At 53.4% G+C, this 57,671-nt stretch carries 52 protein-coding genes and 1 riboswitch (1 of these 53 running past the window's edge); of the genes, 30 read left to right on the top strand and 22 right to left on the bottom strand.

The genetic code is table 11. From position 1 onward, the window contains the following. Both MKJ04_RS03990 and MKJ04_RS03985 read left to right on the top strand, forming a co-directional pair. Positions 1-190, top strand: the 3' portion of a protein-coding gene (locus MKJ04_RS03990; RefSeq protein WP_241639587.1) for a hypothetical protein. 53 nt of this gene lie to the left of the window's left edge; 190 of the gene's 243 nt are visible here — the last part of the coding sequence; its start codon lies off the left edge, out of view; its stop codon occupies positions 188-190. Beyond that, on the top strand, positions 181-492 hold the full coding sequence (locus MKJ04_RS03985) for a type II toxin-antitoxin system RelE/ParE family toxin (RefSeq protein WP_241639586.1): 312 nt from the start codon (positions 181-183) through the stop codon (positions 490-492). Before MKJ04_RS03990 ends, MKJ04_RS03985 begins: the two co-directional genes overlap by 10 nt. A gap of 193 nt (positions 493-685) precedes the next feature. Here MKJ04_RS03985 and hemC read toward each other — a convergent pair whose 3' ends face one another. The 5 genes from hemC to MKJ04_RS03960 form a co-directional block, all read right to left on the bottom strand. Next, positions 686-1,639: a hydroxymethylbilane synthase gene (hemC, locus tag MKJ04_RS03980; protein WP_241639585.1), complete on the bottom strand. Its 954-nt coding sequence runs from the start codon at positions 1,637-1,639 to the stop codon at positions 686-688. 390 nt (positions 1,640-2,029) lie between these two features. Then, on the bottom strand, positions 2,030-3,154 hold the full coding sequence (locus MKJ04_RS03975) for an ATP-binding protein (protein WP_241639584.1): 1,125 nt from the start codon (positions 3,152-3,154) through the stop codon (positions 2,030-2,032). A 187-nt stretch (positions 3,155-3,341) separates the two neighbouring features. Next, entirely contained in the window at positions 3,342-4,535 is a 1,194-nt protein-coding gene (locus MKJ04_RS03970; RefSeq protein WP_241639583.1) for a GlmU family protein, read from the bottom strand. A 68-nt stretch (positions 4,536-4,603) separates the two neighbouring features. Beyond that, entirely contained in the window at positions 4,604-5,044 is a 441-nt protein-coding gene (locus MKJ04_RS03965; protein ID WP_241639582.1) for a hypothetical protein, read from the bottom strand. Between the two features lie 160 nt (positions 5,045-5,204). Next, a complete protein-coding gene (locus MKJ04_RS03960) occupies positions 5,205-5,450 on the bottom strand; it encodes a type B 50S ribosomal protein L31 (RefSeq protein WP_241639580.1) in 246 nt (81 codons plus the stop codon). Between the two features lie 197 nt (positions 5,451-5,647). Here MKJ04_RS03960 and MKJ04_RS03955 point away from each other — a divergent pair, with 197 nt between their 5' ends. The 6 genes from MKJ04_RS03955 (at position 5,648) to secDF (ending at position 11,931) form a co-directional block, all read left to right on the top strand. Next, positions 5,648-6,166, top strand: a complete 519-nt coding sequence (locus MKJ04_RS03955) for a phosphoribosyltransferase family protein (protein ID WP_241639579.1) — start codon at positions 5,648-5,650, stop codon at positions 6,164-6,166. Positions 6,167-6,336: 170 nt separating this feature from the next. Beyond that, positions 6,337-6,915: a non-canonical purine NTP diphosphatase gene (locus MKJ04_RS03950; RefSeq protein WP_241639578.1), complete on the top strand. Its 579-nt coding sequence runs from the start codon at positions 6,337-6,339 to the stop codon at positions 6,913-6,915. Between the two features lie 86 nt (positions 6,916-7,001). Further along, complete coding sequence (gene udk, locus MKJ04_RS03945) at positions 7,002-7,622, top strand: uridine kinase (RefSeq protein WP_241639577.1); 621 nt, start codon at positions 7,002-7,004, stop codon at positions 7,620-7,622. Continuing rightward, the gene (locus tag MKJ04_RS03940) at positions 7,619-8,311 is read left to right on the top strand and encodes a potassium channel family protein (RefSeq protein WP_241639576.1); all 693 of its coding nucleotides are present in this window, start codon (positions 7,619-7,621) and stop codon (positions 8,309-8,311) included. The genes udk and MKJ04_RS03940 overlap by 4 nt, the downstream gene beginning before the upstream one ends. A gap of 97 nt (positions 8,312-8,408) precedes the next feature. Next, complete coding sequence (locus tag MKJ04_RS03935; protein ID WP_241639575.1) at positions 8,409-8,729, top strand: RNA methyltransferase; 321 nt, start codon at positions 8,409-8,411, stop codon at positions 8,727-8,729. 175 nt (positions 8,730-8,904) lie between these two features. Beyond that, a complete protein-coding gene (gene secDF, locus MKJ04_RS03930; RefSeq protein WP_241639574.1) occupies positions 8,905-11,931 on the top strand; it encodes a protein translocase subunit SecDF in 3,027 nt (1,008 codons plus the stop codon). Positions 11,932-12,565: 634 nt separating this feature from the next. Here the strand turns inward: secDF and MKJ04_RS03925 are convergent. Further along, on the bottom strand, positions 12,566-13,177 hold the full coding sequence (locus MKJ04_RS03925) for a NifU family protein (protein WP_241639573.1): 612 nt from the start codon (positions 13,175-13,177) through the stop codon (positions 12,566-12,568). A 215-nt stretch (positions 13,178-13,392) separates the two neighbouring features. Here MKJ04_RS03925 and MKJ04_RS03920 point away from each other — a divergent pair, with 215 nt between their 5' ends. Further along, entirely contained in the window at positions 13,393-14,778 is a 1,386-nt protein-coding gene (locus MKJ04_RS03920; RefSeq protein WP_241639572.1) for a sodium:proton antiporter, read from the top strand. A gap of 124 nt (positions 14,779-14,902) precedes the next feature. Here the strand turns inward: MKJ04_RS03920 and aroC are convergent, their stop codons facing one another. Both aroC and MKJ04_RS03910 read right to left on the bottom strand, forming a co-directional pair. Continuing rightward, a complete protein-coding gene (gene aroC / locus MKJ04_RS03915) occupies positions 14,903-15,982 on the bottom strand; it encodes a chorismate synthase (RefSeq protein WP_241639570.1) in 1,080 nt (359 codons plus the stop codon). A gap of 3 nt (positions 15,983-15,985) precedes the next feature. Then, complete coding sequence (locus MKJ04_RS03910; protein ID WP_241639568.1) at positions 15,986-17,413, bottom strand: BatD family protein; 1,428 nt, start codon at positions 17,411-17,413, stop codon at positions 15,986-15,988. A gap of 489 nt (positions 17,414-17,902) precedes the next feature. On the opposite strand from MKJ04_RS03910, the gene MKJ04_RS03905 reads away from it, so the two are divergent. Then, complete coding sequence (locus MKJ04_RS03905; RefSeq protein WP_317246699.1) at positions 17,903-18,631, top strand: ferritin-like domain-containing protein; 729 nt, start codon at positions 17,903-17,905, stop codon at positions 18,629-18,631. Between the two features lie 18 nt (positions 18,632-18,649). After that, positions 18,650-19,450, top strand: a complete 801-nt coding sequence (locus MKJ04_RS03900; RefSeq protein WP_241639566.1) for a ferritin-like domain-containing protein — start codon at positions 18,650-18,652, stop codon at positions 19,448-19,450. A gap of 592 nt (positions 19,451-20,042) precedes the next feature. Here the strand turns inward: MKJ04_RS03900 and queG are convergent. From queG to MKJ04_RS03875, 4 genes are all read right to left on the bottom strand, one after another. Further along, complete coding sequence (queG, locus tag MKJ04_RS03890; RefSeq protein ID WP_262918052.1) at positions 20,043-20,984, bottom strand: tRNA epoxyqueuosine(34) reductase QueG; 942 nt, start codon at positions 20,982-20,984, stop codon at positions 20,043-20,045. Positions 20,985-21,221: 237 nt separating this feature from the next. Beyond that, positions 21,222-22,265, bottom strand: a complete 1,044-nt coding sequence (gene ruvB / locus MKJ04_RS03885) for a Holliday junction branch migration DNA helicase RuvB (protein WP_241639562.1) — start codon at positions 22,263-22,265, stop codon at positions 21,222-21,224. Between the two features lie 308 nt (positions 22,266-22,573). Continuing rightward, entirely contained in the window at positions 22,574-23,752 is a 1,179-nt protein-coding gene (locus tag MKJ04_RS03880; protein WP_241639560.1) for an acyl-CoA dehydrogenase family protein, read from the bottom strand. A gap of 150 nt (positions 23,753-23,902) precedes the next feature. Next, complete coding sequence (locus tag MKJ04_RS03875; protein WP_241639558.1) at positions 23,903-26,374, bottom strand: TonB-dependent receptor; 2,472 nt, start codon at positions 26,372-26,374, stop codon at positions 23,903-23,905. Positions 26,375-26,434: 60 nt separating this feature from the next. Next, positions 26,435-26,532, bottom strand: a riboswitch (TPP riboswitch). Between the two features lie 230 nt (positions 26,533-26,762). Between MKJ04_RS03875 and MKJ04_RS03870 the strand changes: the two genes are divergently transcribed. After that, positions 26,763-27,011, top strand: a complete 249-nt coding sequence (locus MKJ04_RS03870; protein WP_241639556.1) for a hypothetical protein — start codon at positions 26,763-26,765, stop codon at positions 27,009-27,011. 92 nt (positions 27,012-27,103) lie between these two features. On the opposite strand, the gene MKJ04_RS03865 is transcribed toward MKJ04_RS03870, so the two are convergent. From MKJ04_RS03865 to pnuC, 4 genes are all read right to left on the bottom strand, one after another. Beyond that, positions 27,104-27,973 carry an aldose 1-epimerase family protein gene (locus tag MKJ04_RS03865; RefSeq protein WP_241639554.1) on the bottom strand — a complete coding sequence of 290 codons (870 nt, stop codon included), beginning with the start codon at positions 27,971-27,973 and terminating at the stop codon, positions 27,104-27,106. A 7-nt stretch (positions 27,974-27,980) separates the two neighbouring features. Further along, on the bottom strand, positions 27,981-28,511 hold the full coding sequence (locus tag MKJ04_RS03860; protein ID WP_241639553.1) for an AAA family ATPase: 531 nt from the start codon (positions 28,509-28,511) through the stop codon (positions 27,981-27,983). A gap of 191 nt (positions 28,512-28,702) precedes the next feature. Continuing rightward, entirely contained in the window at positions 28,703-28,879 is a 177-nt protein-coding gene (locus MKJ04_RS03855; RefSeq protein ID WP_241639552.1) for a hypothetical protein, read from the bottom strand. Positions 28,880-29,001: 122 nt separating this feature from the next. Continuing rightward, positions 29,002-29,631 carry a nicotinamide riboside transporter PnuC gene (pnuC, locus tag MKJ04_RS03850; protein WP_241639551.1) on the bottom strand — a complete coding sequence of 210 codons (630 nt, stop codon included), beginning with the start codon at positions 29,629-29,631 and terminating at the stop codon, positions 29,002-29,004. Between the two features lie 125 nt (positions 29,632-29,756). Here pnuC and MKJ04_RS03845 point away from each other — a divergent pair, with 125 nt between their 5' ends. The 11 genes from MKJ04_RS03845 (at position 29,757) to MKJ04_RS03800 (ending at position 41,579) form a co-directional block, all read left to right on the top strand. Continuing rightward, complete coding sequence (locus MKJ04_RS03845; RefSeq protein WP_241639550.1) at positions 29,757-30,074, top strand: rhodanese-like domain-containing protein; 318 nt, start codon at positions 29,757-29,759, stop codon at positions 30,072-30,074. Between the two features lie 33 nt (positions 30,075-30,107). Beyond that, the gene (locus MKJ04_RS22750; protein WP_262918051.1) at positions 30,108-30,236 is read left to right on the top strand and encodes a hypothetical protein; all 129 of its coding nucleotides are present in this window, start codon (positions 30,108-30,110) and stop codon (positions 30,234-30,236) included. An 83-nt stretch (positions 30,237-30,319) separates the two neighbouring features. Next, on the top strand, positions 30,320-31,789 hold the full coding sequence (gene guaB, locus MKJ04_RS03840) for an IMP dehydrogenase (protein WP_241639549.1): 1,470 nt from the start codon (positions 30,320-30,322) through the stop codon (positions 31,787-31,789). A 349-nt stretch (positions 31,790-32,138) separates the two neighbouring features. Then, positions 32,139-34,121, top strand: coding sequence for a GAF domain-containing SpoIIE family protein phosphatase (locus MKJ04_RS03835; RefSeq protein ID WP_241639548.1), 1,983 nt, complete (start codon positions 32,139-32,141; stop codon positions 34,119-34,121). 20 nt (positions 34,122-34,141) lie between these two features. After that, the gene (locus tag MKJ04_RS03830; protein WP_241639546.1) at positions 34,142-34,480 is read left to right on the top strand and encodes an STAS domain-containing protein; all 339 of its coding nucleotides are present in this window, start codon (positions 34,142-34,144) and stop codon (positions 34,478-34,480) included. Beyond that, positions 34,473-34,886: an ATP-binding protein gene (locus tag MKJ04_RS03825; RefSeq protein WP_241639545.1), complete on the top strand. Its 414-nt coding sequence runs from the start codon at positions 34,473-34,475 to the stop codon at positions 34,884-34,886. Before MKJ04_RS03830 ends, MKJ04_RS03825 begins: the two co-directional genes overlap by 8 nt. Before the next feature lie 160 nt (positions 34,887-35,046). After that, entirely contained in the window at positions 35,047-37,362 is a 2,316-nt protein-coding gene (locus MKJ04_RS03820; protein ID WP_241639544.1) for a peptidylprolyl isomerase, read from the top strand. Positions 37,363-37,456: 94 nt separating this feature from the next. Beyond that, the gene (locus MKJ04_RS03815) at positions 37,457-38,824 is read left to right on the top strand and encodes a peptidylprolyl isomerase (RefSeq protein WP_241639543.1); all 1,368 of its coding nucleotides are present in this window, start codon (positions 37,457-37,459) and stop codon (positions 38,822-38,824) included. 6 nt (positions 38,825-38,830) lie between these two features. Next, positions 38,831-39,796, top strand: coding sequence for an AAA family ATPase (locus MKJ04_RS03810; RefSeq protein ID WP_241639542.1), 966 nt, complete (start codon positions 38,831-38,833; stop codon positions 39,794-39,796). A 161-nt stretch (positions 39,797-39,957) separates the two neighbouring features. Further along, positions 39,958-40,386, top strand: coding sequence for a hypothetical protein (locus tag MKJ04_RS03805; protein ID WP_241639541.1), 429 nt, complete (start codon positions 39,958-39,960; stop codon positions 40,384-40,386). A 563-nt stretch (positions 40,387-40,949) separates the two neighbouring features. Next, on the top strand, positions 40,950-41,579 hold the full coding sequence (locus MKJ04_RS03800) for a GNAT family N-acetyltransferase (RefSeq protein WP_241639540.1): 630 nt from the start codon (positions 40,950-40,952) through the stop codon (positions 41,577-41,579). A 52-nt stretch (positions 41,580-41,631) separates the two neighbouring features. Here MKJ04_RS03800 and MKJ04_RS03795 read toward each other — a convergent pair whose 3' ends face one another. Together MKJ04_RS03795 and MKJ04_RS03790 are read right to left on the bottom strand one after the other, a co-directional pair. Further along, positions 41,632-42,783, bottom strand: coding sequence for a hypothetical protein (locus tag MKJ04_RS03795; RefSeq protein WP_241639539.1), 1,152 nt, complete (start codon positions 42,781-42,783; stop codon positions 41,632-41,634). 185 nt (positions 42,784-42,968) lie between these two features. Next, positions 42,969-44,903, bottom strand: coding sequence for a sulfatase (locus MKJ04_RS03790; RefSeq protein WP_241639537.1), 1,935 nt, complete (start codon positions 44,901-44,903; stop codon positions 42,969-42,971). 642 nt (positions 44,904-45,545) lie between these two features. On the opposite strand from MKJ04_RS03790, the gene recA reads away from it, so the two are divergent. The 4 genes from recA (at position 45,546) to MKJ04_RS03770 (ending at position 49,809) form a co-directional block, all read left to right on the top strand. Continuing rightward, the gene (recA, locus tag MKJ04_RS03785; protein ID WP_241639535.1) at positions 45,546-46,601 is read left to right on the top strand and encodes a recombinase RecA; all 1,056 of its coding nucleotides are present in this window, start codon (positions 45,546-45,548) and stop codon (positions 46,599-46,601) included. Between the two features lie 339 nt (positions 46,602-46,940). Continuing rightward, on the top strand, positions 46,941-47,753 hold the full coding sequence (locus tag MKJ04_RS03780; protein ID WP_241639534.1) for a DUF3108 domain-containing protein: 813 nt from the start codon (positions 46,941-46,943) through the stop codon (positions 47,751-47,753). Positions 47,754-47,962: 209 nt separating this feature from the next. After that, the gene (locus tag MKJ04_RS03775) at positions 47,963-48,652 is read left to right on the top strand and encodes a response regulator transcription factor (protein WP_317246698.1); all 690 of its coding nucleotides are present in this window, start codon (positions 47,963-47,965) and stop codon (positions 48,650-48,652) included. Between the two features lie 116 nt (positions 48,653-48,768). Further along, positions 48,769-49,809 (top strand): sensor histidine kinase, encoded by a 1,041-nt coding sequence (locus MKJ04_RS03770; protein ID WP_241639533.1) that lies wholly within the window; start codon positions 48,769-48,771, stop codon positions 49,807-49,809. A 203-nt stretch (positions 49,810-50,012) separates the two neighbouring features. Here MKJ04_RS03770 and MKJ04_RS03765 read toward each other — a convergent pair whose 3' ends face one another. From MKJ04_RS03765 to MKJ04_RS03755, 3 genes are read right to left on the bottom strand one after another with little or no spacing between them, the layout of a single operon-like run. Next, positions 50,013-50,684 carry a LytR/AlgR family response regulator transcription factor gene (locus MKJ04_RS03765; RefSeq protein WP_241639532.1) on the bottom strand — a complete coding sequence of 224 codons (672 nt, stop codon included), beginning with the start codon at positions 50,682-50,684 and terminating at the stop codon, positions 50,013-50,015. Positions 50,685-50,744: 60 nt separating this feature from the next. Beyond that, positions 50,745-52,280 (bottom strand): sensor histidine kinase, encoded by a 1,536-nt coding sequence (locus MKJ04_RS03760; protein ID WP_241639531.1) that lies wholly within the window; start codon positions 52,278-52,280, stop codon positions 50,745-50,747. A 15-nt stretch (positions 52,281-52,295) separates the two neighbouring features. After that, on the bottom strand, positions 52,296-52,823 hold the full coding sequence (locus MKJ04_RS03755) for a hypothetical protein (RefSeq protein ID WP_241639530.1): 528 nt from the start codon (positions 52,821-52,823) through the stop codon (positions 52,296-52,298). A 268-nt stretch (positions 52,824-53,091) separates the two neighbouring features. On the opposite strand from MKJ04_RS03755, the gene MKJ04_RS03750 reads away from it, so the two are divergent. Further along, positions 53,092-53,808 (top strand): RluA family pseudouridine synthase, encoded by a 717-nt coding sequence (locus tag MKJ04_RS03750; protein ID WP_241639529.1) that lies wholly within the window; start codon positions 53,092-53,094, stop codon positions 53,806-53,808. Positions 53,809-54,023: 215 nt separating this feature from the next. On the opposite strand, the gene MKJ04_RS03745 is transcribed toward MKJ04_RS03750, so the two are convergent. Further along, positions 54,024-55,004, bottom strand: a complete 981-nt coding sequence (locus MKJ04_RS03745; RefSeq protein ID WP_241639527.1) for an NAD(P)H-quinone oxidoreductase — start codon at positions 55,002-55,004, stop codon at positions 54,024-54,026. A gap of 187 nt (positions 55,005-55,191) precedes the next feature. Here MKJ04_RS03745 and MKJ04_RS03740 point away from each other — a divergent pair, with 187 nt between their 5' ends. Then, the gene (locus MKJ04_RS03740) at positions 55,192-55,557 is read left to right on the top strand and encodes a BlaI/MecI/CopY family transcriptional regulator (RefSeq protein WP_241639526.1); all 366 of its coding nucleotides are present in this window, start codon (positions 55,192-55,194) and stop codon (positions 55,555-55,557) included. A gap of 1 nt (position 55,558) precedes the next feature. After that, on the top strand, positions 55,559-57,013 hold the full coding sequence (locus MKJ04_RS03735; RefSeq protein WP_241639525.1) for a M56 family metallopeptidase: 1,455 nt from the start codon (positions 55,559-55,561) through the stop codon (positions 57,011-57,013). Positions 57,014-57,671 lie beyond the last annotated feature (658 nt).

The following is a 57,671-nucleotide window of genomic DNA, read 5'->3' as shown; positions in this document are numbered from 1 at the left end:
CAATGAGGAAATTATCTCCAAATTTGAACAAATACTGGATACAGAGAAAAAGAAGCTGTATTCTGAAAGTATTTCTCCAATGTCGCTTACTGATTTCAATCAGATTATTGAGAACTCAGAAGATGACGCTGCAAACGGGAGAGTGAAAGGAATCCAGGAACTGGACAAGGACATTGATACATGGACTTGAAGGTAGTATGGACCAACACAGCAAGTGCCCAGTTAGAAGGCGTATTCGATTTTTATAAAACAACAGCAAGCCTCACAGTTGCCAGAAAGATAGTTAAAAGCCTTGTACAAAAAACAGCTTCCTTAGCTAAGCAACCAAGGAAAGGGCAGCGTGAAGTACTTTTGGCTGATAGGCAAAAAGAGTACAGGTATCTTGTAGAAGATAATTACAAGATAATCTATTGGATTGATACAGCTACCGTTTATGTTGCTGCCGTTTTTGACACGCGGCAAAATCCTGATAAAATCACGGATGCCGAGTAAAAAAACTCTGCCCAACTAAACTCAGCCTTAACCCTCGCTAAGTTTCACCTACATCACACACAAATCCGCTACTACAAAAACCGGGGTTTATATAGGTATGATTTGACCGCTTAACATCCTCCCGATTTTCTTATAACCATAAAGAGCCGCGAAATTTAGCGGCACTTTATGGTATAGCGGGTATAGGTATGGCTTAAGCTTCGTCGCGATGGGCCTTGATGCTTCGGAGTATCTCATCGCCGCCCTGGCCCAGAATACTCAGCGCCAGCTGCTCGCCCAATTCCTCGGCCATCACCGTGGGGCCTGTCAGCGACTCCTGCAGCAGTGTTTGCCCGTCGAGGCTGATAAGGCCGCCGGTGATGCTTATGCCTTCTTCCACGAGTGTGGCCAGTGCAAAGGAGGGGATGCTGCAGCCGCCTTCCATGGTACGCAGGAAGCCGCGCTCTGCCAGCAGGCACAGATGGGTATCGGTATGGTTGAGGGCCTGCTTGATGGCTTTCTTCAGTTCGGGCTCCAGGTTGCGGGCGCACTCGATGGCCACGCTGCCCTGCCCTGCGGCCGGCACAAACTCATACTCCGGAAAGGTATGCACAATCAGGTGGTCGTAGCCCATGCGCACCACACCGGCATAGGCCAGCATCAGGGCATCAAACTGCTTTTCCTCCAGCTTGCGCAAACGCGTTTGCAGGTTCCCCCGCGACTCGGCCGTTGTAACGCCGGGGTAGTATTTTTTGAGCAAAGCCCTGCGGCGCGTGGAGGAGGTTCCGATCACGGCATTGCTCTCACGCTCCAGCTTGAAATTCGGGTCGAAGCTCAGGATCACATCGTTTACCTGCTCGCGCTCCATAAACGCCACCAACTCCAGATCGGCAGGTATAGACGACTGCACATCTTTGGCACTGTGCACCGCAATCTCCACTTCGCCTTCGCGCAGGCTCACTTCCAACTCTTCCGTGAAAACGCCCTTGGAGCCGATCTTCGCCAGTGACTTGTCCAGTATCTGGTCGCCTTTGGTGCTGATGATAACCAACTCCGTTTTAAGGCCAGCTGCCTGCAGTTTCTCGGCAGTGGCCTCGGCTTGCCACAGCGCCAGCTTGCTGCCGCGTGTGCCAATGCGTATCGTTCTGTCTTTTGTATCCTCTGCCATGATTTTTAATTTAATTGGCCTCTCGCAAAGTTATCATACCTCCTAAACCTTTTACACAAGCAGGGTTGCTTTATTCTCTATTTACTGGCGCCCCGAAAGCTTTCGGGGTGTCTAAAAATAATGTCGAGTTTGCAACTCGACTGGGCCAGAGGCCCAATTATTCCTTACACTCGCGAGACGCAAGCGAAGGCAATGTTAGAATGGAATTCAAAGAGAGTGCATAACATCTTTTGCTAAAGCCCTTTTTACGCTATTTCTTTCCGATGCCTGACTTCGATTGTTTAATTGTTGAGTGGCTAAACTGTTGGATGGTTGGTTTTATCATACATAGACTCCCAACAATTTAATCATTTAACAATTAAGCCATTTAACCACCCAACCATTCAACAATCAACTTTTACGCAGGTAGCCGGCAATCTGAATAGAGGAATCCACAAACACCATTTTCGGGTTGGCGTTTCGCTCGATATGATAGTGCGCCTGGTTCAGTTCCTCTGCCAATTGGCCGGCGTTGTTGCCCGTGATCACTTTCGAGAACTTCTGCACAAAATCCAGCTCTGCAGGCGGCAGGAAGGTAATCATAGAGGCATCCACACCAAACAGCATCACTTTCCGGAACAGGTTGAGCGCATACAGCAGGAAGTTCTTCTGGTTCTCGCGCCCCAGCTTCTGAAAATCCTCGCTCATGTCGATCAACTCGCTGAATTTATACCCATAGCAGTGGCGCATCCAGTCGGTGAAGAACACGAAGTAATCGCTGCTGATCTCGGTGGTGAGCTTGGCGGCAGCGTTCAGGCTGCCCTCGGCCAACTGCGCAATCTGGTAAGCAGCCGTTTCCTCGGTGTTGTAGTGCTGCTTCAGGTAAGCTACCACCTCCCGCTCCGTGAAGTTGCGCACGTTCACGATCTGGGTGCGCGAGGTGATGGTGGCCAGCAGCTTCTCCGCAGACTCCGATACCAGCAGAAAGAGGGTCTGGGCGGGCGGTTCCTCCAGCAGTTTCAGCAGGGCGTTGGCGGCAGAAGGGTGCATCAGCTCCGGAAGCCATACCACCACAATCTTGTAGTCGCCCTCAAACGCCTTCAGCGACACCAGCTTGACAAGCTGCCGGCTCTCGTCTTTCGAGATGATGCCCTGCTTGTTCTCCGCCCCGATGTGCTGCATCCACTCGTTCAGCCCCTGGTATGGGCTGGCGAGCACAAACGCGCGCCACTCGTTCATGAACTTGCTGCTCAGCGCGTCTTTGCTCACCGACTTGGTGGTGGTAACCGGCATCACGAAGTTAAAATCCGGGTGCACCAGCTTGTTCATTTTCAGGCAGCTGCCACAGGTTCCGCACGAATCGTCGGGCTGCTTGTCTTCGCAGTTTATATAGGTGGCATAGGCCAGCGCCAGGGCCAGGTTCGCGCTCCCGCCCTGCCCCAGAAACAGCTGCGCATGCGCCACATGGTTCTGCTGCACCGACTTGAGCAACAATGCCTTTGTTTCCTGATGACCGATGATGTTGGCGAACTGCACTTTTTTTAATTACGAATTAAGAATTACGAATTACGAATGGGGGCAATTTGGATTGTTAAATTGCTACATGGTTAAATGGTTGGTTTGATCTCAAATAGACTTCCAACAATTTAGCCATTCAACCATTTAACAATCAAAACTTAACAATCACCAATTAACAACCAACAATTAACTATCAGCTATCAACTCACCAGATGCGGTTTTGCTGCGTTTGCTCGTAGACATCCGTAAGCAAGGCTTTTTCTGTCTCAGAGAATGGGATTTTACGGCGTTCCATCACTTTTTCGGCCACCTCCATGGCTTTCTGCAGCTTAAAGTCCTCGAAACCAGCGGCCCCTCCCCAACTGAACGACGGGATGAAGGTGAGCGGAAACCCGGCCCCGAAAATATTGGCGCTCACGCCTACCACAGTGCCCGTGTTAAACATGGTGTTGATGCTGCACTTGCTGTGGTCGCCCATGATGAGGCCACAAAACTGCTGCCCCGTGGCTTTAAAACCGCGCTTGGCATAATTCCATACCTTCACCTCCGCGTAGTTGTTCTTCAGGTTAGAGGTATTGGTGTCGGCGCCCAGGTTGCACCACTGCCCGATGACGGAGTTGCCCAGGAAGCCGTCGTGCCCCTTGTTGCTGTAACTCATTATCACGGAGACGCTTACCTCGCCACCCACCTTACAGAACGGCCCGATAGTGACATCGCCGCGCATCTTGCCGCCCATGTTCACGTGGCTTTCCTCACACAGGGCAAACGGTCCTCTAATCAAAGCCCCTTCATGTATGTGGGCGTTTTTACCGATGTAAATGGGCCCGTTCTCGGCATTCAGCACGGCTGCCCGGATAGTGGCCCCTTCCTCGATAAAAATGTTCTCCTCGCCATACACGATGGTGTGGCGGTCGTGGAGCGGCTGGCTTTTTCTGTCTTTCGTTAGCAGGGCAAAGTCGCAGCGGATTTGCTCGCCGTTCTGCAGGAAGATATCCCATACCTCCAGTATGCGTGTGCAGTTGTCGCAGGATTGCCTTTTAGAGGAGCCGTGAGCAATCATGTCCTCAATCGCGTGCAGTTCCAGGTTGTCCCCGTTAATCGCGACCAGCGTTTGCTCAAAGTACAGCGCCTCGCCTACTTTCAGTGCCTGGATAGCGGCTATCAGATCCTCGTCGGGGCACACGGCCCCGTTGATGTAAAAATTGCTGGTGTCGAAATGCGTGCTGTACTTTTGCTGCAGGTAGTCTGCCGTGAGGTACGACACGGATGCCCCGAGGTGCATGCTCCACTTCTCGGCAATGGTCAGGATGCCCACGCGGAGATCTGCCACCGGCCGGGTGAAGGTGAGCGGAAGCAGGTTAGGACGAATCGTGGGATCGTCGAACAAGATGATATTCATAGCACAAAAATAGAAAAGTCTTCCCGAAATAATTCAGGAAGACTTGCTTAATTACCTGTAATCTTTTGCTAATAGACTGTGAGCTGCACTGTATTCTCCATCTGGCCCGGGGAAAAGGTCTGGTTCCTGCCGAAAGCCGTTTGCCTATAGTGATACCCGCTACGGATAAAAACAGGTTCCTTTTCGCCGAGCACGCCTGGCACTACTTTCTTTATTATCAATCTGTTTGCGCGCACAGGGAGGTCTTGCAGCGGCATCGTAAAGGTGCTGTCGAGCACTTCTGTTCCCATACCGCTAGGCGCATCCTTGTCATTCCTGCTAATGAGCAACTGTATGGTTACCTCTTCCTCGCCATACCGGCTGTAGGAGAAGTCCTGGTTGCCGAACACCTCGAAGACCACAGTTTTATCAACAGGCGCTGGCGCAGGTATAACTTCTTCGGTTTGGTGGCAAGCAGTCAGGGTGCTAATTGCCAATACCACAAAAAGGTAAGTAGTGCTTACTCTCATAGTCAGGGGGTGAGTATGAGACTGTATAGTTTTCCAGGAAAACATAAACCGGGCTAATTATTTGGCATTGGGTATAAATAGCATTGGGCACAAAAGAAAGGTCTCCCCGATAATCTCAGGAAGACCTTTCTTTTGAAACGTTTTAACCGGAAAAAACCGCTTATTTCTTTTGGTAACGCTGCTTGAACTTGTCGATACGGCCTGCAGTATCCACAAACAGGTTTTTGCCCGTGTAGAAAGGATGCGAAGCAGAAGAAACCTCGACTTTAATTACCGGGTACTCTTTGCCGTCTTCCATCGTGATTTTCTCATCAGAGTTCATTGTAGAACGGGTGATGAACTTGTAATCACTTGAAGTATCCTGAAAAACCACCTGTCTGTATTCTGGGTGAATGCCTTTTTTCATTATTATAAACGTTAATTAACCTTAATTCTCAATCGGACTGCAAATTTAACAAGATTTGCGGAAAGTAAAACGCTAAGGCCCAAATTATTTTGCAAACCAGGCACCGCTTGCGCAATTTCCGCGGCCCGATGCAAATATCTTCTTAAATTTGCCTGCTCCAGCACGGGCTGCTGGCCAACGTATACCCCCGGACACCTATGATGACACCATCCCCAGACAACCAGAACCTGATACTGGACAGGGCGCAGATCGAGCAGAAGATTGTGCGCATGGCCTACCAGATCTATGAGCAGAACTTCGAGGCTCAGGAGCTTGTGCTGGCGGGCATCTACCCCAACGGCTACGCCCTGGCCGAGATGCTGGCCCAAAAGCTACAGGATATCTCCAAACTGCAGGTGCAGCTGCTCCGCGTGACGCTGAACAAAACCGCCCCGCAGCAGGACCCCATCACGCTGGAGCCCGCCACCCTCTCGATCACCGACAAGGTAGTGGTGATGGTAGACGACGTGCTGAACACCGGCAAGACGCTGGCTTATACCCTCAACTCGTTCCTGCCGCAGGCACCTAAAAAAGTGGAGATCGCGACGCTGGTAGACCGACACCATCCGGCATACCCCGTGGCCTCCACGTATACCGGCTACTCGCTGGCCACTACCCTCAACGAGCACATTCTGGTAAACCTGGAAGGCGAGAACTACGGGGCGTATCTGAGTTAAATTGTTAATAGTTGATTGTTAATTGTTATATGGCTTGATGGCTAAATTGTTGGGGGTCTATGGATGATCAAACTAACAGTTTAACAATCAACCATTAAAATAATATCAATCCAATCAATTTAACAATCAACAATCAACAACTAGCAATCAACCACCAACACCCATCATACATGAAAAAGCTTTGTTTTGCCACCAACAACAGGCACAAGGTCGCGGAGGTAGGCCAGATGCTGGAGGGTATATATGAGTTGCTGACCCTGCAGGACATTGGCTGCCACGAGGAACTGGCCGAAGACCAGGAAACGCTGGAGGGCAACTCCCGGCAGAAGGCGGCCTATGTATGGCAGCAGTACCAGGTGAGCTGCTTCGCCGACGACACGGGCCTGGAGGTGGAGGCGCTTGGCGGCGCTCCGGGCGTGTACTCGGCCCGCTATGCCGGGCCGCAGCGCTCCGACAGCGACAACATCCGGCTGTTGCTGCAAAACCTGGCGCCGCACCAGAACCGCAACGCCCGCTTCCGCACCTGCATCACCCTGATGCTGGACGGGCAGGAGCACCAGTTCGAGGGCATCGTGGAAGGCACCATCAGCACAGCGTGGAAAGGCGACAAAGGCTTTGGCTACGACCCTGTGTTTACCCCACACGGCCACGACCGCACATTTGCCGAGATGACCGCCGCCGAGAAAAACGCCATCAGCCACCGCGGCCGGGCCGTCCAGCAGCTCGTTGCTTTCCTGAAGGCGCGCTAACCCGCCCGCCTCTATTAAAAATGCACAGGGCAGTGGCCTTGTCCGTTTTTATATGTTAATTTTGTAGCCTGCAACCATAACTTCCTATGCAAAAGCCATTCATTGTCGGGATTACAGGAGGTAGTGCTTCAGGCAAAACCACTTTTCTGAACCAGCTGCTCACGTCGTTCTCCCCGGAGGATGTCTGTCTCATCTCCCAGGACAATTACTACAAGTCGCGCGAGCACCAGACCACAGACTTTAACGGGATCGTCAACTTCGACCTGCCCTCCTGCATCGACCATGAGGCCTATGCCCAGGACATTCTGAAAGTGAGCCGGGGAGAAACCGTGTCCCGCACCGAGTATACCTTCAACAACCCGAACGTGGTGCCGAAGCAACTTGAGTTCAGGCCCGCGCCCATCGTGGTGGTGGAGGGGATTTTCGTGTTCTACTTCGAGGAGATCGCCAACCTGCTGGACCTCAAGGTATACATCGACGCCAAGGAGTACATCAAGCTGCAGCGCCGCATCGTGCGCGACCGCATCGAGCGCGGGTATGACCTGGACGATGTGCTGTACCGGTATACCAATCACGTGGCCCCCACTTACGAAAAGTATATAAAGCCGTATAAGAACGACGCCGACATCATTATCCCGAACAATCACCATTTCGAGAAAGGGCTGGAGGTGCTTACCACATTTTTGAACGCAAAAATAAAACCATGAGGCACAAGTTTGCTGTAATCGGGCTGGGTATCTTCGGCAGGTCCATCGCCACCACGCTGGCGGAGCGCGGTGCCGAGGTAATCGCCATCGACAATAACGAAGACCACGTAGAAACCATCAAAGACGAGGTGTCTTACGCGGTGGCGCTGGACGCAACGGATATCCGGGCCCTGGAGGCGCAGAACGTGCAGGATCTCGACGCCGTGATCGTGGCCATCGGGGAGGATTTTGAGGCCCTGCTGATCACGACGGCCAACCTGCAGGAACTGAACGTGAAGCGGGTGATCACGCGCGCCTCCAACAAGCAGCAGCGCCGCATCCTGGAGAAGATGGGCGTGCAGGAGATCCTCTCGCCGGAGGGCGAGGTAGGCAAAACCGTGGCCGAGCGCCTGCTGCAGCCCAGCATCCGGACGTTCCTGCCGCTGCCCGACAACTATGAGATTGTGGAGATCAATGCGCCGCGCAACATCGCCAACCGCAGTATCGCCAAGATCTCGCTCCGCGAGAAGTATAACCTCAACCTGATCACCATCAAGCGCTTTTTTGAGGAGATCCAGGCCGGAAAGCCCACCCAGGTGGAGCACATCATCGGCGTGCCGAAGGCCGACACCATCATCTATCCGTCAGACATTCTGATCCTTATCGGCAAAAAGAACGACGTGAAGCGATTTATAGACATTAACCGCTAAGGATTTCTTTTTTTCAGATAAAAGACCTTACATTTGCAGCTATACCTGCATCATGCCAAAGGCCAAAAACATATCCTGCCACGTAAAGCATCTTTTGATGTCTTTTACCCTGCTCTGGGCGCTCATGCTCAACGGCCAGGAAGTGGTGGCGTATACCCCGGCCTCGGCGCAGCAATCCGGGGCGCAGCTGGCGGTACCCGCCGCTGAGGGCAAAACGGTTGTGAAGCAGAAAGTGTCGCTGGAGGCCACCACCTCGTTTGTGGCGCTAAACCTGCACCAGGCGTCCGTGCCGCTTCCGCAGCACCCTACCTTTGCCAACCCAACCAACGAGCTGCTGCCCGCCTATACCACCATACCTCCGGGCATCGGTTTTGTGGCGCAGCTTTTCCCTATTATCATACAACCCAACGCCCCCTAGGCGGTCCCTCCCCTCTCCCCGTTTACGCCTTGCTACCCCCAGCATGCCCGCAGACCAATATTCTGCAGTTGCCGGAACGCATTCGCCTTTTACTGCATTTTGCTTATAGGCCCGGCAAGGCGCTATGAATCAGCACCCTTACTTTATTTTATACATACTTTATCATTACTAACTAATGCGGAACAAAACGTTAATAATCGTTCTGACAGTGATTGTATCGGCGCTTTGCCTCTACTACCTGTCATTCTCCTTTATTGCCCGCAATGTGCAGAAAGACGCCGCGGCCTATGCCACAGACGCACAAGGCAATGTGAACTTCGTGAAGCAGCAGAGCTACCTCGACTCTATCGCGAAGGAGACAGTTTATATGGGCATGACCTACCAGGAGGTGAAGGAAAACGAGCTTGGCCTTGGCCTCGACCTGAAAGGCGGTATGCACGTGGTATTGGAGGTTTCCCCGGTGGAGATCATCCGCTCCATGTCGGGCAACAGCAAAGACCCTAACTTCCTGAAGGCACTGGCCCGTGCGCAGGAGCTGCAGAAAAGCAGCCAGGAGCGCTTCACATCGCTTTTTGCTGAGGCATACCGCGAAATTGAGCCAAGTGGCCGCCTGAGCCGGATCTTCTCCAACACCTCTAACCGTGGCAAGATCAGCTACGAGTCTACCAACGACGAAGTGATAAAGGTGATTGATGCCGAGGTGGAAGATGCCATCGACCGCTCGTTCAACATCCTGCGCACACGTATCGACAAGTTCGGCGTGAACCAGCCAAACATCCAGCGCCTGAAAGGCACGGGCCGTATCCAGATCGAGTTGCCAGGCATTGACAACCCAGACCGCGTGCGTAACCTGTTGCAGGGTATGGCCAACCTGGAGTTCTGGGAAGTATGGTCTCCGCAGGAGTTTAGCCCGTATTTCGTGCAGTTGGGGCAGTACCTCGACAAGCAGCAGCAGGCGGGTAAACTGAACCTGGGCGCAACCTCCTCCAGCGAAAAACAAAAAGACGCGCTTGCCGCAGCGGCCCCACAGGGTGCCACCGTGCAAGATGCCAACGAGGATGTGCTGGCACAGGCCGCCGCCTCCGGCGACTCTACCATTGCCGGTGACTCTGCCGCGCTTGCCGCCGCAACCCCAACCGACTCCAACGCTACTGCCCTTGACACGACTGCCGCAGCCCAGACAGGCGTTCTGGCCAGCCTCTTCACACAGATGCCAGGCGGCATCGGTGCCAACGTGCGCGACACAGCCAAGATCAACGACATCTTCCGCCGCCCGGAAGTGCGCACCATGTTCCCGCCGAACATGAAGTTCCTGTGGGGCGTGAAGCCGATCGCGGGTGACAACCGCCAGGAGTTTGTAGAGTTCTATGCCATCAAAAAAGGCCGCGGTGGCAATGCCCCGATGACCGGAGAAGTGATCAACGACGCCCGCCAGGACTTCGACCAGACAGGCCGTCCGGAAATCAGCATGACGATGAACCCGACAGGCGCCAAGAAGTGGGCCCGCCTTACCGGCGACAACGTAGGCCGCCAGGTAGCCATCGTGCTTGACAACTATGTATACTCTGCCCCGGTGGTGCAGGGCGAGATCACGGGCGGTAGCTCCTCCATCTCCGGTAACTTTACGGTAGAGGAAGCGCAAGACTTAGCCAACATCCTGAAGGCTGGTAAAATGCCCGCTCCTACCCGCATCGTGGAAGAGGCCGTTGTTGGCCCGTCATTGGGTCAGGAGGCCATCAGCCAGGGTTTGATTTCTACACTCGCCGGTTTTGGTATCGTGGTGCTGTTCATGATCGCGTACTACAGCCGCGGCGGTTTCATCGCTGACCTGGCCCTGCTTTTCAACGTGTTCTTTATCCTGGGTGTGCTGGCGCAGTTTAACGCGGCGCTTACATTGCCCGGTATCGCAGGTATCGTGCTTACCCTGGGTATGGCCGTGGATGCGAACGTACTGATATTTGAGCGTATGCGCGAAGAAGCCGCGAAAGGGCTCAGCATGCGCGAGATCATCAACAAAGGGTATGAAAAGGCGTTCAGCACGATCTTGGATGCGAACGTAACCACCTTCCTGGTAGGCTTTATCCTTTACTTCTTCGGTTCCGGCCCGGTAAAAGGCTTCGCCATCACCCTGATGATCGGTATCGTCACTTCCTTCTTCACCTCTGTGTTCATCTCCCGTCTGTTTGTGGAGAATACCTTCAAGAAAGGCGGAAAACTGGCTTTCTCGACCTCCCTTGCCGACAGAATGTTCCGTAACATCACGTTTGACGTGATGGCCTACAGAAAGCCGGCCTATGCCTTCTCTCTGGCGGTATTGGTATTCGGTTTTGTGGCCATGTACATCAACGGTGGCCCTAACCTGGGCGTTGACTTCCGGGGCGGTCGCTCTTACGTGGTAGAGTTTGACGAGGCTGTTCCGGCTTCTGATGTGCGTACGGCACTGGTTGACGATTTCCAGCAGGCAGGCACAGAAGTAAAAACATACGATTCTCCTAACCGGCTCAAGATCACGACCAGCTGGTTGGCCGACGATGAGAGCATCCAGGCGGACGAGCAGGTGAAAACTGCCCTGATGGCAGGATTAGGGCAGTATAACAACCTGAATCCGGAAGTGCTGAGCTCTGCAAAGGTAGGTGCAACCATGGCGGATGACATCCAGAACACAGCCCTGATCGCGGTGCTGCTCGCGCTGGTGGGTATCTTCGTTTATGTGATGATCCGTTTCCGTAAGTGGCAGTTCTCGCTGGGCGGCGTGGTAGCCTTGCTGCACGATGCCCTGATGATCATCGCGGTGTTCTCTATCCTGGACCTATTCGGTATCTCGTACGAAATGGATCAGGTGTTCATCGCGGCGGTACTGACCATCATCGGTTTCTCGATCAACGATACCGTGGTAATTTTCGACCGTGTGCGTGAGTACATGCACGATAACCCGCGCGCGCATATCCGCGACATCGTGAACCCGGCCCTGATCAGCACGTTCAGCCGTACCATCATTACTTCCCTGACCTTGTTCCTGGTGGTTGTGATTCTCTTCATCTTCGGTGGTGAGGTGCTCCGCGGCTTCTCGCTGGCCATGATCATCGGTGTGATGTTCGGTACGTACTCGTCCCTGTTCATCGCCACGCCAATCGTGGTAGATACCATGAAGGACAAAAAGTCAGCTGACACTGCGCCACAGGTAGCACGCACTGTGCGCTAGGCCAGGTATAGCTAACCATAACAGAAAAGCCCGAGGCGTTAAGCTTCGGGCTTTTCTGTTTTAAGGCCTGTCTCCAGCTGTATAGCTTCGCCTTGAAAAGGGGGTATAGGTATAGGTATAGGTATACCATTACCTATACCTATACAGGATAAGGACACGGGCAGTGCTTGTAGAGCAGAATACAGGTGCCTGAGCCGATGCGTTTGCTTTATACCCAATCATCCTTTACAACAGCTTTCCTTCTCCTGACTGCTCTGGCGCAAGCGTCCGCTTGTGCCGCTATTGTTCGGATTCATTGTGAAGCACAAGCATACGCTTGCGCCATATAATACCATTATCAATTGATTGGTACGCATAGATCCGCTCTATGGCGCAAGCGTCCGCTTGTGACTCACAATGCATCCCATCTGCCGCATTTCATATGAAAGCACAAGCGGACGCTTGCGCCAGTGTTTACAGTTGCAAAATTCACGAAATGAAAAAACTCCAGTACGCTGAATCCATTCGATAATGGTATAAGTTTGCTTTACAGCATGAGCCTGATTTATCTTCAGTCTAGGCCTGAAAATAAATCAGCCAGCCTCTTTCGTGGCTGGCTGATTTATATATGATGTATGGATGTTTGGCGGGCTATTTATACCGTCACGCCGTCTGCCACAACTTCCGTTACCTCAGGCACCATGCGCTTCAGCAGGTTCTCGATACCGGCTTTGAGTGTGACGGTGGCAGATGGGCAGCCGCTGCAAGAGCCTTGCAGGAAAACCGTTACCACACCTTCGTGGTACGACTTGAATGTAATGTTACCGCCGTCCTGCTCTACCGCTGGGCGCACGTAGTTTTCCAACAGGTCAATCACTTTTTTAGAGATTTCAGCGTCTTCGGCAGAGGCGTCGCTGCTTACGGCGGTGCCTTCCTGCTTGGTGGCCGAGAAACCCTCGTTAAAGGCAGGGCCGCCAGACTCTATGTATGACTTCAGAAAAGTGCGCAGTTCCGGGATCAGCTTTACCCATTCCAGCTCTGAGCCCTTGGTAACAGTGACAAAGTTACTGGCGATGAACACGCGCGAAACATAATCAAAGTTGAATAGCTCCTGCGCCAGCGGAGACTCAAGAGCGCTCTCTAAAGTTGGATAATCCACGCTCTGGCCTTCCGGCAGCAGTTGCACGTTCATCACAAACTTCATCGACTCTGGGTTAGGGTTGGCCTCTGCGTATACAGAAACCACTTTTTCTTTATTTTCTAACATGAGATTCTTATTTAAGATTAAAACCGACGGTTATATCTGAAAGTTTCCAAAATTAATCAATATTTCTGAGAAGTACAGTTCGCCTGTTTCCGGCTTCGCCCCAGAAGCACAAGGAAACCAGCGCAGAGCGCAGTTGGAATAGCAATTTACCCCAGAAAATGTATCTTTGCGGGGCAAGCAAATCTGAACAGACATAACACCGCATAATTTTAATCATGCTAACCAACTTTATTCTGCTGGCGCAAGCCCAGCATGCGCTCCCTGCTTTTTTGATAATCCCCTTCCTGATTTTGATCGGCATGATCGCCGCCGGCCCGATTTTCTTCGGCCACTTCTGGGAACATAATTACAAGACTGTCGCGGTTACGCTTGGCCTGACTGTGCTGGCCTATTACCTGTTCATCCTGCAGGATTACCATATGCCTGCCCATACCCTGGCCGAGTATGCCTCTTTCGCCATTCTGCTGAGCTCACTGTATATCGCCGCCGGCGGTATATACATCAATATCAATGCCAATGCCACGCCGCTGATGAATGTGGCCCTGGTGGCGGTAGGCGCAGTGCTGGCCAACTTTGTGGGCACTACGGGGGCCTCGCTCCTGCTCATCCGGCCGTTTATCCGCCTGAATGTGCACCGCATCAAGCCATACCAGATCATCTTCTTTATCTTTATCGTGAGCAATGCCGGTGGCTTGCTCACGCCGCTTGGAGATCCTCCGCTGTTTATCGGCTTCCTGAAAGGCGTACCGTTCTTCTGGACGCTCCAGCACCTGTTTATTCCCTGGGTCCTGACGATTACCCTGCTGTGCCTGATCTTTTTCGTGGTCGACAGCCGCAACAAAGAGGCTTATATACCCAAGCCCGAAGTGGTGGCCAAAAACCGGGCGAAGACGGAGTTTTACGTGTCTGGCAAGCGCAACTTGTTCTGGCTGGCGATCATCATCGGCGCTATCTTCCTGGACCCGAACGTGATTGAGGGGCTGCCCTACATCTCATACGATGGCAGCAAGCTCTCCTTCCTGCGCGAAGTAATCCAGCTCACAGCATCGTTCTTTTGCTTCCGTTTCTCGAGCAAAACCGCGCTGGCGGGAAACAAATTCAACTTTCACCCGATTCTGGAGGTGGTGTTCCTATTTTTCGGTATCTTCTTCACGATGATGCCAGCCCTGCAACTCTCGGCCGCCATTGCCTCTGCGCCGCAGTTCTCGCAGTACATCACACCAAACTTCCTGTACTGGGCAACAGGCTCTCTTTCCGGCTTTCTGGACAATGCCCCAACCTATGCCAACTTCCTGTCGCTGGCCATGGCCAAGTACGACATGGCGCAGAATAGTGTGGTGGAAGTGCGGCAGTTTGCCACCGGCACCGGGGCCGACCCGGCCACGCTGGTGCTCCTGGAGGCCATCTCGCTGGCAGCCGTGCTGTTTGGTGCCTTCACGTACATCGGTAACGGGCCTAACTTTATGGTGAAGGCGATTGCTGAAAGCGCAGGCATCAAAATGCCGTCGTTCTTTGCCTATATCGTTCGTTACTCCATTCCGTTTCTGCTACCAGCCCTGATCCTGATCTGGTTCCTGGTGGTGCACCTGCAGCTGTTTTAAGGCAATAGGGTATGTATAAAGTGAAAGTGCCACGCTGAAAACAGCGTGGCACTTTCACTTTATACATACCCTGCTATATACATACCCTGCTATCGTACCGGCAAATCCTCGGGCAACGGGAGACTTACAATTTGTTTGCCTGCTGACGCATCATAAAGTCAGCCAATACCAAAGCGGCCATGGCGTCCACAATCGGGACGGCGCGCGGCAGTACGCACGGGTCGTGGCGGCCCTTCCCGGTTAGGGTGATGTCCTCTCCTGTGTCGTTTATCGTTTGCTGCGGCTGCAGTATAGTGGCCACCGGCTTAAAGGCAACGTTGAAGTAGATGTCCTGCCCGTTGCTGATACCGCCCTGTATACCCCCCGAGTGGTTGGTGCGCGTACGTATATTGCCTTCGGCATCGGTATAGAACTCGTCGTTGTGCTGTGAGCCGCGCATCTTCACGCCCTCAAAGCCACTGCCATACTCAAAGCCCTTCACGGCGTTTATGCTCAGCATGGCCTTGCCCAGTTCCGCGTGCAGCTTATCGAACACAGGCTCTCCCAAGCCAGCGGGCACACCCTGTATCACGCAGCTCACCACGCCGCCAATCGTGTCCAGGCTGTCGCGGGCATCCTCTATCAAACTGATCATGCGGGCGGCGGTGGCACCGTCGGGGCAGCGCACTATGTTTGCGTCGATCTGGCTCAGGTCCAGCTCGGTGTAGGGCTTACTCACTTTAATCATGCCCACCTGCGACACATAGGCTTTGATGGTGATCCCATATTTCTGGAGCAGCTTGGCGGCCAGTGCGCCTGCGGCTACCCGGGCCACCGTTTCGCGGGCCGAGCTGCGGCCACCTCCCCGGTAATCGCGGGACCCATACTTGGCGGTATAGGTATAGTCGGCGTGCGAGGGGCGGAAAGCATGCTGTATATGGCTGTAGTCGTGGCTGTGCTGGTCTTTGTTGTTGACCACCATCGCGATGGGCGTGCCCTGCGTTCTGTCTTCAAACAACCCGGACAGGATCGTTACTTTGTCTTCCTCCTGCCGCGGCGTCGTGATTTTGGACTGCCCCGGACGGCGGCGGTCGAGGGCGTGCTGTATCTCAGCGGCGTTTACCTCCAGGCCGGCAGGGCAGCCGTCTACGATCACGCCCACAGCCGCGCCATGCGACTCGCCGAAAGTTGTAATGCGGAAGAGTTTTCCGTATGTATTGCTCATGCTCTATTTTTTTAGGAAAACGAAGGCAGACACCGACAGTAGCACCAGCATAATCAGGTTGGTATAGCGCCTGACCTTATCCAGCAGGTGCATGTCTACCAGCGTGTTGTCTTCGTTTTCGATAATATTATAAAAGGAACCTAAATCTTTAGATAAAACCACAGCGCCCTGGGTGCTCAGGCCCGTGACCTGCATTTGCAGCGATGGCCGCAGGGTATCGTATGCGGCGGTGGCGGGGTTAAAGTAAATCCAGTATAGCGTCTCGCTCATTTTGTAGCGCCCCGACGCGCGCGGCAGCACGGCATAGGCAAACGACTTCGCGCCCACCACCCGGCCATCCCGCTTGGTCACGTCCTGCTGCACATCGGGCGGGTAAAACTCCAGCCCTGCGGGTGCTTGCGGCGCAGGTGGCATAATGGCCGCCAGGTTACCCTCGCCTTCCACCTCGAAAAGATAAGTAAAACTCTTATTTACAGCTACTTTTTTCTTCGACAGTTTTTCCGTCAGCCGATAGTCGCCCACAGGCACCACGTCACGCAGCGGGTGTGGCGGCAGCTCTTTTACCGGAATCACCCGCTCGCGGGAGTAAAAAATCTTGTAGCCCTCCTGACGGTCCTGGGTGAGCAGGCTTGGGTTTTTGGCCACTCTATACTTGATCATCTGTAGCTTTAGTTGCGGGAAACGCAACGGCTCGCGGTTCAGCGGGAACAGGACGGCCTCATATAGCTTATACCGCAGGTAAGGCTCGCCCCGAACGATCACGTTTTCGGGTGTGATTTCGGTATAGTCAAACGCCTCCTCCCAGGCGTGGGGCTGTTTCAGCTGCTTCAGTATACCCGTCAGTTGATTGCCGAAATCATAGAAATCGAGTAAAGGCTGGTCGGTCTCGGCAAGGTAAAAGTATAGCACCACATTCACGCCTTCCCCCACAAACACCTCCTCCTTATTGGTATAAATGGTCAGGAACGCGTTGTCGTCCTTGTCCACAAACTCCTGGTCATCCTCGGTCACGGGCTCGTTCGCCTCTTCCGAGATCAGGTCGGGCTGGTTCAGGTTAGGGGGAGCATTCGCGGACACCGGCAATACTTCTATCTGCATACCCTGCGACTGCACGTTTTGCCCGTTCACTTTCATCGCGAAGGGCTTCAGCACATATACTCCCTCGTTCAGCGGCGCATAGTTCTGCGTAACGGTCAGGATCGTGGTGGTTTTCCCGCCCGTGATGATGGTTTTGGTGGACGAGTATTTGTTGCTCTTCTTAAAGCCGTCAATCTCCGGGAAGGGGGTATACTCTTTCAGCTGCTGGTTCTGCAGCTTAATCGAGATCGTGTAGTACTGGTTGATCGGCAACGGGCTCTTGCGCAACTCCAGGCTGATCTGCTGCGCCCCGGCTGGCGCCACAGCAGCAAAAAACAGAAGTAGAAGAAGCACGAATAACCGCATAGCCTTTTGGTAGGCAAGCCGCAAAGGTATGGCTTGCTCAAAACAAATGTACAAATAAAAGAGGTATGGCTGCCACACCAAGGCCTGCTAAAACAAAAGCCAGCCGCGTTACCAAACACCAACCCATTATGATAATAGTGCAATTTTTGCTTTTATTTTTCTTTCACAATTATTGTGTTTCGTCATATATCCGATAATTTTATTGCCCTTGAAATTCTTTTTTCTTGCCTTGATACCGAGCCAATACCTGCCTCAGATGCACACAAGAGGGGTTTTTCGTTAAATCGAAGAATCTTAAATTCCCCGAAACAGGTTTCACCATGACAACTGCCTTATTTTTTTTCACTTCGTGCAATCCAAACTTTACTGAGTCATCGTAGGTCTAGTCCATACAATAAAAGAGTGTGGTGCCTTGGTTCATAGTTTCTGAGGGTCGCCTACCTCAATGCTTTTTAAACTATCTAAAACAGTATAATTATGATGAAACAGACAACGCCCGAAGAGAACGAAGGAGGGCTGATGAAGTCCTTGGGCAGCCCAATGCAACGACGCATGTTTTTCCGATACGCTGGTGCCACGGCAGCAGCCACTACACTCCTGTTAACTACTTCCTGCGACGACGATGATGACGTGACACCGCCATCAAACACTGCCGTAGACTTAGGCTCCGGCGACGTAGGTATCCTGAACTATGCCTATGCTTTAGAGCAGCTTGAGGCAGCATTTTATACCGCAGTAGTAGCAAACTCCGCTTCAGCCCTGTCTTCTGCCGAAATGGCCGTGATGCAGGACCTGAAAGCGCATGAGGTAGCTCACCGCGAACTTTTCAAGGCCGCTTTAGGCACTAGTGCCATTCCGAACCTGGAAGTGGATTTCAGCTCTATCGACTTTAAAAACAAAACCAGTGTGCTAAACGCAGCCAAGACTTTCGAAGACTTAGGCGTAGCTGCATATAACGGCGCTGGAAAGTTATTGACAGACACAGGGGCTGGTTTAGACTACCTCTTGCTTGCAGGTAAGATTGTTTCGGTAGAAGCAAGACACGCTGCCGCTATCCATGACCTGATCAGCAACAATGCCCGCGCATACGGCGCGGCTCAGATTGATGCAAACGGATTGGACAAAGCAATGGCTCCGGCTGATGTATTGGCCGCTGCCAAAACCTACATCGCTACTGAAATCAATTTCAGCAATTTACCTAAATAAGCAACAGGAGATACAGACATGAACATATTCAAGATAATTAAAGATATAGAAAAAGTAGACGGTGAGGTTTATGACCGTCTTTCTTCCCGACGCCAGGCTTTCAGCAGCTTTGGTAGTTTCGGAAAAAAAGTAGCCTTTGCAGCAGCGCCTATCGCATTGGGCACTATGTTCAAGAAGGCCTATGGTCAGTCAAGCGGCAGCATTGCCGATGTACTGAACTTCGCCCTGACACTGGAGTACTTGGAGGCTGAGTTCTATCAGATGGGTCTGGATGCAAGTGGCGCTATTGCCTCTGAGAACAGAGCATTCTTTACGGATGTGCGTGACCATGAGGTAGCGCACGTAGCTTTCCTTAAAACTGCGATCCAGAGCATGAATGCTACTCCAGTAGCCAAGCCGACTTTCGATTTCTCTGCTGGTGGTGCCTTCCCGGACTGGAACACAAACCCAGCTACTTACCTGGCGCTTTCTCAGGCGTTTGAAGACACAGGTGTTCGTGCCTACAAAGGACAGGCCGGTAACCTGGTGAGCAACTCAGGCGTCCTGACAGCTGCGCTGCAGATTCATGCCGTTGAGGCACGCCATGCTGCCATTGTGCGCAGAATCCGTGGCCTGAAAGGCTGGATTACAAACGATGAGCGTGGTGCTGGCATGCCGGCAGCCACACAGGCTATATATGATGGAGAAGCACAGACAACACAAGCAGGCGTAAACGTGCCTTCTATTTCTGGTGTATCTGCCGCCCAAGTTAGCGAGGCTTTTGATGAGCCGCTTACTAAGCAAGCAGTGCTGGATATTGCTGGCCTGTTTATTGTATAGTCCCCTATACCTAATAACCCCTACTTTTATACAATTGCAAATAAAGCCGCCATGTTGCGGCTTTATTTGTATACCTCTGATTCTGGTGAGTAAGGGCAGAGTTTTTTTCCTTGCCTGACTATAACTGCTTCCCGGCTACAGGCCGCACTACTGTTTAAGCGGTATGTATGAAATGCTCTGTTTACCTGGTCCTCAACCTACTGCTGCAACACATCTTTTACTACTGCTTCCTATACCTCTTACAAAAGGTATTTTTACGATAAATTACTAAAAAACAGAAAGTTACTATAGCTCACCCGAAAAATTTTATACAAAGTTGTAAGTGACTACTTACTTTGATAACTTTGCTGCGTATATGTGACATATCATTAACTATACTAATTATATTCTAAGAAAATGTTGGAGTACATAAAGACAATTCTGTTGAAAGTCAGTTTTGACAAGATGTTGTTTGAGAAGGAATTAAGAAAGGCATTCAGAGTTTTGGCGGCAGATGAGCTGCGCCAACTTAAGCAGTGGTGTTACGATCAATTCTCTGGTGTATACCTTGTTATCCTAAACAAAGTATTTTTGAGGGCACAAGCATAAAGCCTTAGTCATCCTCTGGCTTTTGCGCTATAAACTGGATGTTCCGCAGTAAACCACTATACCCCGTGCGCTTTACTGCGGACTTCTTAAATAGCTGCGCAAAAACCTCTTTTGTCAGTTCCTGCCAATCGCCTGCTTTCATCTCAGCCAAGTGGGGATGCGGAGCAAAAGCAGCTTCCTGATGGGGCTTGCTGAAGCGGTTCCACGGGCACACGTCCTGGCATATATCACACCCAAATACCCAGTTCCCGAATTTCCCCTCCATCTCCTGCGGCAACTGGTCTTTCAGCTCAATCGTGAAGTATGAAATGCACTTGCTGCCGTCTACCACATAAGGCTCCGTAATCGCATCGGTCGGGCAAGCGTCGAGGCAGCGGGTACAGGAACCACAATAATCTTTGATCGGGCCGTCAGGGGTTAGCTCCAGGTCAATGATCAGCTCGGCAATAAAATAGAAACTGCCTACCTGCGGTGTGATCAGGTTGCTGTTTTTGCCTACCCACCCAAGGCCGCTTTTCTTCGCCCACGCTTTGTCCAGCACCGGGGCTGAGTCTACGAAGCAGCGACCGCCCACCTCTCCTATCGCTTCGTTTATATATTCCAGCAGTATTTTTAGCTTCTCCTTGATCACAAAGTGATAATCGGTGCCATACGCGTACTTCGAGATTTTATAGGTATCCTCTGGTTGCTGGTTCTCTTTTTCGGGGAAGTAGTTTAGCAGCAGCGACACCACAGATTTTGCCCCGTCCACCAGCAGGCGCGGGTCCAGGCGTTTGTCGAAGTGGTTCTCCATGTAGTGCATCTGCCCGTGCATGTTCTGGTTCAGCCACCGCTCCAGCCGGGGGGCCTCCTCCTCCAGAAAATCCGCTTTGGATATGCCGCAGTACATAAAGCCCAGTTCGCTGGCCTTCTGCTTGATCAATTGGGTGTAGTTGTCTTTGTTCAATGCTATACCTTGTGCTGCTGTCTGTGCTTTAGTGGAAACAAAAGTAAGCCAAAATAAATCCAGGCGCAGGCTTGAGGTGGTTTAATCTGGCCTTTTATAGCGCAAGCGCCCGCTTGTGCTGCTTCTATACTATACTCGCTAAAGTGGCACAAGCGGACGCTTGCGCCAGAGAGTAGTATAAAATAAAAGAAGCAGGCACTGAGCCTGCTTCTTCGTAAAACGCAATCACAAACAGCTTTACTTTTCCTGGTCAAACAAACCGCCTGCCGTTACCTGCTGTGGCGGAATTTTACCCAGGTGCCGGTAGGCCGCCTCTGTCGCCTCGCGGCCGCGGGCAGTCCGTTTTATATATCCCTCCTGAATCAGGAAGGGCTCATATACTTCTTCAATCGTCTCAGCTTCCTCGCCGCACGCTGTGGCGATGGTGGAAATCCCCACGGGGCCGCCTTTATACTTGTCGATGATGCACAGCAGGATGCGCTTGTCCATATCATCCAGGCCATTGTGGTCTACATCCAGGGCATGCAGGGCAAACTTGGCAATTTCCACGGAGATGGTGCCGTCGCTTTTCACCTGGGCGAAGTCGCGGGTGCGGCGCAGCAGGTTGTTGGCGATGCGGGGTGTGCCCCGGCTGCGGCGGGCAATCTCAAAAGCCGCGTCCTCATGTATAGGAGCCCCCAAAAGCATCGCCGATCTTTTCACGATAGAGGTCAGCAGTTCCGAGTCGTAATACTCCAGACGGCTGTTGATGCTGAAACGGGCACGCAGCGGCGCAGTCAGCAGGCCGGAGCGGGTAGTGGCGCCAATCAGGGTAAACGGGTTCAGGCTGATTTGCACCGAGCGCGCATTCGGGCCTGAATCCAGCATAATATCGATCTTGTAATCCTCCATGGCCGAGTAGAGGTATTCTTCCACGATCGGGTTCAGGCGATGAATTTCGTCGATAAACAGCACGTCGTTCGTCTCCAAGTTTGTCAGCAGCCCCGCCAGGTCGCTGGGCTTGTCCAACACCGGACCGGAAGTCATTTTGATGCCGGCATCCAGTTCGGCGGCGATGATATGCGACAGCGTGGTTTTACCCAGTCCCGGAGGGCCGTGCAGCAACACGTGGTCCAGTGCCTCGCCCCTGCGCCGGGCGGCCAGCACAAATATTTTCAGGTTCTCCACCACCTTGGCCTGACCGGTGAAGTCGCTAAAGCTTAGCGGCCGGAGAGCCTTGTCTACATCGCGCTCGGCTGGCGACAGATGCTCCTTCTCACCTGTAAGATAATCTTCCCTCATCTCTTATTCTCTACTAAAATTGCAGCTTCTTATGCTGTTACAGTAACAACTATGCTTGTGCTTTTGCTCCATTTCAACAGACGAATTTAGCTATTTTTGCTAACTATTTTATACACATATCCAATAAATCTAACATGGTTAGCATTTATTGGGTATGGCAGCAGGACCAAAGACCTCACAGTGTTTGCAAAACCTGTGAGTGTCTGCCCCCAGTGGCCGTTGCGACACAGACATACACTCCAAAAACCATATTAGAAAAGAGCCCAGCCTATCCATCCAAACGACACTTCCCCAAAAAAGCAAAACGCTTACTTGAACGCCTGAATACCGGTAATGTCTGCGCCTGTGATCAGCAGGTGGATGTCGTGGGTCCCCTCGTAGGTAATTACCGATTCCAGGTTCATCATATGCCGCATAATCGGGTACTCACCCGTGATGCCCATACCCCCATGAATCTGACGCGCCTCGCGGGCGATGTGCAGCGCCATGTCCACGTTGTTGCGCTTGGCCATCGAGATCTGCTGCGTGGTGGCCTTGCCCTCGTTCATCAGGGTGCCCAGTCGCCAGGCCAGCAACTGCGCCTTTGTGATCTCGGTCAGCATTTCGGCCAGCTTTTTTTGCGTGAGTTGAAAGGCCCCGATCGGCTTGTCGAACTGGATGCGCTCCAGGCTATACCTCAGGGCTGACTCGTAGCAGTCGATGGCGGCACCTATCGCTCCCCAGGAGATGCCGTAGCGGGCAGAGTCGAGGCAGCCGAGCGGGCCGCGCAGGCCTTCGATATTGGGCAAAATATTCTCCTTCGGTATTTTCACGTTGTCAAACACCAGCTCGCCGGTGGTGCTGGCGCGTAGGCTCCACTTGTTGTGGATCTCGGGCGTCGAGAAGCCTTCCATACCCCGCTCCACCAGCACGCCTTTGATGCGGCCTTCATCGTTCTTGGCCCATACCACCGCCACCTGGCACTCCGGCGAGTTCGATATCCACATTTTGGCCCCGTTCAGCAGGTAGTGGTCGCCCTGGGCTTTGAGGTTCGTCACCATACCGGCGGGGTTAGAGCCAAAGTCCGGCTCCGTCAGGCCGAAGCAGCCGAGCCACTCGCCGCTGGCCAGCTTGGGCAGGTACTTCTTGCGCTGCTCCTCAGATCCGTACTTGTAGATCGGGTACATCACCAGCGAGCCCTGCACTGAGGCTGTGGAGCGCATACCGGAGTCGCCGCGCTCGATTTCCTCCATAATGATGCCGTAGCTGATGTAGTCGAGGCCGCCGCCGCCATACTCTGTCGGGATGGTTGGACCAAAGGCCCCCACGTCGCCAAACTTCTTCACGATCTCTGACGGGAAGTGCGCCTCCTGTGCCCACCGCTCAATGTCGGGGGATATCTCACGCTTCACGAAATCGCGCATCGTCTGCCGGATCAGCAGGTGCTCTTCGGTCAGCAAATCATCAATCTGGAAATAGTCGGGCGCTCCTGCGGATTCGTGGGCCATAGCTTGGTTGTTAGTTGTTGATAATTGATTGTTTTTGCCGTTTGGCATGAACACAATCCATAAAAGCAAGTTAGCAATTTTGGCGGCAATCCATCAAAAAAAGCCTCACCGGTTGGCGAGGCTTTTCCATATAGCAGCGGAGAGGCGTGCTTAAAACTTCAGCCCTACAGACAGCAGGTAGTTGCGGGTGGCCTGCGGGTAATAGAAGTTCTCGGTGATCTGGTCGCCGTAGATATAGCTGAAGGTATACCCGTTGGCCGCATACCGCTCGTTGAACACGTTGTTAATCAGCAGCCCCAGTTCCAGTTCCTTCAGCAGGCTTTTAAAGCCCACGGTATACCGGAACCGCAAATCGCCCACTTGGTAGGCCGGGATAATGCGGCTGTCGTTCTCAGTGTTGTCGAGGTACTGCTTGCTCACGGTTTTGTAGAGGAAAGCCGCCCGCAGCCCTTTCAGCGGCTGCACCTCCAGCTGGTTCGTGGTCACCCAGTCCGGCGAGAAGGCGATGCGCGTTTTATCATACCTGTTTTGTACCTGGTCCCCGTTCTCGTAGTCATCCACAAACTCATTAAACAAATCGATGCGGCTGTTGCTATAGGCCAGATTGGTGCTGAAAGTTGCATTCTCCCCTAACTTCAGGGCACCGGCCAGCTCCACGCCCTGGCGGTAACTGTCCGGGATGTTGGTGCGGGTATAGGCTCCCACGTCGTTAATCTGCCCGGTCAGCACCAGTTGGTTGGTATAATCCATCAGGTAGGCGTTCAGCTCCACATTTGCCAGCAAAGGCATCCCGGCGAGCTGCGCCAGGGCAAACTGACCGCGGTACCCGGCCTCCACGTTCTGCAGTTGCTCGTGCTTCGGGCGGCTGCTTGGCGTCGACTCAGTGAAGTCGTCGCGCACCGGCTCGCGGTTGCCCACGGCGTACGAGGCATACAACTGGTGCGCAGGCTGCAGGTCGTAGGAGATGCCCACTTTCGGGTTCCGGAAGGTATAGCTGGCGTTTTGCGTGATGTTCTCGCCATCGTTGTCGAACCCAAGGAAATCGTAGTTGACGGTGCGCAGCTGCAGGTCGCCGAACACATGCAACTGCTCCGTGAGGCTGTAGTTCACTTTCGCGAAGACGTTGAAATCGGTCTTCTTGGCGTCATTGTCGTAGTACCGGTCGCGGATGTTGGAGGTAGAGGCAAAGCGCGCCCAGATAATCTCCCCGAAATGGCTGCCCGCATACCGGTTCCAGGCGCCGCCGAGCGTGGCGTGCAGCTTACTGTTGGGGGTATACTGCAGCGCGTAGGTGGCACCGTAAAAATCATTGTCGAGCCAGCGGCGGCGGATCAGGTCGGTGGTGGCAACCTCTTCATCGCCGATCACAACGTTGGCCAGGCCATAGTCCGCCAGGTCATCATCGGCCCGAAACTGCTCGTAGTAGCCCCGCCCATAGGTATAGTGCAGCGCCCCCGAGAAGCTGAGCTCCGGCATAAAATCATGCGACACGTGCAGTTGGTAGTGGTCCTGCTGGTAGTTGTCTGTCTCGTTGTCGTAGGTATAGAAGTTATACCGGCGGCCAGAGGTCAGCAGGTTCTCGCGGTCTGCGCCCTCAATGTAATTCCGGTCGATGTAGGCCTGCAGGTCGGCGGCGTTGCCGTACACTAGCGCCTCAGGCGTGCCATACCAGGCCTGGTAAGTCTGCTCCTTGCCCGAGAAGGTGATGAATTTCACCGATGTCTTGTCGCCGTAGTAGCCGCCCGAGAAGTAAAAGGATTTCAGGTCGGAGGAGGCGCGGTCCACGTAGCCGTCGGAGGCGATGCGCGAGAGGCGGCCATCGAAGGCGAACTTGCCGTTGAGCAGGCCCGTGCCGAAGCGCACGTTGTTGCGCCAGGTGTTGTATGAGCCGAAGGTGTTGTCGGTCTCGGCGTAGGCCTCGCGCCGCACCTGCTCCGTCTGGATGTTGAGACTGGCCCCGAAAGCGCCCGCCCCATTAGTGGAGGTGCCCACCCCACGCTGCACCTGTATGTCCTGCACCGAGGAGGCAAAGTCAGGCATGTTCACGAAAAACACGCCGTGGCTTTCGGAGTCGTTGATCGGGATGCCGTTCACCGTAACGTTGATGCGCGTGATGTCGGAGCCCCGGATACGGATACCGGTATAGCCCACGCCTGCGCCCGCGTCTGAGTTTACCACCACCGAGGGCACCTGCTCCAGCAGGTAAGGCAGGTCCTGGCCAAAGTTTCGGGCCGCAATCTCCTCTTGGCTCACGTTGGTGAAGGTGGTGCCGGTGCGCGTATCGGCCCGTGTGGCCTGCACCACCACCTCGCTGGCCTGCAGGGCCTGCGGTTGCATCGGCACGCTCAGGTCGGTGTCTTGCCGCAGGCGCACTGCCACGGTCTTTGGCGCATACCCCAAAAAGCGCACCTGCAGGGTATAGGTGCCTGCTGGCAGGCCCTGAAAAGAAAAGGCGCCGTCTGCACCCGTAGACACGCCAGTGCCCATACGCGCAAGCGTTACGTTGGCGCCGACCAGTGGCTCGCCTTTGGCGGCATCGGTTACGCGCCCGCTCAGCTGGTACTGGGCCAGCAGTTGCAGGGGCAGCAGGATAGCTGCCACCGCGATTAAAAATTTACGCATTCTGAATTGTAATCAACTGGTGAAACATACAGGCATGCCAGGGGGCAGGCATCCTGTTCAAATTAGTTTCCCGTTTTTTCCCTTCGCCGGCATTACCCGGATCAGGTGCAATGGGTATGATCTCAGCCCGTTTTGATAAGGCACCCCCTAAACTGCCCCAAAGGTACGGGGCGAATCGGTCTAAAGCAAAGCGCAACATTGTGGGGCCCGAATCCGTTTTGGCTCCGGTAGCCATTTGCCTACTCAAAAACTGGCTTTACAGATAACCACTTAGGGCAAAAGTACGTTGTAAAAATTACCGGGCAGCCCGCTTCTCGCCTGTATAGCGCAAGGCCCCTTCCCGGAAAATAAGGCCACCAGAAAACCAGATGTATTAAAGTATACCGCGATGATGATCAGCATTTTATATACAGTAGCGCTTTTAACGATATTAGCCTACTATGCATTCGCCCCACGCAAAAGATTCAACCGCCCTCCATCCACTGACAATGACGATGACGGAGGCGAGCCGCTCGGCGATGACCTGCCAGACCTGGACCTGCCGCCGGGTATATCACTGCCTATCAACGACTTTGAGCCACGGTATGATTTCCGGAACATCAAAGTACCGAAGTTTCCGGAGCCATCGTTGCATTGACCCCAGCCCTTAAGCACAGCTTAACGACAACGGCCCCACCAGATACAAAATCTGGTGGGGCCGTTGTCGTTAAGGCTTGTCCTATCGCTTTGTTACTGGACCGTAACAGTGAATGTGCGCTCAAATGTCTGCCCGGGAGGCAACTCGTTTATACCCTCCTTTTCCTCTAACTCCCCGGTGTCGCCCTCCCGGCTGGCAAGGCCGCACCACGGCTCGATGCACACAAACGGCCCCGGCTTCGACCAGATACCCAGGTATGGGAACCCCTCAAATGCCACCTCAATCCGCATCGGGTTTGTGTGGCTTGCCAGGGTCACCTTCTCTGAGTTGAGGCGCTTGAGCACCAGGGCATCCTGATCGAAGAGGTCGTGGCTCAGCGGCAGGATCTTGCTTTGGTCCAGCACGCGCTCTGTTTCGCCATTTTGCAGGCCCTGGGCGTTCAGCAGGTGGCGGCTTGCGGTTTCCTCCTTCTCAAACTCCAGGTAATAGTCTTCGTAACGCTCGTTAGGGTATAGCGGCATGTTAAAGCCCGGGTGCGCCCCCACTGAGAAGTACAGCTTGGTATGGTCGGTGTTGGTTACCTGATACGTGACTGCGAGGCTGTTCCCCTTCAGCCTGTATGCGACCAGAAACCTGAACTTGAAGGGATACTGCTCCAGCGTCTGCTCATCGTGGGTGAGCTCGAACACCATTTTCTCGCGCTGCTCCTCCACCAGCCTGAACTCCCGGCGGCGGGCGAAGCCATGGCGCAGCATATGGAAGGTTTCGTTGTTGTAGGTATACTGCTGGCCTGGCAACTCGCCCACGATCGGGAACAGGTTAGGGGCGTGGCCTGCCCAGACGGAAGGGTCTCCCGCCCAGATCAGCTCCATGTTCTCGTCTTTTTTCACGAGGTGCTGCAGCTCAGCCCCCAGGCTCTCTACCCCCACTCGGTATGCGTCGTTTTCTATGAAGTATAGCATTGTTTCGTTATTTCAGGTGAATGTTGTTGTCCAGAAGCGCATCCACGTGCTGGCGGGCCCGTTGCAGCCGCTCCGCGTGTTGGCCGTGGATCTCGGCAAACGGCACGCCCATGGCCTGTAGCTCCCGCTTGTACCAGTCGTAGAAAAACTGGCGCAGGTGCGGGTGCTCGCGCTGCGGGTCGGGCTCCCACGGCAAATCAACGCCCATCAGCAGGCAAAGGTTATAGTCCTGCCGCTTTAACTGCTCGAGCATCCAGGCGGGGCAATGGCCAAAGGCATGCTCGCTCCATACCTTGAGCACCAGCAAATCGGTGTCGGCGAAGAGAATATCCCTGGCCTGTAGCCGCGCCTGCTCTTCCAGCGCCAGCTGCCCCCGGGCGATGGCCTCAATGTCTGCCAGGGTATATGGCCTGCCCAGGTTGCCGACGTAAGTGCGGGCGTACTCCGGTACCCATACCGTGCCATAGTGCTGGGCCAGCTGCCCGGCCATGGTAGACTTGCCCGTCGATTCCGGGCCTGTGATGGCGACTCGTAACATAGGGGCAAATGTCGGTAAAATGCGCTTCAATTTCAGGGTTGCGGCAAGGGCAAACGCAGATTAAAGAAAACGCAGCTCAGGGTGATCCGCTGGTCAGTGGCAGTGCGGGCCGGGACGGCTTGCCTTTAAAACGCGGGAGGGAGGCATTTTCATACCTCCCTCCCGGTGTTTATATACGCAATGAAATTCGTTCAATTATGTGAAAAGCTGTAATCGTAGAAGTTGTACACTTCTACAACTTTGGGCTGTTCAACGCCATGCTGGTTTAAATTCACTTGCTTCGGGCTTTCGTCAGGGGACTCATACCCCCACTTTAAGCGATTCTCAAACTTCAACTCTTCGGGTAACTCAAGTTTACGTTGTTTCATATGCTGCAAGGTTGGTGGTGAAACAATCTACGTCCGGATGGAGGAGCGCAGCACTAGTGTTTGCTTAACGTTTACGAGAAACGTACCCGCTAAGTATTTCACAAAAAGACGAAATTGTAGCACTATGCGTTCCCTTGGGCCGCAACCAGTTGCCGGGCCTGCAAATCCCTGCTCCAGTCGCGGTACCCTTTGATGCAGAGCAACAGGAAGATGAAGTACAGAAAACTGGTCAGGTAGAGTTCTTTGTAAAAATAAACGCCTACGTAAAGCACGTCTACCACCAGCCATACCACCCAGTTCTCGATCTGCTTCTTGGCCATCATCCAGTAGCCGATCAGGCTAATGGCCGTGGTGGCGGCATCGGTATAAGAAAGGTCAGCATCAGTGTAATTGTCCAGAAAGTAGCCCAGGCCCAGCGTGAACACCACCCCCAGGCCGATGAGCGTCGCCAGTTCTCTTGGGTGTACGTGGCCAACCTTGCGCGTGGTATGGCCTTTGCCGCCGTAGAGCCACACATACCACCCGTACAGGCTCGTGATGAAGTAAAAGGCGTTCAAGCCCATGTCGGCGTACAGGCGGGCATCATAAAACACCAGCACGTACATCGACACGCTGACCAGACCCACGGGCCACGCCCAGATATTCTGTCGGGTGGCCAGCCATACATTCACCACACCCGTCAGCACGCCGATCAGCTCAAACGGATCCATGGCCAGCAGGGCCTCCCCTAAAGTTTGAAGGATATTCATCATCGCAATTTAAAAGCCTGAGGCAGCGAATGTAAACAAACTACTGCGTAATTTTGAGCGCTCGGCGAAACAATCCGGCCGCGGCAGCGCTACATCTATATCCCCATAACCCAAAGCAGCACACCCCCATGGACGAGATTACGGCTCAGGAACTGAAAGCGCGGCTGGCACACAGCACCAACATACAGCTCGTGGATGTGCGGGAGCCGTCGGAGTTTGAGCTTTGCAACCTGGGCGGCGAGCTTGTGCCGCTGGGCGATCTGCCAAAGCAGGCCAGCCGCATCCGCCGCGACATACCCGTGGTGATGATCTGCCACCACGGTTTCCGGAGCGCGCAGGCCATCCACTACCTCACCCAGCGCCTGGGCTACGAGAACCTCCTCAACCTGAAAGGCGGCATACACGCCTGGGCCACGCTCGTAGACCCCACCATGCCCACGTATTAAGGCACCCTGGCAAAAAGCCGCTTCGTGCTGAACATGCCCCGCCCCTGGCTTGTTGTGTCGTTATGGCCACGGCAAGCAGGTATAAAGGCGCTGCGCCGCCAGCACGCCGCCCACGGCAAACGGGCTTTTGAGCGCCTCAGCCCTGATAGCCAGGCCATATAAAATATTAATTCCTTATTTGCCGCATCTTCCAAAGATATTTTCGTAATTTTACGCGGCAAATAACAACCCCTAAATTATTTGCCATGATCTCCGATCAGTCTAAGATTTTATTTGAGGCGCTCACCTACGATGACGTGCTTCTCCTCCCGGCTTACTCCGAGGTACTCCCCCACCAGACAGATACTTCTTCGCAGCTCACGCGCAACATCCGCATCAACGTGCCGCTTGTTTCGGCTGCCATGGACACCGTGACCGAAGCTGATCTGGCCATTTCGATGGCGCAGGAAGGCGGGCTTGGCATCATCCATAAAAACATGTCGATCAAGAAGCAGGCGCAGCAGGTGCGGAAGGTGAAGCGCTCGGAGAGCGGCATGATCCTGGACCCGATCACCCTGAACGAGAAGGCTACTCTGGGCGACGCCGTGCAGATCATGACCGACAACAAGATCGGCGGCATCCCGATCGTGAACGACGCGGGCAAGCTGACGGGCATCATCACCAACCGCGACCTGCGCTTCGAGAAAGACCTGACCCAGGGCGTGTCGTCTGTCATGACCGCCCAGAACCTGATCACGGCCGCCAAAGGCACGGACATGGCAAAGGCCGAGGACATCCTGCAGGAGTATAAGATTGAGAAACTGCCTGTGGTGGACGACGAGGGCAAGCTGGTTGGCCTGATCACGTATAAAGACATCCTGAAGAAGAAAGACCGCCCCTTCGCCTGCAAAGACGAGTTTGGTCGCCTGCGCGTGGGAGCCGCCGTTGGCGTGACGCCCGATGTGCTGGACCGCGTGAAGGCGCTGGTAGAGGCGGGTGTGGATGTGATAAGCGTAGACACGGCGCACGGCCACTCCAAAGGGGTGTTGGAGGCTGTCCGGAAGATTAAGGCCGCGTTCCCTGACCTGGACTTGATAGCGGGCAACATCGCCACAGCCGAAGGCGCCCGGGCACTGGCCGACGCTGGCGCTGACGCCGTGAAAGTGGGCGTGGGCCCCGGCTCTATCTGCACCACCCGCGTGATTGCCGGTATCGGCATGCCGCAGCTTTCTGCCGTGATGGAGGCCGTGAGAGGCCTGCAGGGCACTGGCGTTCCGGTGGTAGCCGACGGGGGCATCAAGTTCTCAGGCGATATCGTGAAGGCGCTGGCGGGCGGCGCAAGCACCGTGATGATCGGGTCGTTGCTGGCAGGCACCGAAGAGGCCCCGGGCGAGATGATCATCTACGAAGGCCGCAAGTTCAAGAGCTATCGGGGTATGGGCTCGGTGGAGGCGATGGAAGACGGCTCGAAAGACCGTTACTTCCAGAGCGACGAGAAGGACGCCAAGAAACTGGTGCCAGAGGGCATCGTGGGCCGCGTGCCCTACAAAGGCCTGGTGCAGGAGGTGATCTACCAGTTGGCCGGCGGTATCCGTGCGGGTATGGGCTACTGTGGCACGCCTAGCATCGAGAAGCTGCAGGAAGCCAAGATGGTGAAGATAACGGGCGCGGGCCTCCGCGAAAGCCATCCGCACGATGTGCAGATTGTGCGCGAGGCGCCGAACTACAGCCGCTAAGGCATGGCCCTGGCAACAGCGCTAACTCAGGCACCCGTGGCCGGTTTCCCGGCCTGCGGGCAGCTGCAATAAGGTGTAACGAAAAACGGAAGAAGCGGGTGGCAGAGATCAACCTCTTCTTTCGTTTTACGTTATGCAAACTGGTTTTTCCAAACTCTAGCCCTACATCTTGTTCAAAGAGAAGAAAAAATTATTACCTTTCCTTAATATTTCATCAAAGAATCATACCCTGTTACAACAGGAAAACAAAACAGCGGACACCCGTTCTATGCTTAACAAGACGAATGCGAAATCTTTACTGGTTACTTCTGCTATCGTCAGCTGGGCTCTGCTGCTAGCAAACGTCTTGATGTCTGCCGAGAGCCTACGGCAACAGGGCACGGCCAAAATAGTCATGCCCTTTGTCACCAACCTCCTCATCGTTGCCTTCATCGTCTCCGTCTTCCTTTTTCAGCGCCTGAGCACCAGCACGCTGAAGGGCATTGACTTTATCGGCTACCTCTGGAACCTGTTTTCGAAGGCGGCGGTGGCGGCTTACCTGAGCGTGGCCCTTTTCCTGGGCTACAAGGTGATGATTAACTACACAGAGGCGGGGTCTCCGCTGCTGTTGCACCTGGTATACCAGATCAACTTCGGCCTGCTGGTTATTTTCCTGGCGAAGGCGTTTTATATATGGCGCCAGCTGCTGCTCTACCACAAGAACAAGTTCCTGCAGATTGCCTGGGACTGGTTTGAGATCCTGCTGGGGGCCACGCTGCTGCTCACCGTCTTCGACTTTAACTATACCAGCTTTATCTTCCTGCCGCTGCTGGCCCTCATGGGCTTCTACATCTTCTTCCTGTGCACCAACCTGAAGTGGGTGGCCTACCTCACCTTTAACAACAAAAGCCGCTCGCTGGTATTGCTGGGCGCCATCCTGCTGAGCTGCTACATCTTCCTGCGCTTTTTCAATGGCCTGAAAGACAGCCCGGACCTGGTGATCGACTACACCAAGGTGGGCTTTCTGCTGCTGGCCATGATGTTTGTGGGCTTTTATACCCTGGCGGCCTTTCTGGTGTCGCTCTTCAGCCTGCCTACCTCCAGCGTTTTTGAGCAGAAGAGCGAGGACCTGCTCAACTTCCAGCGCCTCAGCCAGTCGATTCAGCAGGGGCAGAGCGAGGCGCAGGTATACGACATGCTGTTCGACAGCACCATCCGGGCCGCCGACGCCAGCGCCGCCTGGTTCGAGCTGGTCCGCAAAGACGAGCCGCAGGTCTCGCACATGCTCAACGTCAACAACGACCAGATTGAGCGCATCCGCCACCTGCTGCTGGCCTACAACATCCACAACATCGACTACATCAACAACAACATGAACCGCAACCCCGGCTTCCGGGACCTGATGCTGCCCTGGAAGTCGTTGATCATACTGCCCATCAAGTCGAAAAAGCACCTGGCCGGCGTGTTATACCTCCTCAAGGACATTGAGCAGGGCTTTGACCGCGAGACAGTAAATGTGCTGCGCACCTTTACCAGCCAAACCATCCTCACCATCGAGAACCTGTGGCTGGTGACGGAGTCGCTGCAGAACGAGCGCTACAAGGAGGAGCTGAAGATTGCCACGCAGGTGCAGGAAAGCCTGATCCCGAAAAACTTTCCGGTCGACAGTTGGTTTGAAATCAGCACGCATGCCGTGGCCGCCAAAGAGGTAGGCGGCGACTTTTACGATTTCCTGCAGCTCAGCAAGTCGCGCATTGCCATTATCATCGGTGATGTGTCGGGCAAGGGGATATCGGCGGCCTTCCATATGGCGCAGATGAAGGGGATCTTCCACGGCCTGATGCAGCAGGACATGCCGCCGAGCGAGTTTATGCAGCAGGCAAACAGCGCCCTGAGCCGCTGCCTGGAGCGGACCTCGTTTATCACGTCGGCGCTCTACATCATCGATTACAGCATGAAAGGCTTTGTGTTTGCACGAGCGGGCCACTGCCATACGTTATACTACAACGCGATGATGGATGACGTGTTCTACTTCCAGACCGATGGGATGGGGCTGGGCATCATCCGGGACAAAAGCTACGCCAACCACGTGCGGGAAATGTTTTACGACTACAACCCGAGCGATGTGATGGTGATCTATACAGACGGTATAGTGGAGGCCCGCAACGCCGCAAACGAGGAGTATGGCGAAGACAGGCTCAAGTACATGCTCCAGCAGACATACCACCTGGAGGCGGAGGACATTAAGTTTGCCATCATCAACGACCTGCAGGATTTTACGGGCCCTGACAACCTGTATGACGACCAGACCCTGCTGGTGATAAAGTTTAAGCCTGTCGAACCTAACAAATGATAACGCCGTAAATTATGCCGATGAAAATAACACGTGAAATAAAAGACAGCACCATCATCATGACCCTTGATGGAGAGCTGGACGCAAGCTCCTCTGTGCTGCTGGACGAAGAATTGTCTGACCCGGGTATAATGGAGTACAGCAAGATTCTGGTCGACTGCAAGAATCTGCACTACATCTCCTCTGCAGGCCTTGGGGTGTTTATCTCCCATTTGCAGCGTTTCGAAGATGCCAGAATCAAGCTGATCTTCTACAACATGCAGGACAAGGTGCGCAATGTGTTTGAGATACTGGGCCTGGACCTGCTGATGACCATTGTCACAGATTACGAGGAAGCGAGGAGTGTTGCCAATGAATAACTCCATTCGGGTAAACTGTACTAAGAAGAACCTGAAGCTGATACGTGACTTCGTCACGGAGTACCTACATGCCCTTTCCCTATCAGACATCCTCATGAACCAGATTGTGCTGGCCGTGGATGAGATATGCGCCAACCTCATCATCCATGCCAACCACGAAGACCCCAGCAAGCACATCCTGCTGGTGATAACCGAGGAGCGGCCGGGCATGCTTAAGTTTGAGATTTCGGACGAGGGCCTCGCCTTTGAGCGCACCAACTACAAAGAGCCGGACATACAGGAGAATATCCGCAACGGCAAAAAGGGCGGGGTGGGCATTGCCCTCGTCAACCGCATCATGGACCGGGTGGAGTTTAAAACCAATGGCTCCAGCAACACCTGCCTCCTTTTCAAGAAAATCAAGTAACGCCCCGTACACACTTTCGCTGCGCATTCGCCGTTATCGGGAACGAAACCATTTGCCATTGGATTATGGTTATGCTTTTTGACTTATCTGTCAGAAAAATTAACTAAAATTGCATTATCTGATCCTGATCAGCAAAAGACAAATTCTCTTAAACCAACCTATGCGCAGCAATCACCTACTTGTTGCGGCAGCAGTCCTGCTAATGGCCGGCTGTACCGCCTCCAAGAAGAACGACCGAAAAGAACCCACCATCGCCACACTGGGCACCCAGCCTGTTTCCACCTCGGAGTTTCGCTATGTGTACGAGAAGAACAACAGTGGCAACGAGGACGCCTATACCCGCGAAAGCCTTACCGAGTACCTGGACCTGTATACCAGCTTCAAGCTGAAGGTGCTGGAGGCGGAGAGCATGGGGGCAGACACCACCATGGCCTTTAAGCGCGAGCTGGAAGGGTATAAAGAGCAACTGGCGCAACCCTACCTCACCGAGAAAAGCGTGACAGACCAGCTGGTGAAAGAGGCCTATGCGCGCATGGGGCAAGAGGTAAGCGCCTCCCACATCCTCATCAGCCTGCCCCAGGACGCAGCCCCCGAAGACACGCTGGCGGCCTATAACCGGGCCATGGAACTGCGCAAGCAGGCACAGGCCGGGGAGGATTTCGGCAAGCTGGCCCAGCAATACTCCCAGGACCCGTCGGCTGCAGACAACAGCGGGCAGCTGGGTTACTTCACCGCCCTACAGATGGTATACCCCTTCGAAGACGCGGCCTTCCGGACCCCGGTCGGCGAGGTGTCGGAGCCGGTGCGCACCCGCTTTGGCTATCACCTGATCAAGGTAAACGACAAAAGACAGGCGCAGGGCGAGGTGCGTGTGGCGCACATCATGGTGCGGGCCACACCGGGCATGCCCAAAGCCGATTCGCTGGCGGCCAAGCAGCGCGTAGACGCGATTTACAAACGCGTGCAGCGCAACGAAAGCTGGGAAAAGCTGGCGGCAGAGTTCTCAGAAGACGCGAATACAGCCAATAACGGCGGCGAGTTGCCTTGGTTTGGCACCGGCCGCATGATCCCGTCCTTCGAGGTGACTGCTTTTGGCCTGCAGAAACCGGGCGAAGTGGCCCAGCCCGTGCTTACCCCGTATGGCTGGCACATCATCAAGCTGATCGAGAAGCGGGGTATGGCCAGTTTTGAGGAGATGGAGCAGAACCTGCGCAACAAAATCGCAAAAGACTCGCGCTCCGAGCTCAACAAGACCGCCTTCATCAAGCGCATAAAAGCTGAGAATCAGTTCACGGAAAACGCTGCAGCCAAGGAGGCCGCCTTTGCCAAAGCCACGGACGAGCTGCTGCAAGGCAAATGGACGTTTGACGAGACAGACAAAACAAAAGACCAGACCTTGTTCACCATACAGGGCAAGGCCTATACCATCGGCAGCTTCTGGCAGTACGCCAAAGAGACGCAGCAGCCACGGGCCACAGGAACCCCGGCCCACGCCATGCGCCTGCTCTACGACGCATACGCGGACCAGCGCCTGATGGAGTATGAGAAAGAGAACCTGGAGAACAAGCACCCCGATTACCGCATGCTGGTGCAGGAGTACCACGACGGCATCCTGCTTTTCCAGATGATGGACGAGAAGGTATGGTCGAAGGCGGTGGAGGACTCTGTTGGCCTGAAGAACTACTTCGAGCAGCACAAAGACAAGTATACCTGGGGGCCGCGCGTGCAGGCAACCGTGATCAGCGCCGCCAGCAAAGAGCTGCTGCAACAGGCGCAGGAGCAGATGGCCAAGCGCCGCTATCCCATCAGCTTCGCCCGCCTGACCGATATACTCTTCGAGCAGAACAAAGCCACCCTCACGCAGGAAGGCACTGCAAAACTGGACGAACTGGCAGCGCTGCTGAAAGGCAACGAAGCCCTGACCCTGGGTATAAACGGCCACACCGATTCCCGGGAAGCCTCCGCGAACAAGAACCTCGCGGCCCAGCGTGCCGGCAAGGCCTCAGCATACCTGGTTGCCCAGGGTATACTAGCCGAGCGCCTGAGCACCAGCAGCGCAGGCGCAAAAGCCCAGGTGGGCCCCGACAACACAGAGACGGGCCGCAGACGCAACCGCCGCGTGTCGTTTGAGCTCTATACCTCAGAGCTGGGTGCCCTCGCTGACCAGCTGAACGCAAAAAGCAACAACCCGCTAGGTGTCCAGATCACGGAGAAGAAATTCCAGAAAGGCGACAACAAAGCCCTGGACACGGTGGCGTGGGAGAAGGGAACCTATACCGTGCAGCAGAACGGCCGGGAGTACCTGATCATCATAGAAGACGTGCTGGAGCCCGGTTTCAAGCAACTCAACGAAGTGCGCGGCCTCGCTATCTCTGACTACCAGAATTACCTGGAGCAGCAGTGGGTAAGCCAGCTGCGCGAGAAGTACCCGGTAAGCATCCAGCAGGCTGAAATAGACAAGCTGGTGAAGCAATAGCCATTTTGCGCGCCCATATACGGCTTAAGTCAGAATAAAGCAGTAAATTGTGCGTTTGACTTTAGCGTAAGTATACATATCAATTGTTACCGTTTTGAAAAACCCATTATATTTTGCCAAAGTAGCCTTTGTGGCCATCTGTCTGATGGTATTCTCCTCTGCCTTGCATGCCCAGGCCCCTGTGCAGCGCAAAGTGGACGGCATCATCGCAAAGGTGGATAATTACATCGTTTTACGCTCTGATGTAGAGTTCGGCTACCTGCAATACCTGCAGCAGTCGAAGCAGCAGCCTAACGAAGAGTTGAAGTGCGACATCTTCCGGTCGTTGCTGCAGGACAAGCTGTTGCTGGCCCGCGCCGAGATTGACTCTGTGGTGGTGGATGAGCCCATGGTGGCCGACCAGCTGAACCGCCGCATCCAGTACCTGGCTGGCCAGGTGGGCGGTGTGGAGCGCCTGGAGCAGTACTACAACAAGAGCATCAACCAACTGAAGGAGGAGCTGCGACGCACCGTGCGCGAGCAGATGGTGATGGAGAAGATGCAACAGGAGATCTCAGGGAAAGTAGTCGTGACCCCGAAGGAGATCAGAAAGTACTTTAACAGTATCCCGACAGACAGCCTCCCCTATTTTTCGAGCGAGGTGGAGCTTGGCCAGATCGTGAAGTTTGCGGCTGTGAGCAAGACGCAAAAGCAGGCAGCCCGCGAACAGCTGGAGGCCCTGCGGGCGCGCATTGTGGCAGGCGAGGATTTTCAAACGCTAGCCAAGCAGTTCTCCCAGGACCCAGGGTCTGCGCAAGCGGGAGGAGAACTGGGGTTCTTCAAGAAGAAAGAGCTGGTGCCCGAGTATGAGGCAGCCGCACTGCGCCTGGAGCCAGGCGGGATGTCCAACGTGATCGAGTCGCAGTTCGGGTTTCATCTTATTCAGCTGATCGAGCGCCGCGGGCAGGAGTTCAACACGCGTCATATCCTTATCAAGCCCGCCACTGCCACCGTGGATGTGCAGGAGGCAGCCACGGAGTTGGACAGCATCCGGACACTGATCCTGAACGACAGCCTCACGTTTGCCAAGGCCGCTAAAGACTTCTCGGACGACAAGACAACCAAAGACAACGGCGGCATGATGCGTAACGGCTCCTCTGGCGGCACCTATATCTCCATGGACCAGGTAGACCCCTCCATCTTCTTCGTGATCGACACCATGACTGTGGGCGATATCTCCCGGCCAATCCCGTTCACGACCGAGGATGGCAAGCAGGCCATGCGCATCATTTACCTCAAGGGGAAATCCAAGCCGCACCTGGCCAACCTGAAGGACGATTACCAGCGCATTTCCACAGCGGCACTGTCTGAGAAACGCGGCAAGGCCGTTGACGAGTGGTTCCGCAAGAACATCGGCACAGTGTTTATCGAAATCGACCCGGAGTACCAGGACTGCGGCGGCCTTCAGCAATTAATGCAATAAGCGAACATGAAGCAGTATACCTCCGACAAAGAAGCGGCCGACGCGCTCTACCACGTCTACCAGGAACTCACCTCCGAAATCTCTAAAGTGATAGTGGGCCAGGAGGAAGTGGTAAGGCTGGTGCTTACGGCTGTTTTCTGTCAGGGGCACTGCCTGCTGGTGGGTGTGCCGGGGCTTGCCAAAACGCTCCTGATCCAGACCATTGCCTCCTCCCTCGACATGAGCTTCAACCGCGTGCAGTTTACGCCCGACCTTATGCCCTCCGACATTGTGGGTGCCGAGACGCTGGACAAAGACCGCAACTTCAAGTTCGTGACCGGGCCGGTGTTTGCCAACATTGTGCTGGCCGACGAGATTAACCGGACGCCGCCCAAAACGCAGGCGGCCCTGCTCGAGGCCATGCAGGAACACGCCGTGACGGTGGCCGGTCGCCGCTACGAATTGCCGAAGCCCTTCTTTGTGCTGGCCACCCAGAACCCAATCGAGCAGGAAGGCACCTATCCCCTGCCTGAGGCGCAGCTCGACCGCTTTATGTTCAACATCACCCTGGGCTACCCGAGCTATGCCTCCGAGCTCCAGATCGTGAAGAACACAACGGGCGCTGTGGTGAACACGCTCAACAAGATCCTGCATGCCGACGACATCCTTGCCTTCCAGCAACTGGTGCGCCGCGTGCCTGTGGTGGACAATGTGGTGGAGTATGCCGTGAAACTGGTGCACACCACCCGCCCGGACATGCCTATGGCCTCGCCGCAGGCAAACCAGTACCTGGAGTGGGGCGCGGGCCCAAGAGCCTCGCAGCACCTGATTGTGGGTGCCAAGTGCAACGCCATCCTCAACGGCAAGTATAGCCCTGACATTGAGGACGTACAGGCCGTCGCCCTCCCGATTCTGCGCCATCGCATCGTGCGCAACTTCAAAGCCGAGGCAGAGGGCATCACCGTAGAGCAGATAATCAACGAGCTGCTTTAATTGTTGGTTATTGATGGCTGATTGCTTAAAGGGTTATTCATAGTGCTTTAAGCCTTCAACAATTACCAATCAGCCATCAACCATTCTATCCCAGCGATTGCATGTACACTAAATTGGTGTATTTTTGCAGCTTAACCTTTACTCACCTTACCCTTTTATATATGGAAGCGGCTGCCCTATTCTTTCGCTTTAAAGAAAATCTGGCCACAGTTGTCGGTGCCTTCAACAGCAAGCTGGAAATTGGCACGATGCCCTACAGCACATCGGTGCCACTGGAGATTAACCTGCTGGCTGATCTGCTGCACCTGTATGGACACGCGTTCAGTTCGGATGTGATCGGGACGAAGCGCGCGGAGGATTTCCAGCAGTGGTACCTGCAGCACGAGGCGAAAGTGAACGAGACGATGCACCGCATTCTCGAAGACAAGAAAGCCTATATCAAAACGGCGACGGGGGTGGTGCTGCAGAAGGAGATGCTCTACCGCCGCCTGGAGTTTTTCAAGGAGACTGCCCATACCCTGGCGGTGATGATGGCCCAGCAACAACTGCACAGCCCAAAGCATTTCAGCTATCCTTACCTGAACGCTTAACTGGCCACGCACAGTGCTTATCCGGTAAAAAGACGATAACCTTACCTCTCAGAGGTATAAAAGCCAGCGCCCCATCCAGTAGCGCTGGCTTTTAATTTATACCATGATCGAATGCGTTATGCGTACTGGAGTATTCTTATACAGCATTTATCCTCAAACTGCCATACCCCATACCTAGCCCCCTCTTCAGTTGCTATCCAAAATTCACCAATAGCTTTGCTAAACACTGGCGCAAGCGTCCGCTTGTGCCGTTCTTGTGACTGGTTATACTTTGTGAGGCACAAGCGGACGCTTGCGTCATAGAGAGTACTTATCTCATCGAGAGTACTTATCTATGGATAGTGGTATAATTCCGGGTTCACATTAAAATAACTCCTTCACGCGTGCCCCCTCTTGTGTTCCTTTCAGCCTTCGAGATGGCTGGCAACGCATCGGGTCATTAACCACGGGCTGCAGTGCACTGGCCATACTGGCAAAGCCTGCGCGCCCGTTTTCCCGTGGTTCCCGTATGCAATATTAGAGATACTCTATAATATACCCTTCACCTTTTAAAGCCACAGCACATGAGTTATCTATACAACATTTTACCCGATGCCAGCGAAGAACAACTTGACACAAAGCACCTTATTCTTCGGCCGTATGAGGAAGGCGATGCGCGTGACTTCATGCGCCTCCTGCAGGAAAACACCGCATACCTGAATCCAGCGTTTGCCGGGTGGCTGGCCCGCGTACAGGTACTTGAGGATGCCCGGACGCAGTTGCGTCAGTTGCGCACAGAATGGGACAGCCGCCGCACGTTCGACTTTGGCGTGTGGCAGAAAGGCGAGAACTCATACATCGGCAACATCGCATTGAAAAACCTGGAGCGCGCTGTCCCGAAGGCGGAGGTGGCCCTGTACTTCACGGAGTGGCCCAGCAGCAGAAACCTGGCACTGGAGGCTTTGCAGGCAGTGCTGCAGTTTGCCTTTGGCTCACTCGGGATGAACAAGGTATACATGCGTTGCACCAACTCGAACCACAGTTACGGGGAACTGGCCCTTGAAAGCGGTTTCCGGCAAGAGGGCGTGCTGCGAAATGACTACCGCGGAGCCGATTCGGAAGAGCTCCTCGACCTGAGCTACTACGGTATTACCCGCAACGACTTTGAGCAACTGAGTTCGCAAAAACAGGCAAACTCCGAGGCGCTAACGTAACCCGCGTCCCGGGTACCTGCTAAATTGGGAAGGAGTTGCCTGCCCTTTCTGCTCACTTTTTGGGCTTTGCCACGAAGAACTCTGTGTCAAGGGTGAGGTAAAAGCCGCTGGAAAACTCCAGCTTCGGGTTATCCAGGTCCATGACCGGCTCCAGGCGCATGGTCAGGTTGAGGTGGTCTATGATCTCGATGTCCTTCATCAGGCGCAGGAGCAGCAGGCGCCGCTCTTCCTGCAGATAGTCCGGGTATTTGTAGGTGGTGGATGCCGACTGGTATAGTTTTCCGCCCAGCTCCGCCAGGTAGCCCTTGCCCTGCCAGTAACTCAGCATCATGTTCAAATGCTTTGTGTCTGCTCCGGCGTTCAGGTAGATGCCGTGCCCTTTCCGGTAAGGCAACTGATAATCATTTGAGAAATCCCGGAAGCCGACCAGATAGTTTTGGGTGTATAGCCGGTGCAGTACTTTCCGGGCATATACCTTTTCCAGCTCAATTCCGATAGCTGTGTTGGCCAGGGTGGTAAGCGGCAGGTCTGAGGCGTCTATCTGGCCGCCCTTGTGCTGCGCTGTAAACTGCAGGGGCAACGTCAGGCGCAGGCTGTCGGCGGCGTTTTTCCGGCCAGGGCGCTCCATCAGCTGCAGGCGCAGCGCCGCGCCGCCGTTTATTCGCTCCTGATCATCCTCCCCCCTATAGAGCATATTGTTCCAGTCTACCCACGTGTCGAGCACCACGGTATGCGTATGGAGCTTGTACTGCAGGCCGTTCTCCAGGCGGTTGGTAATCACGCGCTCAAAATCGTAGAGCGGCTCTATGTAGCCGTGGTTCAGGCTTCCCTCCAGCGTCCCGAACAGCAGGGCCCAGGTGTCGCGTTGCAGCTTCACGGTGAAAGTGGGCGCTATATCCTGATACCCGGAGCTGCCGAAGTCCTTCCACAGGAAAACGCCCGCCTCCAGGCGCACCGACGCTGCAGGATAGTAAATTAGTTTGGGGTTGAGTTGATAGCCAAAGAGGGTATAGCCATCCGCGATTTTGTTGAAGTACTCGTTGTTCCTGAAGAAACCGAAGGAGTAGAGTCCGAATTTCAGTTTCCCGGCATCCTCAGCTTCTAGAGCTGTTTTTAGCAGTAAGGCATCATTATTTGTCTGAGCTAGTGCAGCCAGGCTGTTGGCCAGCAAAACACTACCAAGTAAAAGCTTGTAAAAGCGCATAAAAGCATATTCATTGTTCAGAAGAAGGCATCCGGTGCGGTATAACCACGGCTCAACTTACTAAATAATTCCGGTATGCCTACGCAGGGTCAGGGCTGTTGACAGCAATCTTGCTTTCCCATTATGCAAGCGAAGGTATGCGGCGCGGCAGGGAGACAGTACACGACGCGCTTTCGCCATCCAAGCTATCTTAATGCGGTGGTGTTTTCAGTATTAGAAATTGCCTTGCCCAACAATGCCCGGTTATACCCCACCCAATATCCCAGGCGATCATGGCTTTCGTTTACAAGCGCGGGTATTTTGCTGGCTATATCTGTTTCCTCTCGCGGGTCTTTTTTCAGGTCAAAAACCGAGGTTTTGTTGTTCCCGGCATTAAAAATCACTTTATAGTCGCCACTCCGATACCCATACAAATATCCTGACCAGGTAGAGAAAAAATAGGTAGTGTTATCCCTGGAGCTGTCGAAGAGACTCGTCCCGATCCATTCTGTAGGGCTCGGCTCGTGAAGCAGGTCCATAACCGTGACCGGCAAATCCACGAGCCCTCCTACTGCCTGCTTTTGTTGCCCGCAAAATAGCAGCGGGTTGATGAATATCAGTGGTATCCGTATATTCTCCTCGTATATACTAGATCCGTGCCCATACTGGCCGTGCCTGCCGAAAGCTTCCCCGTGGTCTCCTAACACCACCACAACCGTAGACTCTGCCAATCCCTTTTGCTTTAAACCGTCCAGGAGGTTTCCTAAAACAGCATCGCTGTAGTGTAACGCATTGAGGTACCGGTTAAAATCCTCATTCCCGGACACATATGTTTTTTCATTGCCCGACACAAAATACGGCCAGTGTGTTTGCATTGTCCAGAGAACGGCGAAAAACGGGTCCTGTCCTTCCTCCTCGTCCACCCAGTTTAAGAACCCATCTACCATACAGGCTTCGTCTTTACCTGTTTCAGCGCCTTCTGAATCCGACTTGAATGTTGTGGCGCAGGGAGTGTTCTTATGGTCTACTACCACGTCAAATCCACGGTGAGCCAAATACCGGTCAACGTTCATGTATGACAAGTCTGAAAACCCGTAAAATGCGGTTCTGTACTGCTTCTCCTTTAACTCTGAGCTTAGAGTAGGCCAACGGAGATCCGGGTGCTCGTTTACTACGTTCTGAATAGAGATGGCAGGGTATGCCGAGCCTAACATGGAAAAAATAGAATTGACAGACGCTGGCGAGTGAGCGTAACAATCACTGATCACCAACGACTCCGCGAAATGCTTTTTAAGCACAGGCGTAACATTGTAGGTGTCCTGATAGCCAGCCACATATTCTGCAGGCACAGACTCCATCACAAACAGGATGACATTCTTCACTTTAGGGTGAAACGGGGCTTCTGAAGGCTTTCCTATTGCACCTTTATTTTGAATAGGCCGATACGCACGCAGCGAATCCACAGGAAAGTCCCGGGTCATAAAATGTTCCTCCATGTTAGCCCCAAACGACGCGGCAAAAGCAACTACCGGATTTGCCACTTTGCCGTAATCATCGAATCGCTCCTGCTTTAGCTCCTCGATGTACAGGTTTGCGTGGAGCATGTAGTAGCCAAGTCCTGCAGCTACAGCAGTTGCCATAGTAGCGGTTACAAACCCCGTTAACTTGATTTTCCTGGCAAGGGCATATAGCAGCTCCCCTGCCCCTACAGCCAAGGCACACAGCAACAGGATTTTCAACAGGATACCCCATGATATGCCTTCTGCAATGGAATCAACGATAAACTGACTGTCGTTTAGGTTGCTGTTGTATAGGAGTTGGTAGTTGACGGGAGTGTTCAGGATTTTCACAGCCTCAATATTGATGAGAGACCAGACAAGTGCTAGCAGCAGCAGAGAGGCATATACCCCATACGCTGCCTTTTGAATGGCAGCCTTTTTACCGAACAAAAGGCTGATCACCACAAACAAAGCCCATATGCCGAGAATGAGCAGCAAATCCTCATAAGCGATAAAAACAGCTTCCTTTATCGTGCGTTTACTCTGCAGTACAGTGCTGTAAGCCAGTCCATACGTTAGAGTCCGGACATACAACAAGACAAGCATAAAACTTATAGCAAGGCAGCTAATTCTTTTCATCATATTGTAGGGTATGCTGAGTTATCATCTGGCTCATTGCATGAGTTAAACTTATACGAATAAAAAAATAAAAATATGTATAATTTAAATACAGAAAGTCATAAATGCATTAGCATTTGCAAATTGCCGGCGCTGTAAGTCAGCCCAAGTGCCACTGCCCAAGGCTGCCAGTTGACAAACCACAACATAATAGAGAGGGAGTTTTACAGAGAAGCAAGGAGTAAATTTACAGAAAAGCTGCAGCGAGACGTATAGTATATTTCCCCCTCAAACAGCATCTCCATTCTTCTGAATCATACCCCGGCCACTCCCCTACAGGCTGCTTTGCTTCCCAAAACCAAGCGAGGCACTTAAAATCCCAACATGATTAGTATTCTGTATCTAGACTGGTATTTCTTATAAGGAGCAGCAGTTTTTGCGTGTGCTTGCGCAAACCAACTCTATATCAATAAAAAACAAGATAGGAATAGGCTGTACCGGACAATAAAAAAGCGCATAGAACGGCACAAAAACAGCACAGCCTTTGTTAAGATCAGACAGCAGCAACCAACTAAAATAATTAGCAAAATTCCCGCCCGCTTAGTTGCAAGTTGCCTCCGAAAGTAGTAATTTCACCTTCAATATAAAGCTAAATAAACTAAACACATGAGTGTAAGCAACGAAAAACTTAAGGCGTTACAGCTGACCATGGATAAGCTTGACAAGACATACGGCAAAGGAACCGTTATGCGTTTGAGCGACAACAAGGTAGAAGACGTGCCTGCTATATCCACTGGCTCGCTTGGGCTTGATATTGCTTTGGGTATCGGCGGTTTGCCACGTGGCCGTGTTGTGGAGATTTACGGGCCGGAATCATCCGGTAAAACCACACTTACCATGCACTGCATTGCCGAAGCACAGAAGAAAGGTGGCCTGGCTGCCTTTATTGATGCGGAGCACGCATTCGACAAGGCATACGCCCAGAAGCTTGGCATTGACATAGAAAACTTATTGATTTCCCAGCCGGACAACGGTGAGCAGGCCCTCGAGATCGCCGATCACCTGATCCGCTCGGGCGCTATAGATATTATCGTGATTGACTCGGTGGCCGCGCTCGTGCCGAAAGGCGAACTGGAAGGCGACATGGGCGACAGCAAGATGGGCCTTCAGGCGCGTCTGATGTCGCAGGCGTTGCGTAAGCTGACCGGCACGATCAACAAAACCGGCTGTACCTGTATCTTCATCAACCAGCTGCGCGAGAAGATCGGGGTGATGTTCGGTAACCCGGAAACCACCACGGGCGGTAACGCCCTCAAATTCTATGCCTCTGTACGCCTGGATATCCGCCGCATCGGCCAGATCAAGGAGAGCGCCGACAACATTACCGGTAACCGCACCCGCGTAAAAGTAGTGAAGAACAAAATGGCCCCTCCGTTTAAGGTGGTGGAGTTTGACATCATGTATGGCGAGGGCATCTCTAAAGTAGGCGAGATACTGGACCTGGGCGTGGACATGAACATCGTGCAGAAATCCGGTTCATGGTTCTCTTACGACGGAAATAAGCTGGGCCAGGGCCGCGACGGCGTAAAGCAGATCCTGCTGGACAACCCAGAGCTGATGGAGGAGATCGAAGACAAAATCAGAGCCATCGTGAAAGGCGAGCCCGAAAAGGCCGCTGCCGCACTGGACGATGCTGCCATTGCCTCCACAGAAGCTGAGTGAACACTGTTTTCGAACCTGAAATAGCAAAAAGGGCGTTGTACTAAACAACGCCCTTTTCTTTTTTGAATTGATTTGTACCTAATGTATGTTTAACTTAAGCGGAAGTTTAAATTTCGTTTTTAGGCGCGAAAATTCTTCAGGAAGGGCTCTGGCGAAGCGTATTTTGAGCCATATAGCAACCCTATGGAGTGACAGCAATACGCTTCAGGTTCCTGCTGGACGGTTTGCAGCCCAAAAGATGAATTTTAAACTTGCTCTAACTTAAGCCAGCCACAGATATTGGTATAAAACTTGAATAGGGTTAATCTCATAACTCACCAATTCGCAACAGAACGCACCATGAAGAAGTTTTTCCCCGGACTCCTTATTCTTACCCTCATACTGGCGGGCTTTGCCGCAAAAGACAGAATGCGCAGTGTCCCCAACGAGAGCTTCTCCTCAGGCGAGGTGCTGAAATACAAGGTACACTACGGCGTCATCACGGCGGCAGAGGCGGTGATCGATGTGGCCCCTACCCTGCACCGCGTCAACAACAGGCCCTGCTACCGCGCCACCGTCACGGGTAAAACCAACAGCTCCTTCGACCTCTTTATCAGAATCCGCGACACCTGGCAGTCATACATAGACACCGCAGCCATTGTGCCGCAGCGCTCTTACCGCAACATCGAGGAGGGCAACTACCGCAAACGCGAAACCGTGGATTTCAACCACTTTGCCAATACCGCCTTCGTTGAGAAAAAGAAAAAAAATAAGGCCAAGGAAACGGAAGACTATAAAGTGCCCGACAACGTGCAGGACATCGTGAGCGGCTTTTACTATCTCCGCACCCTCGACTACGACAGAATGCGGATAGGCGACAAGATAAACATGCAGGGCTTTTTTGATGAGGAGAACTTCAGCATGCAGGTAACTTACAAGGGGCGCGAGGTGGTAAGTACCAAGGCAGGCGACATCCGGGCCATCAAGCTGGTGCCCAGGATGCCGGACAACAAAATGTTTAAGGGCGAGAATGCGATTACGGTATACCTCTCCGACGACAAGAACAAAATCCCGGTGCTGATTCAGGCGGAGATGGTGGTGGGAGCCGTGAAGGTAAACCTCTACGAATACAAGAACCTGAAGCATCGGTCTGAGATACTTGCCCAGAACTGAAGACGCCGGCTCCATGCCGGCGTCTTCAGTTCTGGGCCTTCCCATTGTTAACAAAATATTATGATTTGATGAAGCGGTGCTGAATTGCGGGCAGGAATGATATATTTACGTCGAAAGCAGGACCAGGCAACCAGCGGAAAGCTGTCTCGAGGGCGTTTCTATACCGGTTGCCGGCAAGCCTTTCAACTCACCGCTAATTCTAGTGTATCGTGCAAACAGCAACCAATTACAAGGTATTAGTAGTAGACGATGACCGCGACATTGTAGAAATGCTGCAGTATAACCTGACGCGCGAAGGGTATGACGTGTCGGAAGCAGAGAACGGCAAGCAGGCCGTGGCCGTGGCGCAATCCGTGAAACCGGACATTATCCTGATGGACGTGATGATGCCGGTACTGGACGGGATTGCCGCCTGCAGGCAACTGCGTGAGCTGGAAGAGTTTCGCAACACACACATCATCTTCCTGACGGCACGCTCCGAGGAGTTCTCGGAGGTGGCCGCCTTTGAGGCCGGGGCCGACGACTTCATCACCAAGCCCATAAAGCCCCGCGCGCTGCTTAGCCGGCTGGCAGCCTATACCCGCCGCGATGCGCTGCAGGAAGAGGAGAACCAGGTGATCGAGATCGGCGACCTGCGCATAGACCGCACCAGCTTTGCCGTGTATAAAGGCGACGCCAAAATCACGCTGCCGAAGAAAGAGTTTGAGCTGCTGTCGTTTCTGGCGGCCACGCCCAACAAGGTATACACCCGCGAGGAGCTCCTCAACAACGTATGGGGCAACGATGTGTATGTGATTGCCCGCACCGTGGACGTGCATGTGCGCAAAGTGCGGGAGAAAATCGGCGAGGAGAATATCAAGACCATTAAAGGCGTTGGCTATAAGTTCAACAACGACTAGTACTCGACCAATTTAATTACCAGAAATAGCGTTTGTTTATATAGGAATAAAAACTGCTTTTGTGCCTCATTTCTAATTCTTAATTTCTAATTCTTAATTTGGCGAAGCACTAGTACATGAATTTCAACTCGCGCACACTTGCGTTTTTTATCTCACTGGCGGTGGCTTTGGTGCTCACCGCCTTTCTTGCTTTAGCCACTTACTTCTCGTCGCAGGGCCTGCTTGTGGCGCTGGTGCTCGTGTTTATCAGCTGCTTTATACTGGTGCACTTCTCGTATGAGGCGCTGGTGTTCCGGGAGGTGAAGAACGTGTACTCGAGCCTGGAGAAACTCAAGCGCCAGGATTTCGACAAAGTGGAGAGCAAGTCCAGCTTCACGGCCGACCCGCTCCGGAAGATAAAGGAAGACATCTACCTGATTGCCGAGAAGAAGCAGCAGGAGATAGACGAGCTGAAGCAGTTGCAGCACATGCGCCGCGAGTTTCTGGCCGACGTGTCGCATGAGTTGAAGACGCCGATATTTGCGGCACAGGGCTTTATCCATACCCTGCTGGACGGTGCCATGGACGACCCGAACGTGCGCGACAAGTTTCTGCAGAAAGCCGCCAACAGCCTGGACAGCCTCGATGTGCTGGTGCAGGACCTGATCAGCATCTCGCAGTTTGAGAAAGGCGTCGTGAAGATGCAGAAACGCAACTTCGACGCGGTGCAGCTTGTGCACCATGTTTTCGAACAGCTGGAGCAAAAGGCGGAGCAGCACCAGGTCGCGCTCCATCTGGAAATTGCCCCGGAAGAGCAAATCATGCTGTTTGCAGACCAGAACCGCATTCGGCAGGTCTTCATCAACCTCCTCGACAATGCCATCAAGTACGGGCACAAAGGCGGCAACATCTGGGTATACTTTAAAGAAGGCCGCCGCAAGTATACCATCACCGTGCAAGACGACGGGGAGGGCATTGCCCAGGAACACATCAACCGCATCTTCGAGCGCTTTTACCGCATCGACAAAAGCCGCTCCCGCGACACTTCCAGCACCGGCCTCGGCCTCGCTATCTGCAAGCACATTGTGGAGGCGCACAAGTCGTTTATCGCCGTAAAGAGCGAAATCGGCAAAGGCACCACCATCCGCTTCAAGTTGCAGAAGGCGAAGAAAGACTGATGCTTTTATTGTAGATTGTGGGTTGTTGATAATCATATCATAACCGCTCTTTCGGACTTCTCAGTCCGAAAGCCACCTGCCGGGGATTTCCTAATCCCCGTGGTCCTGCTAACGCGGATTAGGAAATCCGCTTCAGTAAAAGTTACGGATTAAGAAATCCGTAACAGCGGGTATCGGATAATGAAATCCTCTAACAGCGGGGACTATACCTGCAGCTGCTGCATATAAGAAGCCCCGACCGGCACCTCATACCCCTGGACGCAGACCTGGTGGCGCTCTATCTTGTCGATCCTGTCTTTGGCCACGATGTAGGAACGGTGCACGCGGGTAAACTTTTCTGCCGGCAGCAGCTCACTCGCCTCGCTTATCGTCATGCGCGTCAGCAGCTTCTTGTCGCGCAGCACAAAGGTTACGTAGTTGCCCGCGGCCTCCATATACAGTATTTCATCATACAGCACCTTTACCTGCTCATAGCCGGTCTTCAGAAAAAGGTAGTCTTTGGAAGTGTCTGCGCCGCTGCGCAGCTGGTAGAGCTCCTGCGCCTTGTTGCAGGCTTTCACGAACCGGGCCAGCGAGAACGGCTTCAGCAGGTAATCGACGGCATCCAGCTCGAAGCTGGTGACGGCGTGCTCGGAGTAGGCGGTGGTAAAGATCACGAGCGGCATTTTCTGCAGGCTGGTCACAAACTCCAGCCCGGTTATATCCGGCATTTTTATATCCAGAAAGAGCAGGTCGATGGGCTCCTGCTGCAGGTACTCCAGCGCTTTGAAAGCGTCCGTGAACGAGGCCACCAACTCCAGGTATGGGACTTTCGCCGCGAGGGAGCGCACCACTTCCAGCGCCATCGGTTCATCGTCTATCGCAATTGCCTTCATATAACTGTCTTTCTGTCATAAGATACTGTTTTTCGGAGAGAATCCCATTGGGGGGGCGGGCTACAGCTGCAGCGTCAGGTGCACGAAAAACTCCTCCAGCGTCTCCCGTATCACCAGCTCGTGCCTGTCGGGGTACAGCAGGGCCAGCCGCTGCCGCACGTTCTCCAGCCCCACCCCCGACTTGCCCTTCTCCGGGTCCTGCTCCTTTTTGGCGTGGGTGCTGTTATAGACATCAAAGTAGAGCTTGTCCTGCTCGTAGTGCAGCGTTACCCTGATCCAGGAGGGTTGCTTCAGGCTGATGCCATGCTTAAAGGCGTTCTCCACAAAGGGGATGAGCAGCATCGGCGCGATGAACTTCTCGTCCAGCACGTCCTCTAGCTTGGCCTGGATCACGATGTCGGGGGTGGTGGAGGTGCGCAGCGACTGCAGCGCGATGTAGTTGCGCATATATTCGCTCTCCCGCGAAAGCAGGATCTTCTGCTGGTGGTTTTCGTGCAGCATAAACCGCATCATATCGCCCAGCATCTGTATGCCCTGCGCCGTGCGCTCGCTGTTTTCCTGCAGGGCGGTGCCGTAAAGCGTGTTGAGGGTGTTAAACAGAAAGTGCGGGTTGATCTGTGACCGCAGGAAGTCGAGGTTCGCGTTAGACTGCCCCAACTCATGCCGCAGCATAAAAAGCTCTTCGTTGCCCTGCATCTGGCGCTTGAACAGCACCCACGACAGCGGCACCGTGATAAGCAGCTGGAACGCCATATTCATGAAGCTGATGCTTAGGCCCCCCTCAGCGTTGTGGATGAGCAGCATACCCAACAGCATCACGGGTAACACCGATACCAGCATCAATAGAAAGGAATTGAACATATAAGACCGGAAAGCATGCTTCTTGCCCAGAGCCTTCGGAATGAGAGAGTAAAAGGAGTAGCAGTAAAAGGCGATGGCAAACGGCACGAAAATCCCCCAGCTGACAACCACTGCGCCGTCCGCGTTTATCAGGAGCAACAAAAACATGCTGATCATCCAAAGCATAAAAGCGCCCAGCGCATCGCGGGTAATGATTCTGTACCTCGATTGGATCGCCTCTGAATTGGTCAGCAGGTACAGGCCGATATACTTCATGATGGTATAGAAGCCAAACATGAGCAGCAGCCAGAGGGCATAGTGGAAGCTGTCCTGGAAGATCGCGTTGTAGGTGGCCTGCTGGCTGCTGTACTCCTGAAACAGGTACGCCTTATGGTATGTGTCCACAATGCCGAAAACTAGCCCGATGGCGAGGAAGGACGCGACAATCAACAGGATACTCCGGAACAGCGCCTCCTTTCGGATGAGCCTCGGCACCACGGTGTAGTTCAGCAGCAAGAACACCAGGTACAGCACGGTATACCGGACAAGCTGCGGCAAAAAGTGATTCTCGTAGTAGTTAAACCGGATCAGGGCCTCATCAAACAACCCTCTGTTTGTATTTACCGCGTTTGCACTCAGGAAAAACACGGCGAAAACATAGATCGTGGTTGCTGCCCAAAACTCCACTTTATTTAGGAAGGTGGGTTTGATGATCAGGTCTTTCATGGTAGCGCTTTTGTAAAACAAGGATAACATATGGCTGTAGTTAAATCAATTAATGTATAGAAAGCAAGTAGGTATAGAAGCTGCAGGGGCCTGTCTGTATATAGCCGCGTCAGTTTTTTGGCGGGATAAAACGGGGTTCGCGCACCAGTTTTTCGCCTCGTTTATATATAAACCCTCCCTTACTTGCACTGTTACAGCCTCTGGACTGCGCGTGCCGGACCCACGCGGCAGCGGCCGCCTGCGCTGGCCGAAGTCTTCGCAGAACAAGCCCGCAACGCAGGCTACCGCTTCGTGCACCAGGCGGCTGACCAGGCTGTTGTAATCGAATTCCGCTCCGGGCCCGAGCAGGCCGGGCGGGTTTGCTGTCTTTTTTGGGACTGTAGCGTCGGGCGCTCCTTCCGTCTGCGTCAGGTTAACTGCCAGCACAGGCCGGGCACGGAAAAATAGCCGGGCTGCATCCGTGGGTATAGAGGCGGTTGGCGCGCAGCCGATCGCGATGATAAACGCGACGGAGAAAACGGCAGGGGTATATAGATCTGCGGGCAGCAGCCGCTTTAGTGTGCTATCTTTCATAGTTTTGGGCTCAAGGTATGAGTGGCTTCGATATATAGAACAAGAGTAGGCAACCTCACCGGCTTTGAAAACTAAATGTGATGAAGGCCGCAAAAGATGTGACGAAAAGGGCCCAGAGGCGGGAGTTGATCAGAAGATGTGCGTTGAAGGTATATAAAGCCTTACACAGGGAGGCGGCAGGCACACCCGACACAGACAAGTCAAATTTGCGTATCTTTGCAAAAAAATGGCTGCAACCAGTGGCTCTACCTGATTTTATAACCAACGCATGAAATACCCGGTTTTTGAAGACCTGATTATATTCGAGAATGAGGACTTTGTCGTGGTGAGCAAACCCCCATTCCTGTCGACGCTGGAGGACCGTACCCCCAACACCACAAACCTGCTTAAGCTTGCCCGGCAGTATTACCCCGACCTGCAGGCCTGCCACCGCCTCGACAAAGACACATCCGGCTGCCTGGCCTTCGCCAAAAACGCGGCGGCCTACCGCCACCTGGCCATGCAGTTTGAGGCGCGCCAGGTATATAAAGTATACCATGCCGTGGCCTGGGGCACCCACAAGTTTGAGGAGGAGCTGGTAAACCGCGCCATCGACCCGAGTGCAAAAGGCGTGGCCAGGCTGTCGCCGAAGGGCAAGCCCGCTGAGACCTACTTTAACACCCTGGAGAACTATGGCCGCCATACCCTTGTGGAGTGCCTTCCGGTTACGGGCCGCCTGCACCAGATCCGGGTGCACCTGGCCCACCTGAAAGCACCCATTGTGAACGACGAACTGTACGGGGGCGAAAAGCTATACCTCAGCAACCTGAAGCACAAGCGCGGCTACAACCTAAAGCAGCAGACAGAGGAGCTTCCGCTTATCAAGCGTTTCGCGCTGCACTCGTTTAACCTGGGCTTCAGGTTACTGAACGAGGAGCCCGTTAAAATCGAGGCTCCCTACCCGAAAGACTTCGCCGTACTCGTGAAACAGCTTCGGGCACATTAGCAGTAGAGATCCAAAATAGGTAGAGACGCAAAATTTTGCGTCTCTACGTGCTCATACATTGGTTAAATGGGAAATTAAACGAGCTCTTCATTTCTCCCTCAAATTTATACCTCGAAAGCAGACCTGAGACGGCATTTCACTCAGTAGCCAGAAATAGCTATACTGAGGTATAGCTTCGTCTAGCGTCTAAAATCTAATGTCTAGTGTCTAGTGTCTCAGCTAACCCTGAGCACGATTTTGCCGATGTTCTTGTTCTGCTCCATATACCAGTGGGCATCGGCTGCGTCCTGCCAATCATATATGGAATCTACCACCGGCTTGATTTGGCCGCTCTCGAAATGAGGTTTTGCAAAGGCCCACATCTCCTCCGTTAGCTTTGCCTGGTAGCCGCGTGTGCGGGAGCGCAGCGTGGAGCCCATCACGTGCAGGCGCTTCATCAGGAGCTTCCGAAGGTCAAAGTCTGAGACCTTGCCGCCGCCCAGGCTGGCGAGCATGACCAGGCGACCGTCGAGGCGCAGGCATTCGATGTTGGCCGCGAAGTAGGGCCCGCCGATAAAATCCACGATCACATCCACCCCTTCGCTATTGGTATGGGCCAGCACTTCATCCGCAAAGGCAACTTCCTTGTAATTGATGGCCCGGTGTGCCCCCAAGTCGAGGCAGGCCTGCAGTTTCCCTGCCGAGGCCGTGACGAGCACCTCGGCCTGCAGTGCCCGCGCCAACTGGATGCCCGCCGTGCCCACGCCACTCGCCCCGGCATGTATAAGCGCCCGCTCACCGGACTTTAGCTGCCCCAGCCACACGAGGGCCTGATACGCCGTCAGGAACACCTCAGGGATGGCGGCAGCCTCCTCCATGCTCAGGTTACCGGGCATAGGCAGCGCCATCGACTCGTGGAGAAGGGCATACTCGGCATACCCGCCGCCGGGCAACAGGCCAAATACGTGATCGCCTTTCTTAAACCGGGTACAATTTATACCTGCCTCCACCACTTCGCCGGCTATCTCCAACCCCAGCAGCGGGCTTGCGCCTTTCGGCGGCGGGTACTTGCCCTGACGTTGCAGCGTATCGGCGCGGTTGAGTGCGGTGGCATGCACTTTCACAAGCAGTTCTGTTGGGTTGGGCAGTGGCTTATCGTACGTGCCAAGTGCCAGTTGCTCGGGCCCGCCGGGCTTTTTTACAAGTATGGCTTTCATAGTTTTTAAGGTATAAGGTGCACTCATTTAGACGCCGCCCACGGCTGTAGGTTTCTTTCGCTACGCTAAATGCAAAGCAAGGCCTGCGTGCTCCTACCCTGTATCCGGAAAAAATAATCAAATAAATGCCTCATACCATTGACCTTGTTACGAAACTTTCGTAACTATACGAAAACATCGTAGAAGCATGGAAAAGCTAACACAACAGGAAGAAGAGGCCATGCAGGTGATATGGCAAGCCAATGGCGGCTTTATCAAGGATTTTCTCGAAAAACTGCCGGACCCCAGGCCACCTTATACCACCCTGGCATCCACGGTAAAGAACCTGGAGAAGAAAGGGTTCCTGAAAAGCGAGAAGCTGGGCAATACCTACCGGTATGCGCCGCTGATAAAAGCCGAGGATTACAAGAAACGGTTTATGAAAGGCTTTGTGGGCGATTATTTCAAGAGTTCCTACAAAGAGTTGGTGGCCTTCTTTGCGAAGGAGCAGCAGATCAGCGCTGAGGAGTTGAAAGAGATTATAGACATGATCGAGAACAAAAAATCAAAATGATATGCCTGCTCTGATTTTGTACCTGCTGAAAGCAAATGTAGCGCTCCTGCTGTTTTACCTGGCATACCATTTTGTGCTGCGGCGGCTCACCTTTTACCATCTCAACCGCCTTTTCCTGGTGTTTGGCATTCTTTTCTCCGCTACTTATCCCTTTGTGGATCTGTCTGCTGTGCTGCAGCAGAATGAAGAGCTAGGTAGCAAAATAGCCGTGATGGCACAAAGCTGGCAAGCGGTGGAAGTATCGCCCGCTACCGAATCAGGTTTTATGGTGGATGGTTGGTGGTTGATATCTCTGATCTTCTGGGCAGGCGTGGCGTGTATGCTTCTCCGGCTGGCCCTGCAGTTGCTGTCGTTGCGCGGCATCCATACCCGCTCCAGCTTGGGCAGGCATGCGGGTTTTACCTACAGGAACACACCGGAAAACATCAACCCTTTCTCCTTCTGGCAATCGATCTACCTGAACCCCGAACTGCACCGGCAGGAGGAGCTTTTGCCCATACTCCGGCACGAGCAGGTCCATGTAAAAGAGTGGCACACCCTGGATGTGCTGCTGGCGGAGGCAGGTTTGCTGCTCAATTGGTTTAACCCGGGCGTGTGGCTACTCAAAGACGCCATGAGGGAGAACCTGGAGTTTATAGCCGACAGGAAAGTGCTACAAACCGGCCTCGACGCAAAAACATACCAATACAGCCTCGTCCGGATCAGCAGCCTGGCCCCGGTTTCGGTCTTAGGCAACAATTTTAATTTTCTCACTATAAAAAAACGTATCGCCATGATGAACAAAAAACAGTCTTCCCTGCTGCATGTCGCCAGATATGCCGTGCTGGTTCCGCTTACTGCGGCACCGATGCTGCTCTTTACCGCCTGTAATGAAGAAGTCCCCGAGATAGCCGCGCCTGCCAGTATAGCGGAACAAGCCAGCACAGAAGCGAGTACGCCGGCAGCAGCAGCCCTTTATTACCTGGATGGGAAAGAATCGACAAAAGAAGCTGTCGATAAGGTAGCCCCTGAGGAAATACAAAGCGTGAATGTGATTAAAGGGGAAACGGCCCTCGAAGTTTTCGGAAAGGGGGCAGCCAGCGGCGTGATTGCGATAACCACCAAGAAGAACCAAAATGCGCCCGCAGTGCTCGAGTTCAATCAGAAGCTGCCTGTCCTCCCGCCTCCCCCGCCACCAGTATCAGACAATATAGTAGAATACGTTCCGGCCGCATCAGACCATGCCGCTGATTACAAATCCTTTCTGAAGCGGAACCCCGAAATAGACCAGGTTGGCTGGAAAATCAAGGATATGGACGATAGGTTCATCCAAATGATGGTAGTACACCTGAAATCCGGAGAAACGGAGATCTATGACTTAAGCCACGGTGGCAGCCGGGCGATGGCCCAGCAAAAGTATGGCGAATTACCGAACCTTCCCCCTCCGCCACCGCCCGTTCGCGTAAACAAGTTGTAAGCAACAGCAGCCATAATAGTGGGCCTGAAGCATCGTTGGTGTCGCTTCAGGCCCACGTGTTTTTATAGGCTGTGGCTGGTTTAAGAACCAACTTCTCCAGAGCCAGCAACGTGGTATAACTGAGGTACACATACTGGCTTTTGACCAACATCACCGGAATATCTAAGCAAGAGCAGAAAAAGAGAAGAGCAAGATAATTGTATAAAAACACCAAATAAATAATGTTACCTTTTGCCAAAATAATTGCAATTACAAATTTATACTATAAGTCCCTATCAAAGTCAATTGTACCATAGTCTACTTTTCATGCTAGAGTTTTAACATAATTACCATGTTACTTTATAGACACATTATTCCTTTTTTTGATTAAAATAAGAACCTACCTTCAATAGGTACATTATTCCTTTTACCATCCAGAGTACTATTACTAATTGGTTGATAGCAACAATTTATAACCTAACTACAGCATGCAGTTTCTAACCTAACTACAGCATGCAGTTTCATTTAAATATTTAACCATTCACAACTTAAACAATTATATTTAACTCAAGTTGTGTGGTAGGCTCTAAAGGTAAAAAGAGAAATGGTTGGCTAACAAGAAGCCAAGCACCTTTAGCAGAAACCCCTCTTTGGTGACAGCGTGAATCTTCTTTGGGAA

Source organism: Pontibacter sp. E15-1, assembly GCF_022601975.1.
Lineage (GTDB): Bacteria > Bacteroidota > Bacteroidia > Cytophagales > Hymenobacteraceae > Pontibacter.
The sequence above is the reverse complement of the archived record's forward strand: the minus strand, read 5'-3'. Positions and strand labels throughout refer to the sequence as shown.

Bases quoted from the DNA above. Each gene is read 5' to 3' on its own strand.
- MKJ04_RS03740 (WP_241639526.1), top strand. From the start codon at position 55,192: ATGGAAAAGCTAACACAACAGGAAGAAGAGGCCATGCAGGTGATATGG.
- MKJ04_RS03760 (WP_241639531.1), bottom strand. From the start codon at position 52,280: ATGTTATCCTTGTTTTACAAAAGCGCTACCATGAAAGACCTGATCATC.
- MKJ04_RS03835 (WP_241639548.1), top strand. From the start codon at position 32,139: ATGTCTGCCGAGAGCCTACGGCAACAGGGCACGGCCAAAATAGTCATG.
- MKJ04_RS03970 (WP_241639583.1), bottom strand. From the start codon at position 4,535: ATGAATATCATCTTGTTCGACGATCCCACGATTCGTCCTAACCTGCTT.
- MKJ04_RS03865 (WP_241639554.1), bottom strand. From the start codon at position 27,973: ATGCTATACTTCATAGAAAACGACGCATACCGAGTGGGGGTAGAGAGC.
- MKJ04_RS03875 (WP_241639558.1), bottom strand. From the start codon at position 26,374: ATGCGTAAATTTTTAATCGCGGTGGCAGCTATCCTGCTGCCCCTGCAA.
- MKJ04_RS03820 (WP_241639544.1), top strand. From the start codon at position 35,047: ATGCGCAGCAATCACCTACTTGTTGCGGCAGCAGTCCTGCTAATGGCC.
- MKJ04_RS03920 (WP_241639572.1), top strand. From the start codon at position 13,393: ATGCTAACCAACTTTATTCTGCTGGCGCAAGCCCAGCATGCGCTCCCT.
- MKJ04_RS03735 (WP_241639525.1), top strand. From the start codon at position 55,559: ATGCCTGCTCTGATTTTGTACCTGCTGAAAGCAAATGTAGCGCTCCTG.
- MKJ04_RS03965 (WP_241639582.1), bottom strand. From the start codon at position 5,044: ATGAGAGTAAGCACTACTTACCTTTTTGTGGTATTGGCAATTAGCACC.
- MKJ04_RS03950 (WP_241639578.1), top strand. From the start codon at position 6,337: ATGAAAAAGCTTTGTTTTGCCACCAACAACAGGCACAAGGTCGCGGAG.
- MKJ04_RS03855 (WP_241639552.1), bottom strand. From the start codon at position 28,879: ATGAAACAACGTAAACTTGAGTTACCCGAAGAGTTGAAGTTTGAGAAT.
- recA (WP_241639535.1), top strand. From the start codon at position 45,546: ATGAGTGTAAGCAACGAAAAACTTAAGGCGTTACAGCTGACCATGGAT.
- MKJ04_RS03960 (WP_241639580.1), bottom strand. From the start codon at position 5,450: ATGAAAAAAGGCATTCACCCAGAATACAGACAGGTGGTTTTTCAGGAT.
- hemC (WP_241639585.1), bottom strand. From the start codon at position 1,639: ATGGCAGAGGATACAAAAGACAGAACGATACGCATTGGCACACGCGGC.
- ruvB (WP_241639562.1), bottom strand. From the start codon at position 22,265: ATGAGGGAAGATTATCTTACAGGTGAGAAGGAGCATCTGTCGCCAGCC.
- MKJ04_RS03935 (WP_241639575.1), top strand. From the start codon at position 8,409: ATGTCTTTTACCCTGCTCTGGGCGCTCATGCTCAACGGCCAGGAAGTG.
- MKJ04_RS03805 (WP_241639541.1), top strand. From the start codon at position 39,958: ATGGAAGCGGCTGCCCTATTCTTTCGCTTTAAAGAAAATCTGGCCACA.
- MKJ04_RS03845 (WP_241639550.1), top strand. From the start codon at position 29,757: ATGGACGAGATTACGGCTCAGGAACTGAAAGCGCGGCTGGCACACAGC.
- guaB (WP_241639549.1), top strand. From the start codon at position 30,320: ATGATCTCCGATCAGTCTAAGATTTTATTTGAGGCGCTCACCTACGAT.
- MKJ04_RS03830 (WP_241639546.1), top strand. From the start codon at position 34,142: ATGAAAATAACACGTGAAATAAAAGACAGCACCATCATCATGACCCTT.
- MKJ04_RS03765 (WP_241639532.1), bottom strand. From the start codon at position 50,684: ATGAAGGCAATTGCGATAGACGATGAACCGATGGCGCTGGAAGTGGTG.
- secDF (WP_241639574.1), top strand. From the start codon at position 8,905: ATGCGGAACAAAACGTTAATAATCGTTCTGACAGTGATTGTATCGGCG.
- MKJ04_RS03880 (WP_241639560.1), bottom strand. From the start codon at position 23,752: ATGGCCCACGAATCCGCAGGAGCGCCCGACTATTTCCAGATTGATGAT.
- MKJ04_RS03800 (WP_241639540.1), top strand. From the start codon at position 40,950: ATGAGTTATCTATACAACATTTTACCCGATGCCAGCGAAGAACAACTT.
- MKJ04_RS03750 (WP_241639529.1), top strand. From the start codon at position 53,092: ATGAAATACCCGGTTTTTGAAGACCTGATTATATTCGAGAATGAGGAC.
- MKJ04_RS03825 (WP_241639545.1), top strand. From the start codon at position 34,473: ATGAATAACTCCATTCGGGTAAACTGTACTAAGAAGAACCTGAAGCTG.
- pnuC (WP_241639551.1), bottom strand. From the start codon at position 29,631: ATGATGAATATCCTTCAAACTTTAGGGGAGGCCCTGCTGGCCATGGAT.
- MKJ04_RS03780 (WP_241639534.1), top strand. From the start codon at position 46,941: ATGAAGAAGTTTTTCCCCGGACTCCTTATTCTTACCCTCATACTGGCG.
- MKJ04_RS03985 (WP_241639586.1), top strand. From the start codon at position 181: ATGGACTTGAAGGTAGTATGGACCAACACAGCAAGTGCCCAGTTAGAA.
- MKJ04_RS03955 (WP_241639579.1), top strand. From the start codon at position 5,648: ATGATGACACCATCCCCAGACAACCAGAACCTGATACTGGACAGGGCG.
- MKJ04_RS03810 (WP_241639542.1), top strand. From the start codon at position 38,831: ATGAAGCAGTATACCTCCGACAAAGAAGCGGCCGACGCGCTCTACCAC.
- MKJ04_RS03770 (WP_241639533.1), top strand. From the start codon at position 48,769: ATGAATTTCAACTCGCGCACACTTGCGTTTTTTATCTCACTGGCGGTG.
- MKJ04_RS03795 (WP_241639539.1), bottom strand. From the start codon at position 42,783: ATGCGCTTTTACAAGCTTTTACTTGGTAGTGTTTTGCTGGCCAACAGC.
- MKJ04_RS03925 (WP_241639573.1), bottom strand. From the start codon at position 13,177: ATGTTAGAAAATAAAGAAAAAGTGGTTTCTGTATACGCAGAGGCCAAC.
- MKJ04_RS03790 (WP_241639537.1), bottom strand. From the start codon at position 44,903: ATGATGAAAAGAATTAGCTGCCTTGCTATAAGTTTTATGCTTGTCTTG.
- aroC (WP_241639570.1), bottom strand. From the start codon at position 15,982: ATGAGCAATACATACGGAAAACTCTTCCGCATTACAACTTTCGGCGAG.
- MKJ04_RS03745 (WP_241639527.1), bottom strand. From the start codon at position 55,004: ATGAAAGCCATACTTGTAAAAAAGCCCGGCGGGCCCGAGCAACTGGCA.
- MKJ04_RS03755 (WP_241639530.1), bottom strand. From the start codon at position 52,823: ATGAAAGATAGCACACTAAAGCGGCTGCTGCCCGCAGATCTATATACC.
- MKJ04_RS03870 (WP_241639556.1), top strand. From the start codon at position 26,763: ATGATGATCAGCATTTTATATACAGTAGCGCTTTTAACGATATTAGCC.
- MKJ04_RS03905 (WP_317246699.1), top strand. From the start codon at position 17,903: ATGATGAAACAGACAACGCCCGAAGAGAACGAAGGAGGGCTGATGAAG.
- MKJ04_RS22750 (WP_262918051.1), top strand. From the start codon at position 30,108: ATGCCCCGCCCCTGGCTTGTTGTGTCGTTATGGCCACGGCAAGCAGGT.
- MKJ04_RS03940 (WP_241639576.1), top strand. From the start codon at position 7,619: ATGAGGCACAAGTTTGCTGTAATCGGGCTGGGTATCTTCGGCAGGTCC.
- MKJ04_RS03860 (WP_241639553.1), bottom strand. From the start codon at position 28,511: ATGTTACGAGTCGCCATCACAGGCCCGGAATCGACGGGCAAGTCTACC.
- udk (WP_241639577.1), top strand. From the start codon at position 7,002: ATGCAAAAGCCATTCATTGTCGGGATTACAGGAGGTAGTGCTTCAGGC.
- MKJ04_RS03900 (WP_241639566.1), top strand. From the start codon at position 18,650: ATGAACATATTCAAGATAATTAAAGATATAGAAAAAGTAGACGGTGAG.